The sequence below is a fragment of the Streptomyces sp. NPDC024687 genome, assembly GCF_055559055.1.
In genome coordinates this window covers 113,335-169,914 of record NZ_JBVHLJ010000009.1, presented here as the reverse complement: position 1 = coordinate 169,914, position 56,580 = coordinate 113,335, and the positions used below count along the sequence as shown (strand labels likewise).

The following is a 56,580-nucleotide window of genomic DNA, read 5'->3' as shown; positions in this document are numbered from 1 at the left end:
GGCCGGCGGCGGCCGGCCGTCGTCGGATCCGCCGTCTGGGCCGGTGATCACGGCGCGGCTGGGGGAGGAGTGGCGTTCGGTCATATGGGCTAGCGTGCCGCGCGCGACCGCCGAGCGCCATGAGGCGGACCGCCGCGCCGTGCTGGGGAAAACCCCACCCCCGCCCTTCGGATGGCTTTCCTTGGGTGACGGGCTGCTTACCGTGCCTTTATCAGGGCCTAGACTCCCGTGCGTACAGATCGTCGAACAGTGGTGTCCAGCGTGACCACTGTGTTCAGCGTGCTCACAGGGAGTGAGGGGCGGACGTGCCGGAACCGACCGTCGTCGATGCAACCGTCGTCGATCCGACCGTCGTCGCGGCGGACTACTTCCAGTCGTACTCGGTCGTCGGACTGCTCGCCGTCGTCGGCGTGCTGTTCGTCGCGGTCGCCTTCGGCGCCGGACGGCTGCTGCGACCCGTGGTCCCCACCCCGGAGAAACTGCTGACGTACGAGTGCGGGGTCGACCCCGTCGGCGAAGGCTGGGCCCACACCCAGGTCCGCTACTACGTCTACGCCTTCCTCTACGTCATCTTCGCCGTCGACTCGATCTTCCTGTTCCCCTGGGCCACCGTCTTCGCGGCCCCCGGCTACGGCGCGACGACCCTTGTCGAGATGTTCGTCTTCCTCGGCTTCCTCGCCGTGGGACTCCTGTACGCGTACAAGAAGGGTGTCCTGGCATGGACGTGAACCCCGCCGCCGAATCCCCTTCGCACTCCGTGGCCGACTCCTCCGCGAGCTCTGCGGCCGGCCCCGCCGCCACGGAGCCCGTACTGCTCTCGGAGCCGAAACGGCTGGGCGCCCTCTCCCGCCTCGCCCCCGAGCCGATGAAGGTGATCCTCAACTGGGGCCGCCGCTACTCCCTCTGGGTCTTCAACTTCGGCCTCGCCTGTTGCGCCATCGAGTTCATCGCCGCGTCCATGGCCCGCCACGACTTCATCCGCCTCGGCGTCATCCCCTTCGCCCCGGGCCCCCGCCAGGCCGACCTGATGGTCGTCTCCGGCACGGTCACGGACAAGATGGCACCGGCGGTGAAACGCCTGTACGAACAGATGCCGGAGCCGAAGTACGTCATCTCCTTCGGCGCGTGCAGCAACTGCGGAGGCCCGTACTGGGACTCCTACTCCGTCACCAAGGGCGTCGACCAGATCATCCCCGTCGACGTCTACGTCCCCGGCTGCCCGCCCCGCCCCGAGGCGCTGCTCCAGGGCATCCTGAAGCTCCAGGAGAAGATCGCGAGGGAGTCGCTGGGGGAGCGGTACGGGTACGGGGCGTCCGCGGCACGCCCGTCGGCGGCCGCGCTGCAGAGCGGGCTGGTCCAGCCGCCGGCGGTGGCGCCGGCAGCGGCGCCGGCAGCGGTGTCGGCTCCGGACGAGGAGGACTCGCAGTGACCGCCGTCGGCTGGCTCCCCGCCCCCGCCGAGGAACTCTTCGGCCCCGAGGCCACCGCCGAGGAGTCCTACGAGGTCCTGACGGTCGACGTCCCGCCCACGACCTGGCTCACCGCACTGCGCGTCGCCCGCGACGACCTGGGCTGCACCTTCTTCGACTGGCTCAGCGCCGTCGACGAACCCGGCACCGGCTTCCGCGTGGCCGCCCACGTGGCCGCCCTCTCCCCGGTACGACGCCTGCTCCTGCGCACCACAGTTGCCCACGACACGCCGGTGCTGCCCACCGCCGTCGACATCTACGCGGGCGCCGCCTGGCACGAGCGCGAGACCTACGAAATGTTCGGCGTCACCTTCGAGGGCCATCCCTCCCTGGACCACCTCCTGCTGCCGGAAACCTTCGAGGGCCACCCCCTGCGCAAGGACTTCGTCCTGGCGGCCCGCGTCGCCAAGGCCTGGCCCGGCGCGAAGGAACCGGGCGAGTCCGAACACGGCGGCCCCAAACGCCGCCAGATGCTCCCCCCAGGAGTCCCCGACCCCAACGAATGGGGCCCCCTGAAGGGCCAACTCCCCCCGGCCCCCACCCGCCGCACCCCAGGAGAACGGCCACCCCGCCCGACGGGCGACCGTCCGGTGCGCCGGGCGCGTTCGGCTGGGGAAGGGTCGGCGAGTCAGGGGTCAGCGAGTCAGGGGTCCGGGGCGTCGGGGCCGGCGGGCGCGGCGGGCGCGGCGGGTACGTCGGGTGCGGCTGAGGTCGCGGGCGGTCCGCGTCGGGTGCGTTCGGCTTCGGAGGGGTCGGCGAGTCAGGCGGAGGCGTCTGAGGTCCCGGGGTCGGCGGATGCGGCTGGGGTCGCGGGTGGTCCGCGTCGGGCGCGTTCGGCTGCGGAGGGGTCGGTGAGCCGGCTGGATGCGGCCGGGGCGTCGGCTGCGGCGGGCGCGTCGGGAGCTGGTCCGCGTCGGGCGGGTACGGCGGACGAGGGCTCAGCGAGCCAGACCGCGCCCGGGGCGACGGAGGATGCTGCACCGACCCCACCGACGGGTGTGCCCCGGCGTACACGTACCGCCGCGCAGGGTTCGGCCGGCCAGACGGCACCAGAAGCCGACGGCACCGGAACCGGCACCGGCGCCGGTACGGCAGCCCCGGCCAACGGCGCCCCCGGGTCGGAGGCTCTGGCACCTGGCTTGTCTGCGTCCGCGACGGATGACCCGGTACCGGGATCACCCGCACCCGTGTCGGAGAGCCCGGTGCCTGATGCTTCCGTACCCGCGTCGGAGGCCCCGGCGCCGGATGCGCCCGCAACCGAGTCGGACAGCACGGCGTCGGAAGCGCCCGCACCTCAGCCTCGGGGAGCCGCGGCGGGGGGTGCCCCGAGCGGACCCCGTCGGGCACGTACCGCCTCTGGCGGTTCCGCGAGTCGGAGGGCCACCGCGACCGGCTCCGAGCCGTCGGCCGACGACGCGAGCACGAACCCCGCGCCGCCGAAGCCCCCCACGGCTCCTCGCAGCCCGGACGCACCGTGGCACCACGCCCGCCCGGCCTTCGACAACCCGGAACCGGAGCGGTCTCCCACGCCCGAGGGCACCGAAGTCTCCGAACGCCCTGGAGAGCCCGAAGCGCGCAAGACCACCGGGGAGCCAACGCCTTCGAAAACCTCGGCCCCAGAAGACCCCGCGTCTACCGAAGACCCCGCGTCTACCGAAGGCCCCGCGTCTTCCGAAGGCCCTGCGCCTTCCGAAGACCCCGCGCCTTCCGATGAACCCACGGCTTCTGAAGGCCCCGCGGTTCGAGAGGAGCCGCCTGCTTCCGGCGAGCCGGCCTCCGAGGACTCCACAGTCCCCGAAGAAGACAGAGCACCCGAAAAGACCAAGGACTCCACCCCCGACAAGCCCGCAGGAGGCCCGCAGTGAACGACGCTCTCGACGTCGCCCTGCGACTCCTGATCGTCTTCGTCGTCTTCCTCACCTTCCCCCTGATCATCGGTCAGGCCGAGCACAAGGTGATGGCCCACATGCAGGGCCGCCTCGGCCCGATGTACGCCGGCGGCTTCCACGGCTGGGCCCAACTCGTTGCGGACGGCGTGAAGTTCGCCCAGAAGGAAGACGTCGTACCCGCGGGCGCGGACCGCCGTGTCTTCCAACTCGCCCCCGCCGTCGCCCTCCTGCCCTACCTCCTCGTCCTCCTCGCCATCCCGATCGGCCCGGGAGAGGGCGCCGTCGGCGAGGTCGTCGACGCCGGCGTGTTCTTCGTGCTCGCCGTGATGGGTGTGGGCGTCCTCGGTTCCCTCATGGCCGGCTGGGCCTCCGCCAACAAGTTCTCCCTCCTCGGCGGCCTGCGCACCGCCGCACAGCTCCTCGCCTACGAACTCCCGATGCTCCTCACCGCCGCCTCGGTGGCGATGGCGGCCGGAACCGTCTCCCTCCCCGGCATCCTCGACGCCTTCGAGTGGTGGTGGCTGCCCTGGCAGATCGTCGGCGCGATCGTCTTCTTCATCGCCGGCCTCGCCGAACTCCAGCGCCCTCCCTTCGACATGCCGGTCGCCGACTCGGAGATCATCTTCGGCGCCTACACCGAGTACACCGGCCTGCGCTTCGCCCTGTTCCTCCTCGCCGAATATGCCGGAATCGTCGTCCTGTGCGGTCTGACCACCGTCCTCTTCCTGGGCGGCTGGCACGGCCCCTGGGGCGTCGACGGTCTCGGCTGGGTCTGGACCCTCCTCAAGACGGCCGTGCTCGCCTTCGTCGTCATCTGGCTCCGCGTGACCTACCCCCGCCTGCGCGAGGACCAGCTCCAGAAGCTCTCCTGGACCCTCCTCGTCCCCCTCTCCCTCGCCCAGATCGCCCTCACCGGCATCGTCAAGGTGGTGATCCAGTAACCATGGCCCCCATTCCTGGCTCCGGTCTGGCCAAGGGCCTGGCCGTCACCCTGCGCACGATGACGAAGAAGACCGTCACCGAGCAGTACCCCGACGCCCAGCCCGACCTCCCGCCCCGTACCCGCGGGGTGATCGGCCTGTTCGAGGAGAACTGCACGGTCTGCATGCTGTGCGCCCGTGAGTGCCCCGACTGGTGCATCTACATCGACTCCCACAAGGAGACGGTCCCGGCGGCGACCCCAGGTGGCCGCGAACGCAGCCGCAACGTCCTCGACCGCTTCGCCATCGACTTCTCCCTGTGCATGTACTGCGGTATCTGCATCGAGGTGTGTCCTTTCGACGCCCTGTTCTGGTCCCCGGAGTTCGAGTACGCCGAGACCGACATCCGCGACCTCACCCACGAGCGCGACAAGCTCCGGGAGTGGATGTGGACCGTCCCGGCCCCACCGGCCCTCGACCCCGGCGCCGAGGAGCCGAAGGAGATCGCCACCGCCCGCAAGACGGCCGAGAAGCTGGCGGCGGCGCAGGCCGAGCCGACCACGCCGGCCGAGCCCCAGGGGGAAGAGTCGTGACCCTCGCTCAGGAGGCGCACGGCTTCCTCTCCCCGACCGGTGTCGAGATCGCCTTCCTCCTCGTCGGCCTGGTCACCTTCGGCGCCGCGATCGTCACCGTCACCACCAAGCAGCTGGTGCACGCCGCTCTGTGGCTGGTGGTGGCCCTCGGTGGCCTCGCCGTCGAATACCTCCTGCTCACCGCCGAGTTCATCGCCTGGGTGCAGGTCCTGATCTATGTGGGTTCCGTCGTCGTCCTCCTTCTGTTCGGTCTGATGCTCACCAGGGCCCCCATCGGCCGCTCGCCGGACGCCGACTCCGGCAACCGATGGGCCGCCCTCGTCGTGGCCCTCGCCGCAGCGGCCGCTCTGGTCTGGGTGGTCGCCGACGCCTTCCGCACCACCTGGATCGACCTCGACGGGCCGGCCGCCGGCTCCACCGAGGCCACCGGCGCGAGCCTCTTCCAGAACTGGGTCCTCCCCTTCGAGGCCCTCTCCGTCCTGCTCCTCGCGGCACTGGTCGGCGCGATCGTCCTGTCCCGCAAGGTGAAGGCGGAGTCGAGCTCTCCCCCTGTGAACTCCCGAGCCGTGAGCGGTGGTTCCCCATCCGTCCCGGATTCCCGTAATCACCCGATCAGGCGAAATGAGCCGATCTCGGGAACCGGGTCGGCCAAGGGCTCCAAGTCGGCTGGGGACTCCAAGTCGGCCAGGGGCTCCGAGTCGGCCACAGGGTCCGAGTCAGCCACGGCGTCCGAGACCGCCAAGGAAGCCGAGTCAGCCGAACAGGAAGGTGCCCGCTGATGCACCTCGCCTATCCCGCCGTACTCTCCGCCCTCCTCTTCTGCACCGGCCTGTACGGCGTCCTCGCCCGCCGCAACGCGATCCTCATCCTCATGTCGGTCGAGCTGATGCTCAACGCCGTCAACCTGAACCTGGTCGCCTTCGACGTCTGGCTCAGCAAGGCCGCCCAGGAGACCCTGCACTCCGGCCAGGCCCTGACCCTGTTCACCATCACCATCGCCGCCGCCGAGATCGGTATCGGCCTCGCGATCGTCCTTGCCGTCCACCGCAACCGCGGCACCGCCGACATCGACAAACTCCGCGACACGGCGGAGGGCCACGACCCCGACGACCGCGACGACTCCGACAGCGAAGCCCGCCCGGCCGAGCAGGCCGCACGATCCGGGCGGACCGGGAAGGCTGAGGCCACCGCGTGACCACGACCACCCTCGCCGTCCTCGTCCCCGTCCTCCCCTTCCTGGGCGCCGCAGCCGGCCTGCTCCTCGGCCGCACGGCCCCCGGCTTCGTCCGCCCGCTCGCCGTCCTGCCTCCCCTGGCCGCCCTCGTGCTCGCCGCGGTGGTCGCCGTACTCCAAGGCGGCGACCAGGCGGTGAACGCCGCCACCGAACTCACCCCGACCGGCTCGGTCCCCATCGAACTCGCCCTGCACATCGACGGCTTCGCCGCGCTCGTCGCCGTCCTGGTCGGCCTCGTCGCCACCTGTGTGCAGATCTACTCGACGGGCTATCTGCGCGACGACCCGCGCTACCCCTCGTACGCCGCACTCGTCTCCCTCTTCACCTCCGCGATGCTGCTCGTCGTCTACTCCGGCGACCTGATCGTGCTGCTGGTCGGCTGGGAGATCATGGGTATCTGCTCGTATTTCCTGGTCGGCCACTACTGGGAGACCCCCGAGGCCCGCGCCGCCTCCCTCAAGGCCTTCCTGGTGACCAAACTCGGTGACGTCCCCTTCCTGATCGGCCTGTTCGCGCTGGCCACCGACGTCGGCTCCTTCCAAATCACCAGCGTCCTCGACGCCGTCGCGCACGGCGGACTCGATCACCCGACCCTGATCGCCCTGCTCCTCCTCGCAGGCGTGGCCGGCAAGTCGGCGCAGTTCCCACTGCACACCTGGCTCCCCGACGCGATGGCCGGCCCCACGCCCGTCTCCGCGCTGATCCACGCCGCGACGATGGTGGCCGCCGGTGTCTACTTCATCGCCCGTCTCCTCCCGGTCTTCGAGGCATCCCAGGCCGCGATGGTGGTCCTCGCCGTCATGGCCGCCGTCACGATGCTCGGCTCCGGTCTCGCCGCACTCGCCCAGGACGACATCAAGCGCGTCCTCGCCTACTCGACGATCGGCCAGCTCGGCTACATGACCGGCGCACTCGCCGTCGGCGACCGCGGTGCCGCCGTCTTCCACCTCCTGTCCCACGGCGCCTTCAAGGCGCTGCTCTTCCTCGCGGCCGGCGTGATCATCCACGCCGCCGGCACCAACTCACTGGCCGCCATGTCCCGTATGAAGGACCTGCCTGCCCGCATCCCTGACGCGTTCTGGACGATGACCGTGGCGCTCCTCGCGCTCGCCGCGATCCCGCCCTTCAGCGGTTTCTTCTCCAAGGAGTCCGTCCTCGGCGCCGCCGAGCACGTCGCCACCGGCCACACCGAACACGCACCCGGCGCCGCGGGCTGGATCACCCTGGTCGCCGGCCTCCTCACGGCCGTGCTCACCGCCGCCTACGCGACCCGCCTGTGGCTGCTGGCCTTCCGCGGACGGGGCACCGAGGCCCCCGACCACGGCCGGCAGCCGCTGACGATGAACGTGGTCCTGTGGGTCCTGGCGGCTCCCTCCCTCGCCCTCGGTGCGTTCGCCTACCGCGTGCTGCCCGACTGGTTCGACGGCCGCGACCTCGCCCCGGCCCTCACCACGTCCGTCGTCGGCACGGGTGCGGCCCTGGTCGGCGGCATCGTCACCTACGCGGCCTGGCGGCACACCCGCGCGATCGCTGCCCGCGTCCCGCTCGGCGCGGTCGCCGCCCACCCCGAGGGTGACGCGGGACTGGTCGAGGCCGAGGCCATCGCCACCCACGAGCCCGCCTACGGAGACGTGGCCCACGTGCCGGACCCGGCGGACCCCGGACGACTGCTGCTCGGCCCGCTGCACCGCCACGCGGCCGTCGGCTTCCACCTGGACGCCCTGTACACGGCCCTCTTCGTCCGCCCGGTCCAAGCCGGAGCCGACCTCGTCCGCTTCCTGGACCGCGAGGTCGTCGAGACCTACGTGCGCGGCGCGGGAACGCTGCCCCGCTGGCTCGGCACCGCCGTGCGACGGGCCCAGACCGGCAATCTGCAGACCTATGTGAGCGCGCTGCTCGCCGGCACCGTCGTCCTCGCGGTCGCCGTCGTCCTCGTCGCCACGGGAGCGTGAGCAGGCGTGATCGATATCAACGAGTCCGTGATGCAGTTCCTTCTGGCGTTCGTCGTGGCCGGCCCGCTCCTCGGTGCCGTCACGGCCGTACTGCCCGCCCCGCCCGGACTGAAGGGGAAGTCGCCCGACCAGGCCGTACTGCGACACGGCGTGACCGTCACCGGCGTGATCCTCATTGCCGCGATCGTCCTCGCGCTCGGCTTCGACCACGACCATCCGTCGAAGATGCAGGCCACGACCGACATCAGCTGGATCCCCGCACTCGACGTGCGCATCCACCTCGGCATCGACGGCATCTCCCTCCCCCTTCTGGTCCTGACCGCGCTGCTGACCTTCCTCTGCGCGCTCTACTCCTACTTCAAAATGCCTTCGGGCCCGTCCCCGAAGGCCTTCGTCGCGCTGCTGCTCGTCCTGGAGTCCGGCACCCTCGCGACCTTCGCCGTCCTCGACCTGCTGCTGTTCTTCCTCGCGTTTGAGACGGTGCTCATCCCGATGTACTTCCTCATCGCCCGCTGGGGCGGCGCGGACCGCCAGGCCGCCGCCTGGCGCTTCATCCTCTACACACTGCTCGGCTCGGTCGTCATGCTGCTCGGCCTGCTCCTGATCGGGATCAAGGCGGGCACATTCGACATGGTGGCACTCGCCACTGACAACGGCCGGTCGCTGACCGCGTCCGTGCAGGTCATTGCCGTTCTGGCGATCGGGATCGGGCTCGCGGTCAAGACCCCGATGTGGCCGCTGCACAGCTGGCTGCCCGATGCCCACACCGCCGCGCCGACCGTCGGGTCGGTGCTGCTGGCCGGCGTCCTGCTGAAGATGGGTACGTACGGGTTCGTCCGGATTCTGCTGCCGATCGCGCCCGACGGCTTCCGCGACTTCGCGCCCTACCTCGCCGCCTTCGCCGTAGTCGGGATCATCTACGGATCCCTCGCCTGCCTGGCCCTCGCCAAGCGGGGCGCCAAGGGTGATCTCAAACGCCTCATCGCCTACTCCTCCGTCGGCCACATGGGCTTCGTCCTGCTCGGCATCGCCACCATGACCCCGACCGGCGTGAACGGCGCCCTGTTCGCCAACATCGCCCACGGCCTCATCACCGGCCTGCTGTTCTTCCTGGTCGGCGCCCTGAAGGACCGCACCGGCACTACCGACCTCGACACCCTGGCCGAGGAGAGCGGCGCCGCCCTGTACGGCAAGGCCCCCCGCCTCGGCGGCCTGCTGGCCTTCGGCGCGGTCGCCTCGCTCGGCCTGCCCGGCCTCGCTGGATTCTGGGGCGAGATGCTGGCGCTCTTCGGCGCCTTCAAGCCCGCCGACGACCTCAGCCGCCCCGCCTTCCTCACCTTCATGGCGATCGGCGCGTTCGGCACCCTGCTGACGGCCGCGTACATGCTCGTCGTGGTCCGCCGCGTCTGCATGGGCGCCGCACCCCAGGACGCCCCCCAGCTCGCCGACGTCCACACGTACGAGTTCGCGGCCTGGACGCCGCTCGTCGCCCTCACCGTCGTGGCGGGTCTGTGGCCGAAGGCCCTCCTCGGCCTCACCGACCCGGCCGTCCAGCAGCTCCTCGCAGGAGGCAACCGATGAGCACCCCCGCCGCCATGGTCCAGCCATGGGCATCATCGGCCGAGCCGCTGACCGCGACGGCCGCGAACCTCGTCCAGTCCGTCGACTGGCTCGCCATCGCGCCGCCCACCGTCGCGGCGGTCGTCGGACTCGTCGTCCTCGTCGCCGACCTGTTCGTCGGCGAGCAGAAGAAGAGCCTGCTCGGGTGGGTCTCGGTCACGGGCCTGGCCGCCTCCGCGCTCCTGCTGCTGCCTCTCCTGGACGGCGACCGCAGCACCTTCTGCCTGACCGGCGATCCCCACATCTGCAGCTACACGGCCGACCGCTTCACGCTCGTCCTCCAGTTCCTCGTCCTCGGCGGCGCCCTCCTGGCCGCCCTCCTGTCGGTCACCACCCTCAAGGACGCCGACAAGAGACTCCCCGAAGGGGAGTACTGGTTCCTGCTGCTCTCCTCAGCCGCCGGCGCCGCCCTCCTGCCGGCCTCCCGCGACCTCGCGACCCTGATCGTCGCCCTGGAAGTCGCCTCCCTGCCCGCCTTCGCCCTCGTCGGCATCCGGCACGGCGACAGGAAGTCCTCCGAAGCGGCCCTGAAGTTCTTCCTGTCCTCGGTCACCGCCACCGCGGTCAGCCTCATGGGCATCAGCTTCGTGTACGCCTCCACGGGCACCCTCTACCTCACCCAGGTCGCCGACCGCATCCAGCACGTCGACGGACAGCTCCACACCCTCGCCCAGACCGGCGTCGTCCTCACCCTCGTCGGCTTCGCCTTCAAGACGGCCGCCGTGCCCTTCCACTTCTGGGTGCCCGACACCTACGTAGGCGCGCCACTCCCGATCGCCGCCTACTTGTCTGTCGTCGGCAAGGCGGTCGGCTTCTCCGGCCTGATCCTCGTCACCGTCGTCGCCCTGCCCTCGTACGCCGACGTCTGGGGCCCGGCCCTCGCCGCGCTCGCCGCCCTCACCATGACTGTCGGCAACCTCGGCGCCCTGCGACAGCAGACCACGCGCGCGTACAGCGCCGTACGGCTGCTCGCCTGGTCCTCCGTCGGCCAGGCCGGCTACCTCCTCGTGCCGATCGCCGCCGCCGCGTACTCCGACGACGCCGAGCGATCCGTAGGCTCCACCGTCGCCTACGCCCTCATGTACGCCGCCGTGAACCTCGGCGCCTTCGCCGTGGCCGCTCTGGTGGGCCGCACCAGGACCGCGAACCGCATCACCGACTACCGCGGCCTCTACGCGACCAACCCCCTCGCAGCCCTCCTGCTGGCCTTCTTCCTGTTCTGCCTGGCAGGGTTGCCGCCCGGCATCATCGGCCTGTTCGCCAAGGTCACCGTCTTCTCGGCGGCCGTGGACGCGGGCCTCGGCTGGCTCGCCGTGGTCATGGCCGTCAACGTCGTGATCGCGCTGTTCTACTACCTCCAGTGGACGACCCTGCTGTTCCGGGCACCAGAGGGCGAACCCGCCGCACACCGAGTCCCCGCCCCCCTCACCGCCGCCCTCGCCCTGACCGGCGTCCTCGGCGTCGCCCTGTCGGGCGCACCCCAACTGGTGCTGCGCTTCACCGACACCGGACTCTTCTGAACCGGCCCTCCCGGACCTGGACCCAGGACCGTCACCCGAACGGCTCACCTGGGCCTCCGTGCGCACAAGGGAACTAGTGGCCCGCGCCTGGCGTTGAGCAAGACGGGAAGGTCCACTGGACGTGACACCACGGACCGGTGGCATCGGAAGACATCGGAGACCAGCAAGCAAAGGGTTCCCCTGCTGCACCACTTGGAGGGCGTACCGTGCACCGCCGGCACAACGGGCTCAGGACCGCAGTCCTCCTCGGGGGACTGTCCGCACTCATCATCGTCATCGGCAGCTTCTTCGGCCGCATGGGGTTGGTGGTGGCCGTCCTGATCGCGCTGGGCACCAACGCGTACGCGTACTGGAACAGCGACAAGCTGGCTCTACGCGCGATGCGTGCCCGCCCGGTGAGCGAGTTCGAGGCACCGGCCCTCTACCGCATGGTCCGTGAGCTCTCCACCCAGGCCCGTCAGCCCATGCCGCGCCTGTACATCTCTCCGACCGAGGCACCCAACGCCTTCGCGACCGGCCGCAACCCGCGCAACGCCGCCGTGTGCTGCACCGACGGCATCCTGCGCATGCTGGACGAGCGCGAACTGCGCGGTGTCATCGGCCACGAACTCAGCCATGTCTACAACCGCGACATCCTGATCTCGTCGGTCGCCGGAGCCCTCGCCTCCGTGATCATGTTCCTGGTCAACTTCGCCTGGCTGATCCCGATCGGCCGCTCCGACGACGATGACGGTCCTGGCCTCCTCGGCATGCTGATGATCATGATCCTCGGACCGCTGGCGGCCGGCCTCATCCAGATGGCCATCAGCCGCTCCAGGGAGTACGAGGCGGACGCTTCCGGCGCCCAGCTCACCGGCGACCCCCTCGCACTCGCCAGCGCCCTGCGCAAGCTCGACATGGGCACCAAACAGCTGCCGTTGCCCCCCGAGCCACGCATCGAGACCGCGAGCCACATGATGATCGCCAACCCCTTCCGCCCCGGCCAGGGACTGTCCAAGATGTTCTCGACTCACCCGCCGATGGCGGAGCGCGTCGCCCGGCTCGAGAAGATGGCAGGTCGCCCCCAGTGAAAACCATCCTGAACGTCATCTGGCTCGTCCTGAGCGGCTTCTGGCTCTTCCTCGCCTACCTGGCCGCGGGCGCGCTGCTCTGCATCACCATCATCGGCATCCCGTTCGGCATCGCGGCCTTCCGCATCGCCGTCTACGCCCTGTGGCCCTTCGGGTACACCACGGTCGAGCGCCGCGACGCGGGCGCGCCCTCCTTCGTCGGCAACGTTTTGTGGCTGGTCCTCGCCGGCTGGTGGCTGGCCCTGGGCCACATCGCGACGGGCCTCGTCCTCTGCCTCACGATCATCGGCATCCCGTTCGGCATCGCGAACTTCAAGCTGATCCCCGTGTCCCTGTTCCCACTGGGCCGCGAAATCGTCTCCACGGACGAGCCGTTCGCAACCCGCTGACGGACGGGCCGGGTTTTTCCACAATCCGTGGGTTGTCCACAGGCCTGCCCGGCTGTCAGTGCCGCCCTGCATCATGAATGCATGACCGAGAGCGAGCAGTTGCTGGCACGGGTGGCGGACAAGGCCCGCAACACCCGTCCGTGGGGCTGGGCTTCCCTCCCCGAGCCGGTGGACCCGCCCACCCTGGCTCAAGCCGAGGCCGCGTTGGGCTTCCACCTGCCCCCACTGCTCGCCGCCCTCTACCTGCAGATAGGAGACGGCGGGTTCGGCCCGGAGTACGGCCTGTTGCCCCTGCTCGACGGCTCCCCGGCAGGCGAGCCCGCAGCCGTCGTGCAGTACCTGGCCAACCGCAAGAGCGGCCGCAAGGACCCCGACTGGCCCTGGCCCGAGGGCGTCCTGCCGATATCCCACTGGGGCTGTGCGATGTTCGCGTGCGTGGACTGCCACAGCCCCGAAGCCACCGTCCTCCTCTTCGAGCCGAACGCCGGCGACCATGATCACTCCTGGTTCGTGGACGCCCCGTCCCTCACGGACTGGCTGCAAGCCTGGGTCGACGGCACCGGCTGGTACGAGGAGATGAACGAGGAGCTGGAGATGGCTCCTTGGGCGGAGTTCCGGATACGCACGGCGCCGCCGACCCCCGCGACCTGACGAGCCGGGCCCAGGGGCACCTGCCGCCGACCTACCGTGCCGCCAACCACTGGCGTACGCCGTACGCCAGCACCCCGACCGCCAGCACCCCCGCGCCCACGACCACGGAAACCCCGGGAAGCGCGAACGCCAGCACCACACACCCGAGCAGCCCCACCACCGGCACCACCCGGACCGCCGGAGCCGAACCGAGCGTCCAGGCGGCTGCGTTGGCCACCGCGTAGTACGCGAGCACACCGAAGGAGGAGAAACCGATCGCGCCCCGTACGTCCACCGTGGCGGCGAGGACCGCGACCACCGCACCCACGGCCAGCTCGGCCCGGTAAGGTACCTGGAAACGGGGATGCACGGCGGACAGCGCGCCCGGCAGATGCCGGTCCCTGGCCATCGCCAGCGTCGTCCGTGAGACGCCCAGAATCAGGGCGAGCAGCGAGCCGAGCGCGGCCACGGCGGCACCCGCCCGCACCACCGGCACGAGCCCGGGCACCCCGGCCGCCCGCACTGCCTCGGCCAGCGGCGCGTCCGCACGGCCCAGAGCATCGGCGCCCAGCACGGAAAGGACAGCCACCGCCACACCCACGTACACCACCAGCGTGATGCCCAGGGCCAGGGGGATCGCGCGGGGGATGGTGCGCGCAGGGTCCCGTACCTCCTCACCGAGGGTCGCGATACGCGCGTACCCCGCGAACGCGAAGAACAGCAGACCGGCCGCCTGCAGCACTCCGCCCGCACCGCCGGAGACACCGGCATCCAGTCGCCCGGCCTGTGAGGCCCCGGACCCCAGACACACGACCACCACGGAAGCGAGGACAGCGAGGACCACCGCCACGATCGCCCGGGTCAGCCAGGCGGACTTCTGGATCCCGCCGTAGTTCACCGCGGTCAGCGCCACCACGGCCGCGACAGCCACGGCATGGGCCTGACCCGGCCAGACGTACGCACCCACCGTCAGCGCCATCGCCGCACAGGAGGCCGTCTTCCCCACCACGAACGACCAGCCCGCGAGATAACCCCAGAACGGTCCGAGCCGCTCCCGCCCGTACACATAGGTGCCGCCCGAGGCCGGATACAGGGCGGCCAGCCGCGCCGAGGACGTGGCGTTGCAGTAGGCCACCACGGCGGCGACCGCGAGTCCGAGCAGCAGCCCGGATCCGGCCGCGCGCGCTGCCGGCCCGAGGGCGGCGAAGATCCCTGCGCCGATCATCGAGCCGAGCCCGATGACGACGGCGTCCCCTACTCCCAAGGTGCGCCGCAGTTCGGCACCGGAATGCGTCATGAACCGCACCCTACTGATCGCATGCAACCGCAGGATGGGGCCCTGACGTCCTCTTCGGCAACGACACACGAACACCCGCTCGACGAACACCGCGCGCAAGCCGCATGCATACGACGTGCGGGCACAGCGCTGAAGGGCAGGTTCAGGGCATGAGCATCGTCGGCTGGATCATCCTGGGGTTGTTGGCCGGAGCCATCGCCAAACTCCTGCTGCCTGGCCGGGACCCGGGTGGCTTCATCGGGACGACCCTCATCGGCATCGCGGGCGCGTTCATCGGCGGCTGGATATCGGCCCGTTGGCTGGACCACCCGGTCACCAAGAACTTCTACGACGGGCCCACCTGGGCCGCCGCGATCGGTGGCTCCCTCGTGCTCCTGATCGCCTACCGTCTCCTGTTCGGCAACTCGCGCGACTGACCCCCGAACCGCAGCCAGCAGGCGAGAAGGGTGGGCACCGGCCAGGTGCCCACCCTTCCTCGTGGATCGGCGTCGAGCGGAGCCGATCGGTGCCGATCGATGAATCAGCTCACCGGTAGTTCACGAACTGGATCGCGAAGTCGAAGTCCTTGCCCTTCAACAGGGCGATGATGGACTGCAGGTCGTCACGGCTCTTCGAGCTGACTCGCAGTTCGTCGCCCTGGACCTGGGCCTTCACGCCCTTCGGGCCCTCGTCGCGGATGATCTTCGCGACCTTCTTCGCGTTGTCCTGGGAGATGCCCTCCTCGATCGACGCGAAGATCTTGTACTCCTTGCCGGAGAGCTGCGGCTCGCCCGCGTCGAGCGCCTTCAGCGAGATCCCGCGCTTGATCAGCTTGGACTGGAAGACGTCGAGGACGGCGTTGACCCGGTCCTCGGAGTTCGCCTCCATGAGGATCTTGTCACCGGACCACGAGATCGAGGCACCCACGCCCTTGAAGTCGTAGCGCTGGGAGATCTCCTTGGCGGCCTGGTTGAGGGCGTTGTCGACCTCCTGCCGCTCGACCTTCGAGACGATGTCGAAACTGGAGTCGGCCATGTCCTGTGGCTCCTTGTATCGGGGTGCGTGTCAGCGTGTGTACGGACGCGTATCGGCGTACGTGAGGGCGGTCGCCGAGCCGGTGTGAACCCGGGCCGCATCCGCCCAAGCCTAGTCACCCCATGCCCTCCGGGCGCAGATCAATCGGGTGGCGAAGCACCCCTCGGCATCGGGTATTGTTTACGTCGTTGCCACGGAGCACCGCCGAAAGACGGTTCGAAGGGCAGCAACCCCGGCGGTGTGCCCGAGCGGCCAAAGGGAGCAGACTGTAAATCTGCCGGCTCAGCCTTCCCAGGTTCGAATCCTGGCGCCGCCACGCTGAGAAAGAGACCCCTTCCGAACTGCGGAAACGCAGAGCGGAGGGGGTCCTTTCGTGTTTCGGGTGGGCCGTGTTTCGGGTGTTCCGGAGCGGGGTGTTGTGTCTCACCGTCGGTGCCGTGGGTCAGGACACGCGCTCGTGTTCCTCCCGCAGTGCTGCGCGCATGTAGTGGTAGCGGTCAAGAGTCCGGCGTCGCATCCAGACGGCCCAGCAGCAGAAGCCGATCATGAAGGCCGAGAAGACGAGCGGGAAGACCACTGATCCGGTGGCCACCCCGAGGGCGAGCAGGGCGGCCGCCGTCAGGCCCATGAAGCCCAGCGAGTACGGCAGCCACCGGCGCCTGCGTTCCAGCAGGCCCAGTTGGTCGTCGACCAGTCGTCGCATCGACTCCCGTTCCCCGGGCTCGCTCGGCACCTCGCGATGGCGGATCCTGCGGCCGAGCTCGACGAGCCCGTGGGGGTCGGTGCCCGCCGCGCGGCTTGTCCGGCGACGCTGCACGGCCACGAATGTGATGGCTATGGCGGCGTAGAGGGCCGCTTGAACCACCCAGAACACGGGATGGTCGCCCTGGCGGAACAAGGCGCTGGCACCCACACCCAGAAGGAAGATCAGAACCGCCTGTGCGGCCAGACTGCGGTCGAGCCAGCGCTTTAAGGAGCGCACGGCAGGTACCTCCTCGGAATCGACAGAAACCGCTGTCGCTTCCGAATACCCCTTCGGCAGGCGCCTATTGACGGGGGGTCACAAGACAACCGCCCACTCCAGACGCACTAACCCCTTCCGCCCGGGCACACTGACTGCATGTCCAGTCGTCGCAGGCTCTGCCCCGAATGCCGTCGCGAGATCGCCGTCGTCGCCGGCCGCTTCGCCCGGCACGACCCGCCTGGCGCGCGCGAGAGGGGACAGCTCGTCTCGTGCCCGGGTTCGCGCAGACAGGCGGAACTCGGAGCGGCCCAGCCGTCGTTGGACGGGTACGCAGTCCCCGTCGTATCCGGCCAGCTGCCCCTGTTCTGATGTTCTGACGCGCCGGGCGCCGGGAGCCTACGCCCCCGACCGCACGCCCGTCCGCGCCAGCAGCCCGTCCTCCGCGAACCCGAACCGAACCCGTACACCCGTACCCGCACCCGCGGGCACCCTCAGTTGCCGGCCACCGACTTCACCGCCACCGACACCGGCGTGGAACCGCTCACCAGCTCCAACGTCAGCCCTGCTGTCGCGGGTGTGTCCAGCAACTCCGCCAGTACGGCGGCCACGTCGTCGCGCGGGATCGGGCCACGGCCGGTGTGCGCTTCCAGGCGGACGAGACCCTTGCCGGCGTCGTCGGTGAGCGCGCCGGGACGCAGAATCGTCCAGTCCAGGGCGTCCAGGCCGCTCACATAGGCGTCCGCCTCGCCCTTGGCGCGCAGGTACACGTCGAAGATCTCGTCGCCCTCGTGCCGCGGGTCCGCGCCCATGGAGGACACGATCACGTAGCGCCGTACGCCCGCCAGGACCGCCGCGTCCGCGAACAGCATCGCGGCTGCCTTGTCCACGGTGTCCTTGCGGGACGCGCCGCTGCCGGGGCCCGCGCCCGCCGCGAAGACCGCCGCGTCCGCGCCCCGCAGAGCCGCCGCCACGTCCTCGACCGAGGCCGACTCCAGGTCCAGCAGGACCGGTTCGGCACCGACGTCCCGCAGGTCGTCGCCCTGTTCCGGGCGGCGGATGATCCCCGCGACCTCGTCCCCGCGCGCGGCGAGCAACCGCTCCAGCCGCAGCGCGATCTGACCATGACCACCAGCGATGACAATGCGCATGCCTTCGACCGTACGCCGGAACATCCGCGAACGCCGCGCCAGGGGAGTGCCGGGTGGGGCTGAGGGGCGCACAGGGGGCCCACGCCCCGCACCAGAACACCGCCGACACCGCCGCCTGCCCCGCCCCTGCCGACACCGCCACCTACCCCCGCCCCTGCCGAGGCAGCCCCAACTCCGCGGCCGCCGCCGAGTTGCAGTACTCGCGTACCGCGCTGGTCCGTGCCACCACGCGCCCCCGGTGCACCACGATCCGGCTGTACGCCAGGGAGAGCGCGCCGGCCAGGCGGTCGCCGCGTACCGCGAGCAACTCGGCCGGGAAGCCGGCCTCCACGCGGACCTCGGGCAGTCCGAGCACGGCTCGCGCCGACGTGCTCACCGCGTCGTAGGCGTCCTCCGGCCGCAGCCCGTAGCGGGAGGCGAGCAGGTACGCGGCCTCCAGCGGATCCCCGCGGCCCACCGGGTTGCAGGCGTCCCGCAGCGCGCCGCTGCCGGCGGCCACCCGGACCCCGGCCGCGCGCAGCAGCCGTACCGGAGCCGTGCCCCGGCGGTCCACGCCCGCGCAGCCGCCCTGCGGCAGGCACACCACGGCAACTCCGGCCGCCGCGAGCTGGTCGGCGGTGCGGGAGACCACCTCCGCGGGGAGCCGGTCGAGGCCCGCACAGGGGCCGAGGGTCACACCGGGCCGCAGCCCCCCGGCCATGGCGGCGAGCCGGGCGAGCCGGGCCGGGTCGGTGGCGTCGGTGTGCAGGTCGACGGGGCAGCCGTGTTCCGAAGCGACCTCCAGGACCGCCTCCGCGTAGCCGGTCGGATCGGGATCGAGATCCGGACAACCGCCCACCACCGAGGCCCCCATCTTCAGCGCGTCCCGCAACATGGCGAGCCCCTCCGCCCCCGCCACCCCGGTCAGCACCCTGGGCATCGCCACGGCCGTCAGCTCGGCGAGCCCGCGCAGCGACCGCCGCGCCTGGAGTACGGCGGCCAGCGCGCCCAACCCCTGGACGTCACCCACGCGCACGTGTGCCCGCAGCGCGGTCGCACCGTGCCCGAGCTGCAGCAGAGCCGCCTCCGTGGCCCGGCACTGGACGTCGTGCGGGTCGTAGGTGAGCGGCCCGTCCGCGTCGGCCGACAGGGCGGTGTCGCCGTGGGCGTGCGGCTCGGCCGGGGCAGGCAGGAGCAGATAGCCGTTGAGATCCACGCGCGCACCGCACGCGCGTGTGCCGCCCACGGCCAGGCTCCCGGCCGTTCCGACCGCCTCGATGCGCCCGCCGCCCAGCCGTACGTCCACGGTCCTGCCGTCGGTGAGCCGTGCCCCGCACAACAGGAGACCGGCCGCCTCGGAGGGGCCCGACGACGCGGCACCGGACGAGGACGACGAGGACGAGGAGTGGGGCGGCTGCGGCTGGCTGTCGGACATCGCGCTCCAGGGGCTCGGGCTGCGCAAGCCCGGAGCCGCCGGAACCGCGCAAGGGGACGCAAGATCACGCAGAGTGAGTCGAGCCTAGGGTGGCGGCGCGCCTGCGACGGGGAGGAGCGCAATAGTCGTACCGGTGTGGTCCGCCGTGCTGGAGGGGCTGTTGAGGGCTCCGGGAACCCTGTGGATCAAGGCACCCAGGGCGCCGCGAAACGGATTTGGGCGAACGGCGGCGGAGCGTGTAATGTCTTCATCGCTCGCCCCAATAGCTCAGTCGGCAGAGCGTCTCCATGGTAAGGAGAAGGTCTACGGTTCGATTCCGTATTGGGGCTCTGGTGTGTGAGGTTCCCGTCGCGAGGCGGGAACGGATCGCATCACAGCGGTGTAGCTCAGTCGGTAGAGCAAGCGGCTCATAATCGCTGTGTCACCGGTTCAAGTCCGGTCACCGCTACAGACAGTAGCCGATTGCGGGGTCGGTCCTTCGATCGGCTACTCTTCTATGCGTTAGTTGTCCCATCCGTTCGTCAAGGAGCACTCCTGTGGCTGCCACCGACGTCCGCCCGAAGATCACGCTGGCCTGCGTGGAGTGCAAGGAGCGGAACTACATCACCAAGAAGAACCGGCGTAACAACCCGGACCGACTGGAGATGAAGAAGCACTGCCCGCGTTGCAACGCGCACACCGCGCACCGCGAAACGCGATAAATCAGGCTCGTACGCGAGGCCGTCCCCGAGAGATCGGGGGCGGCCTCGCGTCGTTGAGGGACCCGATACCGGCCAGTAGAGCAAGCAGGAGGTGCCGAGCCCATGGCGCTCGACCAGTCCTTCGTGGGGCGGACCTATCCGCCCACCGCCCCCTATGAGGTGGGCCGGGAGAAGATCCGCGAGTTCGCCGAGGCGGTGGGGGACATCAACCCCGCGTACACGGACCCGGAGGCCGCCAAGGCGCTCGGCCACCCCGACGTCGTCGCCCCGCCGACCTTCGTGTTCTCGATCACCTTCAAGGCCGCGGGACAGGTCGTGCAGGACCCGCAGCTCGGCCTGGACTACAGCCGCGTGGTGCACGGCGACCAGAAGTTCGCCTATGTCCGCCCCGTGCGCGCCGGTGACCGTCTGACCGTCACCTCCACCATCGAGGCGATCAGGTCCATGGCCGGCAACGACATCCTGGACATCCGAGGCGAGGTCCACGACGAGGCCGGCGAACACGTGGTGACCGCCTGGACCAAGCTGGTCGCGCGCGCGGCAGAGGAGGCGTGACGAAGAACATGACGGCGAAGATCGCATACGACGACGTCGAGGTCGGCACCGAGCTGCCGGCCCAGACCTTCCCCGTGACGCGCGCCGGCCTCGTCCAGTACGCGGGCGCCTCCGGGGACTTCAACCCGATTCACTGGAACGAGAAGTTCGCCAAGGAGGTCGGACTGCCGGACGTCATCGCGCACGGCATGTTCACCATGGCCGAGGCGATCCGCGTGGTGACCGACTGGGCCGGCGACCCGGGCGCGGTCGTCGAGTACGGCGTCCGCTTCACCAAGCCCGTCGTCGTCCCGAACGACGACCAGGGCGCCGCGGTCGAGGTCGCCGCGAAGGTCGCCGCCAAGCTCGACGACAACACGGTCCGCGTCGACCTCACGGTGACCAGCGCTGGGCAGAAGGTGCTGGGGATGTCGCGAGCAGTCGTACGACTGGCCTGAGGGCCGACGGTCCGGCTGCCGATGTAAGGGGCGCTCTCCATGGTGGGGCGCTCCTTACTGCACTGCGTTCTGGAACCCCTGAAATACGTCCTGTACCCCACTCCTTGCCAAGTTAGTGATTGAGTACTAACTTATTCGCATGGTCAGGATGAGCGCAGAGGACAGGCGTGAGAGCGTCATCCGCGCGGCGATGATCGAGTTCGCCCGCGGTGGCTACCACGGCACGTCCACCGAGGAGATCGCCAAGCGGGTGGGGGTCTCGCAGCCGTACCTGTTCCGGCTTTTCCCGGGAAAGAAGGCGATCTTCCTGGCTGCGGCGGAGCGCTGCGTCGAGGACACCCTCCGCACCTTCGAGGAGGCCTCGAAGGGCCTGGAGGGCGAAGAGGCCGAGCACGCCATGGCGGACGCGTACACCAAGGTCATCGCCGAGCGGCCCGAGTGGCTGATGATGCAGATGCAGATGTACGTCGCGGTGGGGGCCGCCGAGCAGGACGGCGACCACGAGTTCGGCGAGGCGGTGCGGGCCGGCTGGATGCGGCTGTGGGACGCCGTCCACGGGCCGCTCGGCGCCGACGTCAAGGAGACGACGAACTTCCTGGCGTACGGCATGCTCATCAACTGCCTGGTGGCGATGGGCTTTCCGCCCGAGCACCGGGTCTGGGAGGGCATGTACCCGTCGGCGCAGTCCACGGGTCGGCTGGAGCACTGAGAATCACGGGACGTCACAGGCGTCTCTTCATGATCGAGAAACTTAGTAATCGATAACTACTCACCGACCACCCGCTGGGGGAGCGATGTCACAGCAAGCACAAGCCACCACCACACCCACCGCACGTCGCGGGGGAGCCGTCTGGGCCCTCGTCATCACCAGTGTCGCCGGATTCATGGCGGCCCTCGACAACCTCGTCGTCACCACCGCTCTGCCCTCCATCCGCGACGACCTCGGCGGAGCGCTGCACGACCTCGAATGGACCGTCAGCGCCTACACGCTCACCTTCGCCGTCCTGCTCATGACCGGCGCGGCGCTCGGCGACCGCTTCGGGCGGCGCCGACTCTTCCTGGTCGGCCTCACGATCTTCACCGGCGCGTCGGCGGCCGCGGCCCTGGCCCCCGGCATCGACTCCCTCATCGCGGCCCGCGCGGTCCAGGGCGTGGGAGCGGCGATCATGATGCCCCTCACGCTCACCCTCCTCACGGCGGCCGTCCCCGCGGCCAGGCGCGGAATGGCGTACGGCATCTGGGGCGCCGTCAACGGACTCGCGGTCGCCTCCGGACCGCTGATCGGCGGCAGCCTCACCGAACACATCTCCTGGCAGTGGATCTTCTGGCTGAACGTCCCGCTCGGCGTCGCCCTGCTTCCCCTCGCCCGCCTCCGCCTCGCCGAGTCCCACGGCACCGGCGCGCGCCTCGACATCCCCGGCACCCTGCTCGCCAGCGGTGGCCTCTTCGGCATCGTCTACGGCCTGGTCCGCGGCCCGTCCGACGGCTGGACCGACTCCGTGGTCCTCCTGGCCCTGTTCACGGGAGCCGCGCTGCTCGCCGCGTTCGTCCTCTACAGCACGCGGGCCAAGAACCCGATGCTCCCCATGCGGCTGTTCCGCTCCCGGGCCTTCTCCGGCATCAATGCGGCGAGCCTGCTGATGTTCCTCGGGATGTTCGGCTCGATCTTCCTGCTCAGCCAGTACATGCAGGGCGTCCTCGGCTACTCGCCCACCGAGGCGGGCCTGCGGATGCTGCCCTGGACCGGCATGCCGATGCTCGTCGCGCCGATCGCCGGGATCCTCTCCGACCGCATCGGCGGCCGACCCGTCGTGGCCACGGGCCTCTTCTTCCAGGCGGCGGGCCTCGCGTACATGTCGTCCGTGGTCACCGTCGACGCGTCCTACGGTGCGCAGCTTCCCGGTCTCATCCTCAGCGGCATAGGCATGGCTCTCTTCTTCGCCCCCGCGTCCAACCTGGTCATGTCGAGCGTGCTGCCGAAGGAGCAGGGCATCGCGTCCGGCGCCAACAACGCGCTGCGTGAGGTGGGCGGGGCGCTGGGTATCGCCGTCATGGCGTCGATCTTCTCCTCGCAGGGCGGATACGAGAGCGGCCAGTCCTTCGTCGACGGCCTGCGACCGGCACTGGTGACCGGAGCGGCCGTGGTGGCGCTCGCCGGGGTTGCGGCTCTGCTGATTCCCTCGCGGAAGCGGGGGGTGGAGCAGGAGGCTCCCGTGGAGAAACGCGAGCGGGATCTGGTGGCCGGCTGAACCTGTGAGTCGACGGTCCCGTCCGGGAGGGCGGGGCTGTTTGGCGTGGGGTGCCGGGTCAGGTTGTGGGGTGGGTGCGGGCCGGTGGGGGTTGGTCGCGCAGTTCCCCGCGGTGCCGCTGCGCTGGGCTTGAACCGGGCGCCTATTGGGGTGCCGGGTCAGGTTGTGGGGCGGGTGCGGGCCGGTGGGGGTTGGTCGCGCAGTTCCCCGCGCCCCTAACGGGGTTGCAGTCACCTGCGCCGCGACGGGCCGTTCGCTACCTCGCGCGCCACGACGGACCGTTCACGGACCGCGCGCCACGACGGGCCGTTGGCCGCGTACGGCGGCGAGGGGACGGGGTGGGGGGTGTCCGCCCGCAGCGGCCGGCGTCCGTTACCGAGCCCTGCTCAAAAGGACCGAGCCGCCGGACCGAGGACGGACACCCCCCACCCCGGCACCGACCCACAACACACCGCACGCGCTACACGAGCCCCCACCGGACCGCAACGGGCCGCCGCAGGCATTCAGGGGCGCGGGGAACTGCGCAAAGACGCCCGCCCCCACCGGCCCGCACCCGAACCCGCTCAACCGCCGGAGGCCCCCGTACCCTGTACCGCGTGCAGGAACGACACGACGCCCCCCTCGCCCCCCTGACCACCTTCCGCCTCGGCGGCCCCGCCACCCGGCTCGTCACCGCGACGACCGACGCCGAGGTGATCGACGTCGTCCGCGAGGCCGACGCCACCGGCACGCCGCTCCTCGTGATCGGCGGCGGGTCCAACCTCGTCATCGGGGACAAGGGATTCGAGGGCACCGCGCTCGTCATCGCGACGAAGGGTTTCGAGCTCACCGGCACCCACCTGGAGCTCGCCGCCGGCGAGGTCTGGACCGACGCGGTCGAACGCACCGTGGACGCCGGACTCGCCGGTGTCGAGTGCCTCGCCGGCATCCCCGGCTCCGCGGGCGCGACCCCCATCCAGAACGTCGGCGCCTACGGCCAGGAGGTGTCCTCCACCATCACCGAGGTCATCGCCTACGACCGCCACAGCGGCGAAACCGTCACCCTCACCAACGACGACTGCGCCTTCTCCTACCGCCACAGCCGCTTCAAGGAAGACCCCGCCCGCTACGTCGTCCTGCGCGTCCACTTCGACCTGGAGGACGCCGGCGGCCTCTCCGCGCCGATCAAGTACGCCGAAACCGCCCGCACCCTGGGCGTCGAGCCCGGCGACCGCGTCCCCCTCACCGACGCCCGCGCAACCGTCCTGAAGCTGCGCGCCGGAAAGGGCATGGTCCTGGACCCCGACGACCACGACACCTGGTCGGCAGGCTCCTTCTTCACCAACCCCATCCTCACGGCCACCCAGTTCGCGGAGTTCCACGCGCGCGTGAAGCAGCACCTGGGCGAGGACGCCGAACCCCCCGCCTACCCCGCGGGCGACGGCCGCACCAAGACCTCCGCGGCCTGGCTCATCGACAAGGCCGGCTTCACCAAGGGCTACGGCACCGGCCCGGCCCGCATCTCCACCAAGCACACCCTGGCCCTCACCAACCGCGGCAACGCCACCACGGAGGACCTCCTCGCCCTGGCCCGAGAGGTCGTGGCAGGCGTAAGGGACACCTTCGGCATCACCCTGGTCAACGAACCCGTGACAGTCGGCGTCACCCTCTAGGCCCCGCACTCGAGCACCCCCGCACCCGAGCACCCCCGTACACCTCCGTGACGCGCCCCCTCCGGCGCGGAATACCGTTTGCCGACGCCCGACCCGGGCGGCCACGCTGGGCCCCATGACGTCCAGGACCCCCGCATGCGGCTGAGTCTCACCGAGTTCAGACCCCGCACCGGCCCTCACGAACACCGTGTGGTCCAGCCCCGCCACACCCTGCGCCACACCTCGCTGACCGCGCCGGAACCGATCGGCATGCTCCTCGGCGATCATGACGGCCTGAACCGGCTCGCCGGTCTGTTCTCCTTCGCCGCCTCTTCACGGCACACGATCGTCCACGTACCCCTGCGGGACGGCATCCCGCCGGACGAGGGCCAGGGGCAGCGCGTCGACCTCGTGCTCGCACACCACTCGTACGGCCTGCGCCCCAGCAAGTGGCCCGAGCTGCGGCGCACACTCAAGGCCGGCACCCCCCTGTCCGTACGCACCGACGAGGCACGTACGCACAAGGACGCCGACGCGTGGAGGCAACGACACACGCGCGCGGACTTCCGGGACGAACTGCGGCACGCCACGCACGCGCGCACGTTCTTCCTGTTCGGCAGCCGGGACGCCTTCGCCGGGGCGGCCGTGAACTTCGCGTACGCCGCGGGCTGGGGACCACGCCAGAAAGGCGTCGTCAAAGGACACTCGGCCATGGTCACGGGGATCTGGCTAAAGGACGAGCCCGGCGGCGGGCACCCCCGCGAGGTCCTGATCTGCTTCAAGCCCTATCCGCCCTACGCCCACTTCAAGCCACCGGGCCGCTGAGCCAGTCGTCCACCCCCGACAGCAGCTTGGTCTTCACGTCCTCCGGGGCCGCCGAGGCCCGTACCGACTGCCGGGCCAGCTCTGCCAGTTCCGCGTCCGAGAAGCCGTGATACCGCCGGGCGATCTCGTACTGCGCGGCCAGCCGGGATCCGAACAGCAGCGGGTCGTCGGCGCCCAGCGCCATCGGTACCCCGGCCTCGAACAGTTTCCGCAGCGGCACATCCTCGTGCTTCTCGTAGACGCCGAGCGCCACATTGGACGCCGGGCACACCTCGCACGTCACCTGCCGGTCCGCCAGCCGCTTCAGCAGCCGCGGGTCGTCCGCCGCGCGCACCCCGTGCCCGATCCGGTTCGCGTCCAGGTCGTCGAGACAGTCCCGTACCGACGACGGTCCGGCCAGCTCGCCACCGTGCGGCGCCGACAGCAGCCCGCCCTCGCGCGCGATGTTGAAGGCCCGGTCGAAGTCCCGCGCCAGGCCCCGGCGTTCGTCGTTCGAGAGGCCGAAGCCGACCACGCCCTTGTCCGCGTACCGCACCGCCAGCCGGGCCAGGGTGCGCGCGTCCAGGGGATGCTTCATCCGGTTCGCGGCGACCAGCACCCGCATCCCGAGCCCCGTCTCCCGCGAGGTGGTCTCCACCGCGTCCAGGATGATCTCCAGCGCGGGGATCAGTCCGCCGAGCATGGGGGCGTACGACGTCGGATCGACCTGGATCTCAAGCCACCCCGAGCCGTCGCGGACGTCCTCCTCCGCGGCCTCCCGCACCAGCCGCCGGATGTCCTCGGGCTCTCTGAGGCACGAGCGGGCCGCGTCGTACAGGCGCTGGAAACGGAACCAGCCCCGCTCGTCCGTGGCCCGCAGTTTCGGCGGTTCCCCGCTGGTCAGCGCTTCGGTCAGCGCATCCGGCAGGCGCACGCCGTACTTGTCGGCCAGCTCCAGAACCGTCCCCGGCCGCATGGATCCGGTGAAGTGCAGGTGCAGATGGGCTTTCGGCAGCTCAGAGACATCACGTACACGCTCCATTCGAGGATCCTGCCGTACGTCACCAGTGTCCCGGTACCGCTTTCCCCTTTAGTGGTCTTGCTCGCACAAAAAAATGGGACCCCCTCATGTGAGGGGGCCCCATATGGCTACGGCGATCTCAGTCCCGCGCCTCCGCCAGCAGCTTCTGGATCCGCGAGACGCCCTCGACGAGATCCTCGTCACCCAGCGCGTACGACAGCCGCAGATAGCCCGGCGTGCCGAAGGCCTCGCCCGGGACGACCGCGACCTCGGCCTCCTCCAGGATCAGCGCGGCCAGCTCGACAGTGTCCTGGGGGCGCTTGCCGCGGATCTCCTTGCCGAGCAGGGCCTTGACCGACGGATAGGCGTAGAAGGCGCCCTCGGGCTCGGGGCAGAGCACGCCCTCGATCTCGTTGAGCATGCGGACGATCGTCTTGCGGCGGCGGTCGAAGGCCGTGCGCATCTCAGCCACCGCGTCGAGGTTGCCGGAGACCGCGGCGAGGGCCGCGACCTGGGCGACGTTCGACACGTTGGACGTGGCGTGCGACTGCAGGTTGGTCGCGGCCTTGACGACGTCCTTCGGCCCGATGATCCAGCCCACCCGCCAGCCGGTCATGGCGTACGTCTTCGCGACCCCGTTGACGACGACGCACTTGTCGCGCAGCTCGGGCAGGAGCGCGGGCAGCGAGGTGAACGTCGCGTCGCCGTAGACGAGGTGCTCGTAGATCTCGTCGGTCAGCACCCACAGGCCGTGCTCGACGGCCCAGCGGCCGATCGCCTCGGCGTCGGCCTGGCTGTAGACGGCGCCGGTCGGGTTGGAGGGAGAGACGAAGAGGACGACCTTCGTCTTCTCCGTGCGGGCCGCCTCCAGCTGGTCGACGGAGACCCGGTAGCCGGTCGTCTCGTCGGCGACGACCTCCACCGGGACACCGCCGGCCAGCCGGATCGACTCCGGGTAGGTCGTCCAGTACGGCGCCGGGACGATGACCTCGTCGCCCGGGTCGAGGATCGCGGCGAAGGCTTCGTAGATCGCCTGCTTTCCGCCGTTGGTCACCAGGATCTGGGACGCCTCGACCTCGTAGCCGGAGTCGCGCAGCGTCTTCGCGGCGATCGCGGCCTTCAGCTCGGGCAGTCCGCCGGCGGGCGTGTAGCGGTGGTACTTCGGGTTCGAGCAGGCCTCGATCGCGGCCTGGACGATGTAGTCCGGGGTCGGGAAGTCCGGTTCACCGGCGCCGAAGCCGATCACCGGCCGCCCCGCGGCCTTGAGGGCCTTGGCCTTGGCGTCCACGGCGAGGGTGGCGGACTCGGAGATCGCGCCGACTCGGGCGGAGACCCGGCGCTCGGTGGGAGGGATTGCAGCGCTCATGGGCCCCATCGTTCCAGACCGGAAACTCCCCCGGCACACGGGTTTCACAGACTGAACACCGGCTGAACAACCGTCCGGATTCGCATCGCACGCTGGGCGATCTTCCTCCCCCAAGCCCCGTACGGGCGCTTTCTGTTCGACGGGGGGCCGTGGACCACGTACACTCTCACCTCGTTGGCCTTCAGGCGCCGCCCATCCAGGTGCACACCGAGCACCCGGTCGGATGCGGTACGTTGGGGGACACACAAAGGGTCGTAGCTCAATTGGTAGAGCACCGGTCTCCAAAACCGGCGGTTGGGGGTTCAAGTCCCTCCGGCCCTGCTACACACACCTTCGCCAGGATGTGTGCGCATGTACGTACAGCAATGCACCGCCGTGCGGCTCCAACCGGGCGCGGCACGGCCACGACCCGGGAACAGGTGAGGACGAATGGCGGATGCCGTGGGCTCCATCGACACGCCTGGCGCCCAGGATGAAGTGCCGGACACCAAGAAGAAGGCCCGCAAGGGCGGCAAGCGTGCCAAGAAGGGCCCGCTGAAGCGTCTTGCGACCTTCTACCGGCAGATCGTCGCAGAACTCCGCAAGGTCGTCTGGCCGTCGCGGAACCAGCTGACGACGTACACGACCGTGGTGATCGTCTTTGTTCTCGTCATGATCGGCCTGGTGACCGTGATTGACTATGGACTCAACCACGCCGCCAAGTACGTATTCGGCTGAGCACAGAGCGAAGGGCGCCGAGGTTACCGGCGCCCCTTTTCGCATGTTCCACCCCTTGTATCCAGGAAGAAGCAGCCACCGTGTCTGACCAGAACCTGAACGACGCCATCGAGCCCGACGAGTCTGTCGACGACGAGCTCGACATCGTCGAGGGCGCGGACGAGGACCTGGACGAGGTCGAGGCTGCCGACGCCGAGGCCGGCGAGCCCGCCGAGGAAGCCGCCCTCCACGCCGAGGACGACGACGCCGAGGACGAGTCCGGCGGTGACATCGAGTCCGGCGGCGACATCGAGGCCGTCGAGGACGGGGAAGAGGCGGACGCCGAGGAGGAGCCGGCCGAGCCGGTCGACCCCGTCGCCGCCCTCCGCGAGGAACTGCGGACCCTGCCCGGCGAGTGGTACGTCATCCACACCTACGCCGGTTACGAGAACCGCGTGAAGACCAACCTCGAGCAGCGCGCCGTCTCGCTGAACGTCGAGGACTTCATCTTCCAGGCCGAGGTGCCGCAGGAAGAGGTCGCGCAGATCAAGAACGGCGAGCGCAAGACCATCCGTCAGAACAAGCTCCCCGGCTATGTGCTGGTGCGCATGGACCTGACGAACGAGTCCTGGGGCGTCGTCCGCAACACCCCCGGCGTCACCGGCTTCGTGGGCAACGCCTACGACCCGTACCCGCTGACCCTGGACGAGATCGTCAAGATGCTCGCCCCGGAGGCCGAGGAGAAGGCCGCCCGTGAGGCCGCCGAGGCCGAGGGCAAGCCGGCTCCGGCCCGCAAGGTCGAGGTCCAGGTGCTGGACTTCGAGGTGGGCGACTCGGTCACCGTCACCGACGGCCCGTTCGCCACGCTGCAGGCCACGATCAACGAGATCAACGCCGACTCCAAGAAGGTCAAGGGCCTCGTCGAGATCTTCGGCCGTGAGACCCCGGTCGAGCTGAGCTTCGACCAGATCCAGAAGAACTAGTTTCTTCCGGACAGAGCTTCCGACCAGGTCAGGTGGGCTGTCACAGCTCGTCTGACCTGCTCGGTTTTTGGCCGCGCATCTATACCCGCTATCGTTGTGCGGTATGCCTGCGTTCGGGTGGTCCCCGTAGGCAGGCAGGACCCGAATCGAAAGGACCCGGAGAGCTATGCCTCCCAAGAAGAAGAAGGTCACGGGGCTCATCAAGCTCCAGATCAACGCCGGTGCGGCGAACCCCGCCCCGCCGGTCGGCCCCGCGCTCGGTCAGCACGGCGTCAACATCATGGAGTTCTGCAAGGCCTACAACGCCGCGACCGAGTCGCAGCGTGGCTGGGTCATCCCGGTGGAGATCACGGTCTACGAGGACCGCTCCTTCACCTTCGTGACCAAGACTCCGCCGGCCGCGAAGATGATCCTCAAGGCCGCGGGTGTCGAGAAGGGCTCCGGCGAGCCGCACAAGACCAAGGTCGCCAAGATCACCCAGGCGCAGGTCCGTGAGATCGCCACGACCAAGCTCCCCGACCTGAACGCCAACGACCTGGACGCCGCGTCCAAGATCATCGCTGGCACCGCCCGCTCCATGGGCATCACGGTCGAGGGCTGATCCCCAGCCCCCAGCACCTTCGTAGCACCGTGGAAGGGCCTGCTCGGCCCGTACCACGACTCCTCAACACTCAGGAGCAGTAGTGAGCAAGCGCAGCAAGTCCCTCCGCGCTGCGGACGCCAAGATCGACCGGGAGAAGCTCTACGCCCCGCTCGAGGCCGTCCGTCTCGCCAAGGAGACCTCCACCTCCAAGTTCGACGGCACCGTCGAGGTCGCCTTCCGTCTGGGTGTCGACCCGCGCAAGGCGGACCAGATGGTCCGTGGCACCGTGAACCTCCCGCACGGCACCGGTAAGACCGCCCGGGTCCTGGTCTTCGCGACCGGTGACCGTGCCGAGGCCGCTCGTGCCGCGGGCGCCGACATCGTCGGCGCCGACGAGCTCATCGACGAGGTGTCGAAGGGCCGTCTGGACTTCGACGCCGTCGTCGCCACCCCGGACCTCATGGGCAAGGTCGGCCGCCTCGGCCGCGTGCTCGGTCCCCGTGGTCTCATGCCGAACCCCAAGACCGGCACCGTCACCCCCGATGTCACCAAGGCTGTCAACGACATCAAGGGCGGCAAGATCGAGTTCCGCGTCGACAAGCACTCGAACCTGCACTTCATCATCGGCAAGACGTCGTTCGACGACACCAAGCTGGTGGAGAACTACGGCGCGGCGCTGGAGGAGATCCTCCGTCTGAAGCCGTCCGCCGCCAAGGGCCGGTACATCAAGAAGGCCGCCATCAGCACCACGATGGGCCCCGGCATTCCGCTCGACTCCAACCGCACCCGCAACCTCCTCGTCGAGGAGGACCCGGCCGCGGTCTGAGCCACCGGCAGGTTTCACGGGCCCCGCACCTTCCGAGGTGCGGGGCCCGTTCCCATGTGCGGGGAGCGTGCTCTGAGTTAGCGTGCGAGCAGGGCACCTGCACCAGGGGGACGCATGAAGAGGACGACGGTCCGGCTCACCACGGCCGCCGCACTGGCGGGACTCGCCGCCTGTACGTCCTCCGGTTCCTCCGACCGGCCGGCGAAGGAGGAGCACACGGCCTCGGCCCCCGCCTCCCTCCCGGCCCTGCGCACCGCCGAGCACTCCACCGAGCGGGCCCGGACCGCCCGGGTGAGATCCACCACCGTGATGGGCACCCAGCTGTCCCTCACCGCCGACGGCGTCCTCGCCTGGCGCGACGGCCTCTCCGGCGCCCTCACCATCGACTACACCGGCGGCACCGCGGCCGAGACGATGCGCGACCTGGGCGTCACCTCCATGGAGGCCCGCTACCTCTCCGACGCCTACTACGCGCGCATGGGCGACACCTTCGCCGCCAAGATGGGCGGCAAGCACTGGCTCAGGTACGCCTACGAAGACCTGAAGACCCTCGGCGGCGGTGCCGACCTCGCCGACCAGATGCGCTCCACCACCCCCAACCAGTCGGTGCGGCTGCTGCTGGACTCCGACGACGTGCGCGAGCTCGGCCGGGAGACCGTGGACGGCCAGAGCGCCACGCACTACACCGGCACGGTGGACGTCCAGAACGTCACCGACACCGAGCTCCGCCGCCGCCTCCAGGACGCCGAAGTCACCGCCGAGACCGTCGACATCTGGGTCAACGAGAAGAACCTGCTGGTCAAGAAGATCGAGAAGACCAGCACTGCGAACGGCAGGGTGACCCAGACCGCCCACTACAGCGACTACGGCGTCCAGGTCGCCGTACGGAAGCCGCCGGCCGCAGACACCGAGGACTTCAAGACCCTCCTGTCACAGTCGAGCATCAACCCCACCTGAGCAGCGGGGAATTGACGGACCCCTCGCGTCCCTCTCGGATAAACTCGCGGTCTTGCTGTGAATCGACCATGTGTTCCTTGGGGGGAATCAATGTCTGTTTCTGTACGACGTTCCGTGCGCGGTCGGACCATCGGCGCCGGGCTCGCCGCCGTGGCTCTCGCCGCGGGTGCGGTGAGCTGTTCCAAGGGGGGCGAGGAGTCGCCCGAGATGACTCCCGCGGCGGCGGTCGCCAAGGCGGCGAAGAACACGGAGGAGATCACCTCCTTCCACTACCGCATGAAGGGCGAGATCCCCGAGCAGGGGCAGGTGGTGGCCGAGGCCTCCATGCGGACCAAGCCTGACATCGCGATGAGCATGAAGATGACCTCGCCCAAGGAGGGCTCCGCCGAGATCCGGCTCGTCGACAAGGCCATGTACATCGGCGGCAACGCCGATCTGGCCAAGGAGATGGACGGCAAGAAGTGGATGAAGTTCGACCTGTCCGGGCTCGACAAGGAGGGCGGCCTCGGCGCGACCGCTCCCGGCGCCGGCCAGGCCGACCAGAACCCGGCCAGCATGTCCGCCTTCCTCAACAGCGCCAAGGACGTGAAGAAGGTCGGCACCGAGACCGTCGACGGGGTCAAGACGACCCACTACGCGGGCGACGTCACGCTGGCCCAGATCAAGGCCTCCTACAAGGACGCCGACAAGTCGGTCCGTGAGCAGCGTGAGAAGAGCACCGAGCAGATCGAGAAGCTGGGCCTGGACAAGTTCACGATGGACATGTGGGTCGACGGTGAGGACCACGCCAAGCAGTTCCGCATGCGGGGCGACGCCGACAAGGGCAAGTTCGACATGACCTTCACCTTCCTCGACTACAACAAGCCGGTGACCGTCACGGCGCCGCCCGCCAAGGAGACCGCGGACCTGGCCGAGATGATGAAGGAACTCCAGAACAGCTGAACGCCGTAGGGCCGGATTTGCTTGACAGGGATCCGGTCCCGTACGCTCCTACAGAAGCCAAAGACCGCTGGTCGTTACCGTGTCCTCGCAAGAGGGGGCGGTGGCCGAAGGATCCGCTGAAAACTGCGGACGACCCGCGCAGGTGACCGTGGAAGTGCTCCCAGGATCGCGTCAGTGATTCCGGTAGAGCTACGCCCCGTGCGCCTGCGCCGGGGCGTTTCGTTTTGTGCAGCCCCTTCCGAGCGGTCCTCATCACCCGGAAGGAGGCCGACGCTCTATGGCAAGGCCCGACAAGGCTGCCGCGGTAGCCGAGCTGACGGAGCAGTTCCGCAGCTCGAACGCCGCCGTGCTGACCGAGTACCGGGGTCTCACCGTGGCGCAGCTCAAGACGCTGCGTCGTTCGCTCGGTGAAGACGCCCAGTACGCCGTGGTGAAGAACACGCTGACCAAGATCGCGGCCAACGAGGCCGGGATCTCGACGCTCGACGACCTGTTCAACGGTCCGACAGCGGTTGCCTTCATCACCGGTGACCCGGTGACGTCGGCGAAGGGTCTTCGTGACTTCGCCAAGGACAACCCGAACCTCGTCATCAAGGGCGGTGTCCTTGACGGCAAGGCGCTGTCCGCCGATGAGATCAAGAAGCTCGCGGACCTCGAGTCCCGCGAGGTTCTGCTCGCCAAGCTGGCGGGCGCCTTCAAGGGCAAGCAGACTCAGGCTGCTCAGGTCTTCCAGGCGCTCCCGTCGAAGCTCGTCCGCACTGTGGACGCGCTTCGCGCCAAGCAGGACGAGCAGGGCGGTGCCGAGTAACTCGGCTCGCGCATTGATCCACGCCGCCTGAGGCGCGGGTCGTAGCGGGCCGTAAGTACGCCCGCCGTATCGATACAACCGGCACCTGCCGACATTAGTGGAAGGATCGCCCCTCATGGCGAAGCTCAGCCAGGAAGACCTGCTCGCGCAGTTCGAGGAGATGACCCTCATCGAGCTCTCCGAGTTCGTGAAGGCCTTCGAGGAGAAGTTCGACGTCACCGCCGCCGCGGCCGTCGCCGTCGCGGGCCCGGCCCAGGGTGGCCCGGCTGCCCCGGTCGAGGAGGAGAAGGACGAGTTCGACGTCATCCTCACCGGTGCGGGCGAGAAGAAGATCCAGGTCATCAAGGTCGTGCGTGAGCTGACCTCCCTGGGTCTGAAGGAGGCCAAGGACCTCGTGGACGGCGCCCCGAAGCCCGTCCTCGAGAAGGTCGCCAAGGACGCCGCCGAGAAGGCCGCCGAGTCCCTCAAGGGCGCCGGCGCCTCCGTCGAGGTCAAGTAACACCCCACAGGCCCCGATCGGCCTGTAACGCGCAAGCACCGAAGAGCGATCATCCATCCGGGTGGTCGCTCTTCTGCGTTCCTGGAGGCGCGGTCACGGTTACCTTGCGGCCTCGTGGGCGAGGGGTATGGTGATCTTCGTCGTGTCTCCCGGAACCTCAGGTTCGGGCAGAGGGGGCCTTGACGAACCGCACGCAGCGCGCAATTCTCAGGACGCGTCGCCAGAACGGTCCGAATCCGAGGCATGGATCGGCGACGAAGAGGGCAGTATCAACGTGCGTTGAGGGCACCATGCAGAGGACGTTGAGGGCAGCGAGAGTTTTTGAAGACCGGGCAGAAAAGCAGGGCTGGACATCAGTGCGCCAAGTGGCTACACTGACCCTTTGCGCTGCCTGTTAGCTGTCCCCTGCCCGTCACCAGGGGTCTGCCCTCGCCTCAGCATCGACGACCGGACATCTCCGACCTGGCCTCTTGGTCAAATCGGAGAGACCTGTCTCTGTGCCGCGGAGGAGGGCCCGGGGAGCGCGTAGTGAGTCCGAGCCCTCGGAAGGACCCCCTCTTGGCCGCCTCGCGCACTGCCTCGACCGCGAATACGAACAACGCCGCCAGCACCGCCCCGCTGCGCATCTCTTTTGCAAAGATCAAGGAGCCTCTCGAGGTTCCCAACCTGCTCGCGCTGCAGACCGAGAGCTTTGACTGGCTGCTCGGGAACTCCGCCTGGCAGAGTCGGGTCGAGGAGGCTCTTGAGTCCGGTCAGGACGTCCCCACCAAGTCCGGTCTGGAGGAGATCTTCGAGGAGATCTCCCCGATCGAGGACTTCTCCGGGTCGATGTCGCTGACGTTCCGCGACCACCGTTTCGAGCCGCCGAAGAACAGCATCGACGAGTGCAAGGAGCGCGACTTCACGTACGCGGCTCCGCTCTTCGTGACGGCCGAATTCACCAACAACGAGACCGGCGAGATCAAGTCCCAGACGGTCTTCATGGGCGACTTCCCGCTCATGACGGGCAAGGGCACCTTCGTCATCAACGGCACCGAGCGTGTCGTGGTGTCCCAGCTGGTCCGCTCGCCGGGTGTCTACTTCGACTCCTCCATCGACAAGACGTCCGACAAGGACATCTTCTCGGCCAAGATCATCCCGTCCCGGGGTGCCTGGCTGGAGATGGAGATCGACAAGCGCGACATGGTCGGTGTCCGCATCGACCGCAAGCGCAAGCAGTCCGTCACCGTGCTCCTGAAGGCTCTCGGGTGGACCACCGAGCAGATCCTGGAGGAGTTCGGCGAGTACGAGTCGATGCGCGCCACCCTGGAGAAGGACCACACCCAGGGCCAGGACGACGCGCTGCTCGACATCTACCGCAAGCTGCGTCCGGGCGAGCCCCCCACCCGTGAGGCCGCCCAGACTCTTCTGGAGAACCTCTACTTCAACCCGAAGCGTTACGACCTCGCCAAGGTCGGCCGCTACAAGGTCAACAAGAAGCTGGGTGCGGACGCTCCGCTGGACGCGGGCATCCTGACCGTCGAGGACATCATCTCGACGATCAAGTACCTGGTGAAGCTGCACGCGGGCGAGACCGAGACGGTCGGCGACAGCGGTGGCAGCATCGTCGTCGAGACCGACGACATCGACCACTTCGGCAACCGTCGTCTGCGCAGCGTCGGCGAGCTCATCCAGAACCAGGTCCGTACGGGTCTGGCTCGTATGGAGCGCGTCGTCCGTGAGCGCATGACGACCCAGGACGTCGAGGCGATCACGCCGCAGACCCTGATCAACATCCGGCCGGTCGTCGCCTCCATCAAGGAGTTCTTCGGCACCAGCCAGCTGTCGCAGTTCATGGACCAGAACAACCCGCTGTCGGGTCTCACCCACAAGCGCCGTCTGTCGGCTCTTGGCCCGGGTGGTCTCTCCCGTGAGCGGGCCGGCTTCGAGGTCCGTGACGTGCACCCGTCCCACTACGGACGCATGTGCCCGATCGAGACGCCCGAAGGCCCGAACATCGGTCTGATCGGTTCGCTCGCCTCCTACGGCCGCGTCAACGCGTTCGGCTTCGTGGAGACGCCGTACCGCCGGGTCACCGACGGCATCGTCACCGACGAGGTCGACTACCTCACGGCCGACGAGGAGGACCGCTTCGTCATCGCGCAGGCAAACGCCACGCTCGACGACGACATGCGGTTCTCCGAGAACCGTGTCCTGGTCCGCCGTCGTGGCGGCGAGGTCGACTACGTCCCCGGTGACGACGTCGACTACATGGACGTCTCGCCGCGCCAGATGGTGTCGGTCGCGACCGCCATGATCCCGTTCCTCGAGCACGACGACGCCAACCGTGCCCTCATGGGCGCGAACATGATGCGTCAGGCGGTGCCGCTCATCAAGAGCGAGGCCCCGCTCGTCGGCACCGGCATGGAGTACCGCTCCGCAGTCGACGCCGGTGACGTGGTCAAGGCCGAGAAGGCGGGTGTGGTCCAGGAGGTCTCCGCGGACTACATCACCACCGCCAACGACGACGGCACGTACATCACGTACCGCCTGGCCAAGTTCGCCCGCTCCAACCAGGGCACCTCGGTCAACCAGAAGGTCATCGTCAACGAGGGCGACCGGATCATCGAGGGCCAGGTCCTGGCCGACGGTCCGGCCACCGAGAACGGCGAGATGGCGCTGGGCAAGAACCTGCTCGTGGCGTTCATGCCGTGGGAGGGTCACAACTACGAGGACGCGATCATCCTGTCGCAGCGCCTCGTGCAGGACGACGTCCTCTCCTCGATCCACATCGAGGAGCACGAGGTCGACGCCCGTGACACCAAGCTCGGCCCCGAGGAGATCACCCGGGACATCCCGAACGTCTCCGAGGAGGTCCTCGCCGACCTCGACGAGCGCGGCATCATCCGTATCGGTGCCGAGGTCGTCGCCGGCGACATCCTCGTCGGCAAGGTCACGCCCAAGGGCGAGACCGAGCTGACGCCGGAGGAGCGCCTGCTCCGTGCGATCTTCGGTGAGAAGGCCCGTGAGGTCCGTGACACCTCGCTGAAGGTGCCGCACGGCGAGATCGGCAAGGTCATCGGCGTCCGCGTCTTCGACCGTGAAGAGGGCGACGAGCTGCCGCCGGGCGTGAACCAGCTGGTTCGTGTCTACGTGGCGCAGAAGCGCAAGATCACGGACGGTGACAAGCTCGCCGGCCGACACGGCAACAAGGGTGTCATCTCCAAGATCCTGCCCATCGAGGACATGCCGTTCCTCGAGGACGGGACCCCGGTCGACATCATCCTCAACCCGCTGGGTGTGCCGTCCCGAATGAACCCGGGACAGGTCCTGGAGATCCACCTCGGCTGGCTCGCCAGCCGCGGCTGGGACGTCTCCGGCCTCGGCGAGGACTGGGCCAAGCGCCTGCAGGTCATCGGTGCCGACCAGGTCGACCCGGGCACCAACGTCGCCACCCCCGTCTTCGACGGTGCGCGTGAGGACGAGCTCGCGGGTCTGCTGCAGCACACCATCCCGAACCGCGACGGTGAGCGCATGGTGCAGCCCACCGGTAAGGCGAGGATGTTCGACGGCCGCTCCGGCGAGCCGTTCCCGGAGCCGATCTCGGTCGGCTACATGTACATCCTCAAGCTCCACCACCTGGTCGACGACAAGCTGCACGCCCGTTCGACCGGTCCGTACTCGATGATCACCCAGCAGCCGCTGGGTGGTAAGGCCCAGTTCGGTGGCCAGCGCTTCGGTGAGATGGAGGTGTGGGCGCTGGAGGCATACGGCGCCGCGTACGCCCTCCAGGAGCTGCTGACCATCAAGTCCGACGACGTCACCGGCCGCGTGAAGGTCTACGAGGCCATCGTCAAGGGCGAGAACATTCCCGAGCCCGGCATCCCCGAGTCCTTCAAGGTGCTCATCAAGGAGATGCAGTCCCTGTGCCTCAACGTGGAGGTGCTGTCCTCGGACGGCATGTCCATCGAGATGCGCGACACCGACGAGGACGTCTTCCGCGCGGCGGAAGAGCTCGGCATCGACCTGTCCCGGCGCGAGCCGAGCAGCGTCGAAGAGGTCTGACGGGAGTCCGGCCGGAGGACCTGGTGAGGAACCTCCGGCCGGCCCCTGGACCCCCGTTTCAGACCCCTAAGACTTACAACCCTGAGAGGGATTGACGCATAGTGCTCGACGTCAACTTCTTCGATGAGCTCCGGATCGGTCTGGCCACCGCTGACGACATCCGTCAGTGGAGCCACGGCGAGGTCAAGAAGCCCGAGACCATCAACTACCGCACCCTCAAGCCCGAAAAGGACGGACTCTTCTGCGAGAAGATCTTCGGTCCGACCCGGGACTGGGAGTGCTACTGCGGCAAGTACAAGCGTGTCCGGTTCAAGGGCATCATCTGTGAGCGCTGCGGCGTCGAGGTCACTCGCGCCAAGGTGCGTCGTGAGCGGATGGGCCACATCGAACTGGCCGCCCCCGTCACGCACATCTGGTACTTCAAGGGCGTCCCGTCGCGTCTGGGCTACCTGCTCGACCTGGCTCCCAAGGACCTCGAGAAGGTCATCTACTTCGCGGCGTACATGATCACGTACGTCGACGAGGAGCGCCGCACGCGTGACCTGCCCTCCCTGGAGGCGCACGTCTCCGTGGAGCGTCAGCAGGTCGAGAACCGTCGCGACGCCGACCTCGAGGCCCGCGCCAAGAAGCTGGAAAGCGACCTGGCCGAGCTGGAGGCCGAGGGTGCCAAGGCCGACGTGCGCCGCAAGGTGCGCGAGGGTGCCGAGCGCGAGATGAAGCAGCTGCGCGACCGTGCGCAGCGCGAGATCGACCGTCTCGACGAGGTGTGGACCCGCTTCAAGAACCTCAAGGTCCAGGACCTCGAAGGTGACGAGCTGCTCTACCGCGAGCTGCGTGACCGCTTCGGCACGTACTTCGACGGTTCGATGGGTGCCGCGGCGCTGCAGAAGCGCCTGGAGTCCTTCGACCTCGACGAGGAGGCCGAGCGTCTCCGCGAGATCATCCGTACCGGCAAGGGCCAGAAGAAGACCCGTGCGCTGAAGCGGCTGAAGGTCGTGTCTGCCTTCCTGCAGACCTCCAACAGCCCCAAGGGCATGGTCCTCGACTGCGTCCCGGTCATCCCGCCGGACCTTCGCCCGATGGTGCAGCTGGACGGTGGCCGCTTCGCGACCTCCGACCTGAACGACCTGTACCGCCGTGTGATCAACCGCAACAACCGCCTGAAGCGACTCCTTGACCTCGGTGCGCCCGAGATCATCGTGAACAACGAGAAGCGCATGCTTCAGGAGGCCGTCGACGCGCTCTTCGACAACGGCCGTCGTGGTCGCCCGGTCACGGGCCCCGGCAACCGTCCGCTGAAGTCGCTGTCCGACATGCTCAAGGGCAAGCAGGGTCGTTTCCGTCAGAACCTGCTCGGCAAGCGTGTGGACTACTCCGCGCGTTCCGTGATCGTCGTCGGTCCGCAGCTCAAGCTGCACCAGTGCGGTCTGCCGAAGGCGATGGCGCTGGAGCTGTTCAAGCCGTTCGTGATGAAGCGCCTGGTGGACCTGAACCACGCGCAGAACATCAAGAGCGCCAAGCGCATGGTGGAGCGCGGCCGCACGGTCGTGTACGACGTCCTCGAAGAGGTCATCGCCGAGCACCCGGTGCTGCTGAACCGTGCTCCCACCCTGCACCGCCTCGGCATCCAGGCCTTCGAGCCGCAGCTGGTCGAGGGCAAGGCCATCCAGATCCACCCGCTCGTCTGCACCGCGTTCAACGCGGACTTCGACGGCGACCAGATGGCCGTACACCTTCCGCTGTCCGCGGAGGCGCAGGCCGAGGCCCGCATCCTGATGCTGTCCTCGAACAACATCCTCAAGCCCGCCGACGGCCGTCCGGTGACGATGCCGACCCAGGACATGGTCCTCGGTCTGTTCTTCCTCACCACCGACGGCGAGCTGCGTGACACCAAGGGCGAGGGCCGCGCGTTCGGCTCCACGGCCGAGGCGATCATGGCGTTCGACGCCGGCGAGCTGGCGCTGCAGTCGCCGATCGACATCCGCTTCCCGGTGGGCACCATCCCGCCGCGTGGCTGGACGCCGCCGGCGCGCGAGGAGGGCGAGCCGGAGTGGCAGCAGGGTGACTCGTTCCGCCTGCGCACCACCCTGGGCCGCGCGCTCTTCAACGAGCTGCTGCCCGAGGACTACCCGTTCGTCGACTACTCGGTGGGCAAGAAGCAGCTCTCCGAGATCGTCAACGACCTGGCCGAGCGCTACCCCAAGGTCATCGTGGCGGCGACGCTCGACAACCTGAAGGCGGCGGGCTTCTACTGGGCGACCCGTTCCGGTGTCACCGTGGCCATCTCCGACGTCGTCGTTCCCGAGGCGAAGAAGGAGATCGTCAAGGGCTACGAGGCGCAGGACGAGAAGGTCCAGAAGCAGTACGAGCGCGGTCTGATCACCAAGGAAGAGCGCACGCAGGAGCTCATCGCGATCTGGACCAAGGCGACCAACGAGGTCGCCGAGGCGATGAACGCGAACTTCCCCAAGACGAACCCCATCTTCATGATGGTTGACTCGGGTGCCCGAGGAAACATGATGCAGATGCGGCAGATCGCCGGTATGCGTGGTCTGGTGTCGAACGCCAAGAACGAGACGATTCCGCGTCCGATCAAGGCGTCCTTCCGTGAGGGCCTGTCCGTGCTGGAGTACTTCATCTCCACGCACGGTGCCCGTAAGGGTCTGGCGGACACCGCCCTGCGTACCGCCGACTCGGGTTACCTGACCCGTCGTCTGGTGGACGTCTCGCAGGACGTCATCATCCGCGAGGAGGACTGCGGCACCGACCGTGGCCTCAAGCTCAACATCGCGGAGGTCGGCGCGGACGGCGTGCTGCGCAAGGCGGACGACGTCGAGACCAGCGTGTACGCACGTGCGCTGGCCGAGGACATCACCGTCGACGGCAAGGTGCTGGCCCCGGCCAACACCGACCTCGGCGACGTCCTCATCGACGAGCTCGTCAGGCACGGCGTCTCCCAGGTCAAGACCCGCTCGGTCCTGACCTGCGAGTCCGCCGTCGGCACCTGCGCCATGTGCTACGGCCGCTCGCTGGCCACCGGCAAGCTGGTCGACATCGGTGAGGCGGTCGGCATCATCGCCGCCCAGTCCATCGGTGAGCCCGGTACCCAGCTGACGATGCGCACCTTCCACACCGGTGGTGTGGCCGGTGACGACATCACCCAGGGTCTGCCGCGTGTCGTCGAGCTCTTCGAGGCCCGTACCCCGAAGGGTGTCGCCCCGATCTCCGAGGCCCAGGGCCGCGTGCGGATCGAGGAGACCGAGAAGACCAAGAAGATCGTCATCACGCCGGACGACGGCAGCGATGAGACGGCGTTCCCGATCTCGAAGCGCGCCCGACTCCTGGTCAGCGAGGGCGAGCACGTCGAGGTGGGCCAGAAGCTCACCGTGGGTGCCACCAACCCGCACGACGTGCTGCGCATTCTGGGCCAGCGTGCCGTCCAGGTCCACCTGGTCGGCGAGGTCCAGAAGGTCTACAACTCGCAGGGTGTGTCGATCCACGACAAGCACATCGAGATCATCATCCGGCAGATGCTGCGCCGTGTGACGATCATCGAGTCCGGCGACGCCGAGCTGCTGCCCGGCGAGCTCGTCGAGCGCTCGAAGTTCGAGACCGAGAACCGTCGCGTGGTCCAGGAGGGCGGTCACCCGGCCTCCGGTCGTCCGCAGCTGATGGGTATCACCAAGGCCTCGCTGGCGACGGAATCCTGGCTGTCGGCCGCCTCCTTCCAGGAGACGACCCGAGTCCTGACGGACGCGGCGATCAACGCCAAGTCCGACAGCCTCATCGGCCTCAAGGAGAACGTCATCATCGGTAAGCTCATCCCGGCCGGTACGGGTCTGTCCCGCTACCGCAACATCCGGGTCGAGCCGACCGAGGAGGCCAAGGCCGCGATGTACTCGGCCGTCGGCTACGACGACATCGACTACTCGCCGTTCGGCACGGGGTCCGGCCAGGCTGTTCCGCTGGAGGACTACGACTACGGGCCGTACAACCAGTAGGCATAGCTTGAGTCGGAGGGCGGTCACCTTTGAGGTGGCCGCCCTTCGGCGTTCCCGCGCGTTATGATCCGCCGGATGGTCCGCGAACTGCCGTTTAGGCAAAGGGTGTTGGAGGCGCGGAGTGGAGGCGGCCCGGTTGGTGTTCGGCCTTGCGGCCGCGGTGGTGGTTCCCTGGGGTGTCGGCTGGCAGCGCTCCAGCCCAGGACTCCTGGCTCTCTTCACATGTGCTTATGGTGCCTACACGGTCGCTCCGTACAGGAGTCAGGAAAGGCCGTGGATCCTGCTCGGCGCCACGCTTCTGGTGGCCGGTGGATCGGTTCTTCGGCACCGTACGAGGGACACGGCAGGTGCGGGGTTCACCCTCACACTCTCGATGCGCTCAGGGGCTCCGGCGGCATCCAGGCGCCTCGGGCTGGCGGCCTTCGGCACGGCCGCGCTCTTGTCCGTGTGGGCGGCCGGGGCGACGACGGCTACGCTCGGCGTTGACCTGCTCCTGAGTGACCGTACGGCGGTCGTCACCTCCGCTCTTCTGATCTCCGTGTTCGGCGGGGGAGTCCTCGCCAAAGCGGCCACAGGGCCCGTCCGTCGGGAGATCGACACGCTTCAGGACGGGCCGGCCAGAGACGCCGCCATGGAGTTCATGAGCGGTGGTCCGATCATCGGCATGCTGGAGCGCGGGCTTCTCTTCGCCTTTCTCATGGCAGGTCAGCCAGAGGCTGCGGCGCTGGTGCTGGCGGCCAAGTCCCTCGCGCGGGTGCCCACGGCGGAACACGGCAAGCACGCCTCGGAGTACTTCCTCATCGGTACGCTGGCCAGTGTCATTGCAGCGTTGACGATGAGCATGGCTGCTCGTACAGCGATTGGGCTGCCTGTCCTCTAGGAGATCTCTTGGAGCTGAGCGGGCACCCCCTGATCCGGAAGCTGCTGTCCCTCAACCTGCCGCCCAAGGACTACGTGATAGCTGGAAGCGGCCCGCTGCTCGCGCACGGTCTCCGGAATGCGATCGGCGATCTGGACCTGGTTGCCAGGGGAGCAGCCTGGAAGCTGGCCCTGGGGCTTGCGGATCCGGTGATCGCGCCCTCGGGTTGTGGCCATCTGGTGTCGCTCTTCCAGGGGAGCATCGAGATCTTCGATCGCTGGCTTCCGGGCACCAGCGAACCGGACGCGATGATCGATGGTGCCGAGTGGATCCAGGGCATTCCGTTCAGCTCGCTGTCCGAGGTGTTGGCCTGGAAGGAAAGGCTTAATCGTGCCAAGGATCAGGAGGACATCAGACTGATCCGGCGGCATCTGGGGAGCTCGGGAGCCTGAACGGGCACTCAACGACCAGCCGCCGTGGCCGACGCGCCGTAGGTCGGCGTGGGGGCCGGTGTTGTTGGGGGTTTCCCGCTGGAGATGCGGGAACCTGTCCCGGTATCGCTGCGTTGGAGCATCATGGAGGCATTCGACCGCCCAGGGGGTGCTCCTGTGTCGCAACCGTCGTGGCAACCGTGGCAGGGCAAGGACGAGTCACCGTCAGGGCCGGGAAGCGCCGGCCCGGTGGCGGGGCCCTGGTCCGGCGCGGGCGCCCCTGTGGCCCGTCCCTGGCCCCCGTACGCCGCCCCGCAGCCCGTCGCCTCCGCCATGCTCGCCTCCCACGCCGACCGTGAGCGGGCCGTCGATGTGCTGCGGGCCGGGTACGGCGAGGGGCGGCTGGAGAAGGGCGAGTTCGACAAGCGGGTGGAGCGGGCCTACGGCGCGCGGACCGTCGGAGAGCTGGCGCTGCTGGTGTCCGACCTGCCGCTGGGGCCCATGCCGCAGCCTGCGCCCGTCATGGCCGTACCGCGGACGTTCCTGCCCGCCCCGCGGCCGCGGGCCAACGGGAAGGCGGTCGGAGCCGCGGTGTGCGGGCTGCTGTGCGTGCCGACCTTCGGGTTCACCGGGATTCCGGCGGTGATCCTCGGACACGCGGCGCGGGCGGAGATGGAGCGGACCGGAGAGGGCGGTGACGGGCTCGCGCTGACCGGGCTCGTGTTCGGCTGGCTGTCGATCGCCGCGTGGTCGGTCGTGATGACGCTGCTGATCGCGGTGGGCCTCGCCTCCGGGTGAGCACCGCGAGAAGACGCCGCTCGTGCGTGTGCACCATGTGAAATCGAAGATCATCCACGGCGTAGGGGCTTGACACCGGCCGCAGCGAGAGGTTGCGCTCGTCCATCTGTTTTGACCGCAGCGAATCAGCTGGGTACGCTCAGACCTTGTGCCTGGGGTGTGCCCTGGCTCCCGTGCGTGCCTTCAACCGCATAGGGGGAGTCGTAAGCGGCCACCGTAATCTGCGCCCTTTTCGCCTTGCGGCGGGAGTCCGCGGCTTCGACACACCCGACCGCGTGGGTCGGCGATGTTCCAGGTTAGCTTCACACTCGGCACACAGAAACCGGAGAAGTAGTGCCTACGATCCAGCAGCTGGTCCGGAAGGGCCGGCAGGACAAGGTCGAGAAGAACAAGACGCCCGCGCTCGAGGGTTCGCCCCAGCGCCGTGGCGTCTGCACGCGCGTGTTCACGACCACCCCGAAGAAGCCGAACTCGGCCCTGCGTAAGGTCGCGCGTGTGCGTCTGACCAGCGGGATCGAGGTCACTGCTTACATTCCGGGTGAGGGACACAACCTGCAGGAGCACTCCATCGTGCTCGTGCGCGGCGGCCGTGTGAAGGACCTGCCCGGTGTTCGCTACAAGATCATCCGCGGTTCGCTCGACACCCAGGGTGTCAAGAACCGCAAGCAGGCCCGCAGCCGCTACGGCGCCAAGAAGGAGAAGTAAGAATGCCTCGTAAGGGCCCCGCCCCGAAGCGCCCGGTCATCATCGACCCGGTCTACGGTTCTCCTCTTGTCACCTCCCTGATCAACAAGGTGCTGCTGAACGGCAAGCGCTCCACCGCCGAGCGCATCGTGTACGGCGCCATGGAGGGCCTGCGCGAGAAGACCAGCAACGACCCGGTCATCACGCTGAAGCGCGCGCTGGAGAACATCAAGCCCACGCTTGAGGTCAAGTCCCGCCGTGTCGGTGGCGCCACCTACCAGGTGCCGGTCGAGGTCAAGCCCGGCCGCGCCAACACGCTGGCGCTGCGCTGGCTGGTCGGTTACTCCCGCGCCCGTCGCGAGAAGACCATGACCGAGCGTCTGCTCAACGAGCTTCTCGACGCTTCGAACGGCCTCGGTGCGGCCGTCAAGAAGCGCGAGGACACCCACAAGATGGCCGAGTCCAACAAGGCCTTCGCGCACTACCGCTGGTAGTCGCAGACCCCATCGAGACCGAGAGAAGACTGAAGCCTTATGGCTACCACTTCACTTGACCTGGCCAAGGTCCGCAACATCGGGATCATGGCCCACATCGACGCGGGCAAGACGACCACCACCGAGCGGATCCTCTTCTACACCGGCGTCAGCTACAAGATCGGTGAGGTCCACGACGGCGCCGCCACCATGGACTGGATGGAGCAGGAGCAGGAGCGTGGCATCACGATCACCTCTGCTGCCACCACCTGTCACTGGCCGCTCGAGGACGACGACTACACGATCAACATCATCGACACCCCCGGGCACGTCGACTTCACGGTCGAGGTGGAGCGTTCGCTCCGCGTCCTCGACGGTGCCGTCACGGTGTTCGACGGTGTCGCGGGTGTCGAGCCGCAGTCCGAGACGGTGTGGCGTCAGGCCGACCGTTACGGTGTGCCGCGCATCTGCTTCGTGAACAAGCTGGACCGTACCGGCGCCGAGTTCCACCGCTGTGTGGACATGATCTCGGACCGTCTGGGCGCCGTCCCGCTCGTCATGCAGCTGCCGATCGGCGCCGAGATGGACTTCAAGGGCGTTGTGGACCTGGTCCGCATGAAGGCGCTCGTGTGGTCCGCCGAGGCGGCGAAGGGCGAGATGTACGACGTCGTCGACATCCCGGCCACGCACACCGAGGCTGCCGAGGAGTACCGCGGCAAGCTGGTCGAGGCCGTCGCGGAGAACGACGACGAGATCATGGAGCTGTTCCTGGAGGGCCAGGAGCCCACCGAGGAGCAGCTGTACGCCGCGATCCGTCGTATCACCATCGCGTCCGGCAAGTCCGACGGCGTCACCGTCACCCCGGTGTTCTGCGGCACCGCGTTCAAGAACAAGGGCGTCCAGCCCCTGCTCGACGCGGTCGTGCGCTACCTGCCGACCCCGCTCGACGTCGAGGCCATCGAAGGCCACGACGTCAAGGACCCCGAGCTGGTCGTCAAGCGCAAGCCGTCCGACGACGAGCCGCTGTCCGCGCTGGCGTTCAAGATCATGAGCGACCCGCACCTGGGCAAGCTCACCTTCGTCCGGATCTACTCCGGTCGCCTGGAGTCCGGCTCCGCGGTCCTGAACTCCGTCAAGGGCAAGAAGGAGCGCATCGGCAAGATCTACCGCATGCACGCGAACAAGCGTGAGGAGATCGAGTCGGTGGGCGCCGGCGACATCGTCGCCGTCATGGGCCTCAAGCAGACCACCACCGGTGAGACGCTGAGCGACGACAAGAACCCGGTCATCCTGGAGTCCATGGACTTCCCGGCGCCGGTGATCCAGGTCGCCATCGAGCCCAAGTCCAAGGGTGACCAGGAGAAGCTGGGTGTCGCCATCCAGCGTCTCGCGGAGGAGGACCCCTCCTTCCAGGTCCACTCGGACGAGGAGACCGGCCAGACCATCATCGGTGGTATGGGCGAGCTGCACCTCGAGGTGCTGGTCGACCGTATGCGCCGTGAGTTCAAGGTCGAGGCCAACGTCGGCAAGCCGCAGGTCGCCTACCGTGAGACGATCCGCAAGGCCGTCGAGCGCGTCGACTACACGCACAAGAAGCAGACTGGTGGAACCGGCCAGTTCGCCAAGGTGCAGATCGCGATCGAGCCGATCGAGAGCGGCGACGCCTCGTACGAGTTCGTGAACAAGGTGACCGGTGGCCGTATCCCGAAGGAGTACATCCCTTCGGTGGACGCCGGTGCGCAGGAGGCCATGCAGTTCGGCATCCTCGCCGGGTACGAGATGACGGGCGTTCGCGTCACGCTTCTCGACGGCGCCTACCACGAGGTCGACTCCTCCGAGCTCGCGTTCAAGATCGCCGGCTCGCAGGCCTTCAAGGAGGCCGCGCGCAAGGCAAGCCCCGTGCTGCTCGAGCCGATGATGGCCGTCGAGGTCACCACGCCCGAGGACTACATGGGTGAGGTCATCGGCGACATCAACTCCCGCCGTGGTCAGATCCAGGCCATGGAGGAGCGGGCCGGTGCCCGCGTCGTGAAGGGCCTCGTGCCCCTCTCGGAGATGTTCGGCTACGTCGGAGACCTCCGCAGCAAGACGTCGGGTCGCGCAAGCTACTCGATGCAGTTCGACTCCTACGCCGAGGTTCCGCGGAACGTCGCCGAGGAGATCATCGCGAAGGCCAAGGGCGAGTAACGCACCGCGTTCGCACGCTTTAGGCTTGACTCCGGAGCCCGGAGGGGCATTCACCCGCATTTGCCGGGGGAGTGTCCCCGGGCCGAGGCTTTCCAGCAAAGATCACCTGGCGCCGATGAAGCAAGGCGTTCAGAACCACTCCACAGGAGGACCCCGTGGCGAAGGCGAAGTTCGAGCGGACTAAGCCCCACGTCAACATCGGCACCATCGGTCACATCGACCACGGTAAGACGACCCTTACGGCCGCCATTACCAAGGTGCTGCACGACGCGTACCCCGACCTGAACGAGGCCTCGGCGTTCGACCAGATCGACAAGGCTCCCGAGGAGCGCCAGCGCGGTATCACCATCTCCATCGCGCACGTCGAGTACCAGACCGAGACGCGTCACTACGCCCACGTCGACTGCCCCGGTCACGCGGACTACATCAAGAACATGATCACGGGTGCGGCGCAGATGGACGGCGCCATCCTCGTGGTCGCCGCCACCGACGGCCCGATGCCGCAGACCAAGGAGCACGTGCTCCTGGCCCGCCAGGTCGGCGTCCCCTACATCGTCGTCGCCCTGAACAAGGCCGACATGGTGGACGACGAGGAGATCCTGGAGCTCGTCGAGCTCGAGGTTCGCGAGCTGCTCTCCGAGTACGAGTTCCCGGGCGACGACCTGCCGGTCGTCAAGGTCTCGGCGCTCAAGGCGCTCGAGGGTGACAAGGAGTGGGGCCAGACCGTCCTCGACCTGATGAAGGCCGTCGACGAGTCGATCCCGCAGCCCGAGCGTGACGTCGACAAGCCGTTCCTGATGCCGATCGAGGACGTCTTCACGATCACCGGTCGTGGCACCGTCGTCACCGGTCGTATCGAGCGTGGTGTCCTCAAGGTCAACGAGACCGTCGACATCATCGGCATCAAGACCGAGAAGACCACCACCACGGTCACCGGCATCGAGATGTTCCGCAAGCTGCTCGACGAGGGCCAGGCCGGTGAGAACGTCGGTCTGCTCCTCCGTGGCATCAAGCGCGAGGACGTCGAGCGCGGCCAGGTCATCATCAAGCCGGGTTCGGTCACGCCGCACACCCAGTTCGAGGCCCAGGCCTACATCCTGTCCAAGGACGAGGGTGGCCGCCACACGCCGTTCTTCAACAACTACCGTCCGCAGTTCTACTTCCGGACGACGGACGTGACCGGCGTGGTGACCCTCCCCGAGGGCACCGAGATGGTCATGCCGGGTGACAACACCGAGATGAAGGTGGAGCTCATCCAGCCCGTCGCCATGGAAGAGGGCCTGAAGTTCGCCATCCGTGAGGGTGGCCGGACGGTCGGCGCCGGCCAGGTCACCAAGATCACCGCCTGATCTTGGCCCGGTCGGGTCTCTGACCCGGTAGGTCTCTGAAGGGGCCCGTACGACTTCGGTCGTACGGGCCCCTTCGCATGGTTGCCGCAAACCTCGTCGCAGCGCTTCACAGAGTTCCCTCGGACTTCATCTGACGTCCCCGCGACGCCGGTTGTGCGGGTCGTAGCCTGAGGCGTCCGGTGGCCGCTTCCGGCCCGGATTCCCTCGCGAGGACGGACGGACGCGCAGGTGTCGATGCAGGACGCGGAGAGCAGACGGTCGATACCGCGACGGGTCGTCAGCGGTCTGCAGCAGCCGCTTCCGCCGCTCGCCGTGCCCGTCCCGCCGGGCCGGCCCGCGCACACCGCCCGGCATCCCGTCGTACGCGACCGCGCCCGCCGCCGGCTGTACGCCGTCGACGGCATCCGGCTACTCGCCGCCCTGATGGTCGCCGTGCACCACTACGCCGGCACCCGCCGCGTCGACCAGCCGGGCAACCGCATCTGGGACCGCCCGGTCTCCGACGTCATGCCGACGGTCTTCCGGTTCGCCTCCTACGGCTGGATCGGCGTCGAGATCTTCTTCGTGATCAGCGGCTTCGTGATCTGCATGTCCTGCTGGGGCCGTACCCCTCGCCAGTTCTTCACGTCGCGGGTGATCCGGCTGTACCCGGCGTACTGGTTCGCCATCGTCTTCACCACGGCCGTCCTGGTCGCCCTGCCCGGCGTGTGGGACCGCCTGCGCACGCGGGACGTACTCCTCAACTTCACGATGCTGCAGTCCGGTTCGGGCGTGATGAACGTCGACGGCGTCTACTGGACCCTCTGGTCGGAGCTGCGCTTCTACCTCCTCTTCCTGGTGGTCGTGTGGAGCGGCCTGACCTACCGCAAGGTCGTCGTCTTCTGCTGCGTGTGGGGCGCCGCGGCCATGCTCGCCCCGATCTCGGATCTCCCCCTGCTGGAACTGGTCGCCAACCCGGAGGGCGCCTGGTACTTCATCGCGGGCCTCTCCCTCTACCTGATGCACCGCTTCGGGCAGGACCTGCTGCTGTGGGGCATCCTCGCGATGGCCTGGCTGATGGGCCAGCGCGAACTGGGCATCAGGATCGACGAGGTCGAGCATGTGTCGGGCTGGCGGGGGAGCGTGGCGATCTTCACCGTGTTCCTGCTCGCCATGGTCGCCATCGCCCTGGGCGCCACCGACCGCATCCGCTGGAAATGGCTGGTGACGGCGGGTGCGCTGACATATCCCCTCTACCTGACGCACTACGCGGCCGGTACGACGGTCATCAACCGCCTGCGTGACACCATGGACGCCCGTCTGCTGGTCGTCTGCGTCATCGCCGGGTTCCTGCTGCTGAGCTGGCTGGTGCACCGGTTCGTGGAGCGGCCGGTGGCACGGCTGCTGAAGCGAGGGCTGGACACGTCGTTCGCACGCCTCAGGAACGCCGGCGCCTGAATCCCGTACGACGGCCCGGTCATCTGAGTACGAACGCTCATGCGACCGCACGCGCCCGGGCGCTGTGATGGACCCATGCCGGACCTCATGCTCGACGACGACCGCGCGACCGGCGCCTGGGTCGCCCCGCTGCTCTCGACACTCCTCACCGTGCCCGCGTGTCTGCTCGCCTACGTCTTCGGCGGCCTCTCCGTGATGGCCTGCGACGCCTGCACGGCCCCCGAGGCCGACCGCTTCGAGTCGAGCTTCGGTATCGCCTTCCCGGTGCTGCTGGGGGGCCTGGGCACAGCCCTGTTCCTGCTGGCCGCCGGATGGGCCCTGCCGTGGGAACGCCGCAACACGGCCCGCCGGACGGGCCTCGCACTGGCGGCGCCGGCGCTGGTGGCGGTCGTGTACGTCGTGTTCGCGGCGCTGGTGGACTGGCCGTAGCCCACGCGAACGTCATGATCAGGTCATGGGATAGTCTGCGCGGTTTCTGTCCCGCACCACGAAAGAGGTGGCATGACCACTGGCAGACGCGCGGCCACCGGGATCGCGCTCATGGGGGCCCTGGCTCTCACGCTCCTGAACGCCCCGGCGGCCCAGGCCCAGGACACCGGCATCACGGTGTCCGACATCGTGATCAACAAGGGCAAGCCGATCGTGGTCGGCACGACCAAGCCGGTCGAGCCGTCCATCACCTTCAAGATCACCCTGCCGTCCGGGTACAGCACGAGCGACCCGTTCCGGTACGACGCGTTCCCGTTCCTCTACCGCGGCGATCTGAGGCACGCGGCCGACACCGGGGACAACTACATCGGTCCGGGCGGCTACACCTGCTACGAGCGCAGCGACAAGAAGGCCGACTGCGAGGGATCCCTCTACATCGACCCTCATCCGAGTCGGGACCACGTCGACTCCAACAGTGACGCCACCACCTGGAAGTCCGGCGTGACCCTGCGCCTGTTCAAGGCCAGCGGGAGCCTCGCGGCCGAGGAGTACGAATCCCGGTCCCTGACCGTCCGGCTGAAGCGGACCGCGAACGTCACCGTGAACGCCGCGCCGGAGCCGGTCGCCAAGGGCAAGAAGATCACCGTCACCGGCAAGCTCACGCGCGCGAACTGGGAGACCAAGAAGTACGGGGCCTACGGCGGCCGTTCGGTCACCCTGCAGTTCCGTGAGACGGGCACCAGCTCCTTCGTCACCGTGAAGAAGGTCACGTCGAGCAGCACCGGAGCCCTGAAGACGACGGTCACCGCCTCGAAGGACGGGACCTGGCGCTGGTCGTACGGCGGCAACGACACGACCGGGGCCGCGACCAGCGGCGGGGACCACGTCGACGTGCGCTGAACCGACTTGCGCAAGCGGCAGGCCGCGCCCCGACTCGCCAGCGGGCGCGGCCTGTTGTCCGTACGGGTGCCTGAGGCTCGTAGTGTGACCCGTGTGCCGCTGTGAAGAGGACTCGTGTTTGACCTGCGTCACTCTCGGGGTAAGGTCTCCGGCTCGATTGGCCAGGCCCCTGCCCCGTATGGCAGACTAGCGGGGTTGCTCGGTCGAGTGTTGATGCTGCGCGCCTCCCGCCGGGAGGACCGGAAGCGAGTCCCACAGTACTCGTCGTTCCAACTGCCGTAAGGCAGCGCTGGGGCGGACGTACGGGAATCTTTCGGGAAGTGTCAGTGCGGCGCCGACCAGGCACCCGGTGAACTTCTTTCTCAGGCAAAAGATGTTCGGACAAGGGACATCTGTGTCAGTGAGAGTGCGACACACCCGACCGCGTGGGTCGGAGAAGGTCAAGGGAACACCGGGTTCCAGAGCTGTAGAGAGACAGGACTAACGAGTAGCCATGGCGGGACAGAAGATCCGCATCCGGCTCAAGGCCTACGACCACGAGGTCATCGACAGCTCGGCGAAGAAGATCGTCGAGACGGTGACGCGTACTGGTGCGTCGGTCGCGGGCCCGGTGCCGCTGCCCACTGAGAAGAACGTGTACTGCGTCATCAAGTCGCCGCACAAGTACAAGGACTCGCGCGAGCACTTCGAGATGCGCACGCACAAGCGTCTGATCGACATCCTCGACCCGACCCCCAAGACCGTTGACTCCCTGATGCGACTCGACCTCCCGGCCGGTGTCGACATCGAGATCAAGCTCTGAGGCCGGTGATCTGAACGATGGCTAAGCAGATCAAGGGCATCCTGGGCGAGAAGCTCGGCATGACGCAGGTGTGGGACGAGAACAACCGTGTTGTTCCGGTCACCGTCGTCAAGGCCGGCCCCAATGTCGTGACCCAGGTCCGTACGAACGATGTCGACGGCTACGAGTCCGTCCAGATCGCGTTCGGCGAGATCGACCCGCGCAAGGTGAACAAGCCCCTCAAGGGCCACTTCGCCAAGGCCGACGTCACTCCCCGCCGCCACCTCGTCGAGATCCGTACCGCTGACGCCAGCGAGTACACCCTCGGCCAGGAGATCACCGCTGAGGTGTTCGAGGCCGGCATCAAGGTCGACGTGACCGGCAAGAGCAAGGGCAAGGGCTTCGCCGGTGTCATGAAGCGTCACAACTTCAAGGGCCTCGGCGCCGGTCACGGCACCCAGCGCAAGCACCGCTCTCCCGGTTCCATCGGTGGCTGCGCCACCCCGGGCCGCGTGTTCAAGGGCCTCCGCATGGCGGGTCGTATGGGCAACGAGCGGGTCACCACCCAGAACCTGACCGTTCACGCCGTTGACGCGGAGAAGGGCCTGCTGCTCATCAAGGGCGCGGTTCCTGGTCCGAACGGCGGCCTCGTCCTGGTCCGCACCGCGGCCAAGGGGGCCTGAGGACTATGAGCACCATTGACATTCTGTCGCCCTCCGGCGACACCGCCGGGACCGTAGAGCTCCCGGCCGAGATCTTCGACGTCGAGAAGATCAGCATCCCGCTGCTTCACCAGGTCGTCGTCGCGCAGCTGGCCGCCGCCCGTCAGGGCACGCACAAGGTCAAGCGTCGTGGCGAGGTCCGTGGTGGCGGCAAGAAGCCCTACCGCCAGAAGGGCACCGGCCGCGCCCGTCAGGGTTCGACCCGTGCTCCGCAGTTCGCCGGCGGTGGCGTCGTCCACGGCCCCACGCCGCGTGACTACTCGCAGCGGACCCCGAAGAAGATGAAGGCCGCGGCCCTGCGCCACGCCCTCACCGACCGGGCCCGCAACAACCGCATCCACGTCGTCTCCGGCGTCATCGAGGGCGAGTCGCCTTCGACGAAGGCCGCGAAGACGCTCTTCGGCAAGATCAGCGAGCGCAAGAACCTGCTGCTCGTGATCGACCGTGCCGACGAGGCCGCGTGGCTGTCCGCCCGCAACCTGCCCCAGGTGCACATCCTGGAGCCGGGCCAGCTGAACACGTACGACGTTCTCGTCTCGGACGACGTGGTCTTCACCCAGGCCGCTTTCGAGTCCTTCGTGTCTGGCCCCAAGGCCGCTGACACCGAAGGGAGCGAAGCCTGATGGCTACGCGTCACCCGAGCATCGCCTCGAAGGCCGCCAAGGCCAAGAAGGTCGCGCGCGTCGCCAAGGCGCGTCGCCACGAGGCCGAGGGCAAGAACACCGTCGTCACTCCGGCGAGCAAGGCCTTCACGGACCACCGTGACGTCCTGCTGAAGCCGGTCGTGTCCGAGAAGAGCTACGCGCTTCTCGACGAGGGCAAGTACACGTTCATCGTGGCCCCCGGCGCCAACAAGACCCAGATCAAGCAGGCCGTCCAGGCGGTCTTCTCGGTCAAGGTCACCGGGGTGAACACGATCAACCGCCAGGGCAAGCGCAAGCGGACCCGCACCGGCTTCGGCAAGCGTGCCGACAGCAAGCGCGCGATCGTGACCCTTGCCGAGGGCGACCGTATCGACATCTTCGGCGGTCCGTCCGCGTAAGCGGGTCGGATCGTCCGATATCGGACGAGGACTGAGAAATGGGAATCCGCAAGTACAAGCCGACTACGCCGGGCCGTCGTGGCTCCAGCGTCGCCGACTTCGTCGAGGTCACGCGGTCCACGCCGGAGAAGTCGCTGGTCCGCCCGCTGCACAGCAAGGGCGGCCGTAACAACGCCGGTCGTGTGACCGTTCGCCACCAGGGTGGCGGACACAAGCGCGCCTACCGAGTGATCGACTTCCGTCGTCACGACAAGGACGGCGTGCCGGCGAAGGTCGCGCACATCGAGTACGACCCCAACCGCACCGCACGCATCGCGCTGCTGCACTACGCGGACGGCGAGAAGCGCTACATCCTCGCCCCGCGCAACCTGCAGCAGGGTGACCGCGTCGAGAACGGTCCCGGGGCCGACATCAAGCCGGGCAACAACCTGGCGCTCCGCAACATCCCGGTCGGTACCACGATCCACGCGATCGAGCTCCGTCCGGGTGGCGGCGCCAAGTTCGCCCGCTCCGCCGGTGCCTCCGTGCAGCTGCTGGCGAAGGAGGGCACGATGGCCCACCTTCGTATGCCCTCCGGTGAGATCCGCCTGGTCGACCAGCGCTGCCGCGCCACGGTCGGCGAGGTCGGCAACGCCGAGCAGAGCAACATCAACTGGGGTAAGGCCGGCCGCAAGCGCTGGCTGGGCGTCCGCCCGACCGTTCGCGGTGTGGCGATGAACCCGGTTGACCACCCCCACGGTGGTGGTGAGGGCAAGACCTCCGGTGGTCGCCACCCGGTCAGCCCCTGGGGTCAGAAGGAGGGTCGTACTCGTTCGCCGAAGAAGGCTTCGAACAAGTACATCGTCCGCCGCCGCAAGACGAACAAGAAGCGCTAGGAGCGGGTTTAGATGCCGCGTAGTCTCAAGAAGGGGCCCTTCGTCGACGACCACCTGATCAAGAAGGTGGACGCCCAGAACGAAGCCGGTTCCAAGAACGTCATCAAGACCTGGTCCCGTCGCTCGATGATCGTGCCGGCCATGCTCGGCCACACGCTCGCGGTGCACAACGGCAAGACCCACATCCCGGTGTTCGTCACCGAGTCGATGGTCGGCCACAAGCTCGGCGAGTTCTCGCCGACGCGCACCTTCCGGGGTCACGTCAAGGACGACCGGAAGTCGAAGCGCCGCTAAACGCGGATCGCATTCAGACACGTAAGTAACTGAGAGGGACAACCATGGAAGCCAGGGCCCAGGCGCGGTACATCCGCGTTACGCCCATGAAGGCCCGCCGCGTGGTGGACCTTATCCGTGGCATGGACGCCACGGAGGCTCAGGCGGTCCTGCGATTCGCTCCGCAGGCCGCCTCCGTGCCCGTCGGCAAGGTGCTCGACAGCGCCATCGCCAACGCCGCACACAACTACGACCACACCGACGCCGGCAGCCTCGTCATCTCCGAGGCGTACGTCGACGAGGGTCCGACCCTGAAGCGGTTCCGGCCGCGCGCCCAGGGCCGTGCCTACCGGATCCGCAAGCGGACCAGCCACATCACCGTGGTCGTCAGCAGCAAGGAAGGAACCCGGTAATGGGCCAGAAGGTTAACCCGCATGGGTTCCGGCTCGGCATCACCACGGACTTCAAGTCCCGTTGGTACGCCGACAAGCTGTACAAGGACTACGTCAAGGAAGACGTCGCCATCCGTCGGATGATGACGTCCGGCATGGAGCGCGCCGGTATCTCGAAGGTGGAGATCGAGCGCACCCGTGACCGTGTGCGTGTGGACATCCACACCGCTCGTCCGGGCATCGTCATCGGCCGCCGTGGCGCCGAGGCCGACCGCATCCGCGGTGACCTCGAGAAGCTCACGGGCAAGCAGGTCCAGCTGAACATCCTCGAGGTCAAGAACCCCGAGACCGACGCTCAGCTGGTTGCCCAGGCCGTCGCCGAGCAGCTCTCCTCCCGCGTCTCCTTCCGCCGCGCCATGCGTAAGAGCATGCAGTCGGCGATGAAGGCCGGCGCCAAGGGCATCAAGATCCAGTGCGGTGGCCGCCTCGGCGGCGCCGAGATGTCCCGCTCGGAGTTCTACCGCGAGGGCCGCGTGCCCCTGCACACGCTCCGCGCGAACGTGGACTACGGCTTCTTCGAGGCCAAGACGACCTTCGGCCGCATCGGTGTGAAGGTCTGGATCTACAAGGGCGATGTCAAGAACATCGCCGAGGTCCGCGCCGAGAACGCTGCTGCCCGCGCCGGCAACCGCCCGGCCCGTGGCGGCGGCGGCGCCGACCGCC

At 68.4% G+C, this 56,580-nt stretch carries 58 protein-coding genes and 4 tRNA genes (2 of these 62 cut by a window edge); 54 read left to right on the top strand and 8 right to left on the bottom strand.

Annotated elements, in window-relative coordinates:
* Positions 1-84: the start of a sensor histidine kinase gene (locus tag ACZ39I_RS31610; protein ID WP_467248328.1), read on the bottom strand. Its footprint begins 1,140 nt before the window's first position; the window shows 84 of its 1,224 coding nt (coding positions 1-84); the start codon lies at positions 82-84; the stop codon falls past the left edge of the window.
* Positions 85-305: 221 nt separating this feature from the next.
* On the opposite strand from ACZ39I_RS31610, the gene ACZ39I_RS31605 reads away from it, so the two are divergent.
* From ACZ39I_RS31605 to ACZ39I_RS31545, 13 genes are all read left to right on the top strand, one after another.
* Complete coding sequence (locus ACZ39I_RS31605) at positions 306-728, top strand: NADH-quinone oxidoreductase subunit A (RefSeq protein ID WP_352390636.1); 423 nt, start codon at positions 306-308, stop codon at positions 726-728.
* The gene (locus tag ACZ39I_RS31600; protein WP_467248326.1) at positions 719-1,429 is read left to right on the top strand and encodes an NADH-quinone oxidoreductase subunit B; all 711 of its coding nucleotides are present in this window, start codon (positions 719-721) and stop codon (positions 1,427-1,429) included. Before ACZ39I_RS31605 ends, ACZ39I_RS31600 begins: the two co-directional genes overlap by 10 nt.
* Positions 1,426-3,333 carry an NADH-quinone oxidoreductase subunit C gene (locus tag ACZ39I_RS31595; RefSeq protein ID WP_467248325.1) on the top strand — a complete coding sequence of 636 codons (1,908 nt, stop codon included), beginning with the start codon at positions 1,426-1,428 and terminating at the stop codon, positions 3,331-3,333. Before ACZ39I_RS31600 ends, ACZ39I_RS31595 begins: the two co-directional genes overlap by 4 nt.
* Positions 3,330-4,298: a complex I subunit 1/NuoH family protein gene (locus ACZ39I_RS31590; RefSeq protein WP_467248324.1), complete on the top strand. Its 969-nt coding sequence runs from the start codon at positions 3,330-3,332 to the stop codon at positions 4,296-4,298. Before ACZ39I_RS31595 ends, ACZ39I_RS31590 begins: the two co-directional genes overlap by 4 nt.
* Before the next feature lie 2 nt (positions 4,299-4,300).
* Positions 4,301-4,870, top strand: coding sequence for a NuoI/complex I 23 kDa subunit family protein (locus ACZ39I_RS31585; protein ID WP_467248323.1), 570 nt, complete (start codon positions 4,301-4,303; stop codon positions 4,868-4,870).
* Positions 4,867-5,649, top strand: coding sequence for an NADH-quinone oxidoreductase subunit J family protein (locus ACZ39I_RS31580; RefSeq protein ID WP_467248322.1), 783 nt, complete (start codon positions 4,867-4,869; stop codon positions 5,647-5,649). Before ACZ39I_RS31585 ends, ACZ39I_RS31580 begins: the two co-directional genes overlap by 4 nt.
* A complete protein-coding gene (gene nuoK, locus ACZ39I_RS31575; RefSeq protein ID WP_467248321.1) occupies positions 5,649-6,065 on the top strand; it encodes an NADH-quinone oxidoreductase subunit NuoK in 417 nt (138 codons plus the stop codon). The genes ACZ39I_RS31580 and nuoK overlap by 1 nt, the downstream gene beginning before the upstream one ends.
* A complete protein-coding gene (locus ACZ39I_RS31570) occupies positions 6,062-8,056 on the top strand; it encodes an NADH-quinone oxidoreductase subunit 5 family protein (protein ID WP_467248320.1) in 1,995 nt (664 codons plus the stop codon). Before nuoK ends, ACZ39I_RS31570 begins: the two co-directional genes overlap by 4 nt.
* A 6-nt stretch (positions 8,057-8,062) precedes the next feature.
* Entirely contained in the window at positions 8,063-9,637 is a 1,575-nt protein-coding gene (locus ACZ39I_RS31565) for an NADH-quinone oxidoreductase subunit M (RefSeq protein WP_467248319.1), read from the top strand.
* A 14-nt stretch (positions 9,638-9,651) separates the two neighbouring features.
* Positions 9,652-11,196 carry an NADH-quinone oxidoreductase subunit N gene (locus ACZ39I_RS31560; RefSeq protein ID WP_467248501.1) on the top strand — a complete coding sequence of 515 codons (1,545 nt, stop codon included), beginning with the start codon at positions 9,652-9,654 and terminating at the stop codon, positions 11,194-11,196.
* A 206-nt stretch (positions 11,197-11,402) separates the two neighbouring features.
* The gene (gene htpX, locus ACZ39I_RS31555; protein WP_467248318.1) at positions 11,403-12,266 is read left to right on the top strand and encodes a zinc metalloprotease HtpX; all 864 of its coding nucleotides are present in this window, start codon (positions 11,403-11,405) and stop codon (positions 12,264-12,266) included.
* Positions 12,263-12,655: a YccF domain-containing protein gene (locus tag ACZ39I_RS31550; protein ID WP_467248317.1), complete on the top strand. Its 393-nt coding sequence runs from the start codon at positions 12,263-12,265 to the stop codon at positions 12,653-12,655. Before htpX ends, ACZ39I_RS31550 begins: the two co-directional genes overlap by 4 nt.
* 81 nt (positions 12,656-12,736) lie before the next feature.
* Positions 12,737-13,306, top strand: a complete 570-nt coding sequence (locus ACZ39I_RS31545; RefSeq protein WP_467248315.1) for an SMI1/KNR4 family protein — start codon at positions 12,737-12,739, stop codon at positions 13,304-13,306.
* 31 nt (positions 13,307-13,337) lie between these two features.
* Here the strand turns inward: ACZ39I_RS31545 and ACZ39I_RS31540 are convergent, their stop codons facing one another.
* Positions 13,338-14,582, bottom strand: a complete 1,245-nt coding sequence (locus ACZ39I_RS31540) for an APC family permease (protein ID WP_467248312.1) — start codon at positions 14,580-14,582, stop codon at positions 13,338-13,340.
* A gap of 149 nt (positions 14,583-14,731) precedes the next feature.
* On the opposite strand from ACZ39I_RS31540, the gene ACZ39I_RS31535 reads away from it, so the two are divergent.
* Entirely contained in the window at positions 14,732-14,998 is a 267-nt protein-coding gene (locus ACZ39I_RS31535; protein WP_467248310.1) for a GlsB/YeaQ/YmgE family stress response membrane protein, read from the top strand.
* Between the two features lie 109 nt (positions 14,999-15,107).
* Here the strand turns inward: ACZ39I_RS31535 and ACZ39I_RS31530 are convergent, their stop codons facing one another.
* Complete coding sequence (locus ACZ39I_RS31530; protein ID WP_020120527.1) at positions 15,108-15,596, bottom strand: YajQ family cyclic di-GMP-binding protein; 489 nt, start codon at positions 15,594-15,596, stop codon at positions 15,108-15,110.
* Positions 15,597-15,830: 234 nt separating this feature from the next.
* Between ACZ39I_RS31530 and ACZ39I_RS31525 the strand changes: the two genes are divergently transcribed.
* A tRNA-Tyr gene (locus tag ACZ39I_RS31525) sits at positions 15,831-15,912 on the top strand.
* Positions 15,913-16,038: 126 nt separating this feature from the next.
* Here the strand turns inward: ACZ39I_RS31525 and ACZ39I_RS31520 are convergent.
* The gene (locus tag ACZ39I_RS31520) at positions 16,039-16,578 is read right to left on the bottom strand and encodes a hypothetical protein (RefSeq protein ID WP_467248308.1); all 540 of its coding nucleotides are present in this window, start codon (positions 16,576-16,578) and stop codon (positions 16,039-16,041) included.
* Between the two features lie 138 nt (positions 16,579-16,716).
* Between ACZ39I_RS31520 and ACZ39I_RS31515 the strand changes: the two genes are divergently transcribed.
* The gene (locus tag ACZ39I_RS31515) at positions 16,717-16,929 is read left to right on the top strand and encodes a hypothetical protein (RefSeq protein WP_352390602.1); all 213 of its coding nucleotides are present in this window, start codon (positions 16,717-16,719) and stop codon (positions 16,927-16,929) included.
* Between the two features lie 122 nt (positions 16,930-17,051).
* On the opposite strand, the gene ACZ39I_RS31510 is transcribed toward ACZ39I_RS31515, so the two are convergent.
* Together ACZ39I_RS31510 and ACZ39I_RS31505 are read right to left on the bottom strand one after the other, a co-directional pair.
* Positions 17,052-17,708, bottom strand: a complete 657-nt coding sequence (locus tag ACZ39I_RS31510) for an NAD(P)H-binding protein (protein ID WP_467248305.1) — start codon at positions 17,706-17,708, stop codon at positions 17,052-17,054.
* 142 nt (positions 17,709-17,850) lie between these two features.
* Positions 17,851-19,122 carry an amidohydrolase family protein gene (locus tag ACZ39I_RS31505; protein WP_467248303.1) on the bottom strand — a complete coding sequence of 424 codons (1,272 nt, stop codon included), beginning with the start codon at positions 19,120-19,122 and terminating at the stop codon, positions 17,851-17,853.
* Positions 19,123-19,378: 256 nt separating this feature from the next.
* Between ACZ39I_RS31505 and ACZ39I_RS31500 the strand changes: the two genes are divergently transcribed.
* From ACZ39I_RS31500 to ACZ39I_RS31460, 9 genes are all read left to right on the top strand, one after another.
* Positions 19,379-19,451: transfer RNA gene (locus ACZ39I_RS31500), tRNA-Thr, on the top strand.
* Between the two features lie 46 nt (positions 19,452-19,497).
* Positions 19,498-19,570 (top strand) — tRNA-Met (locus ACZ39I_RS31495).
* Between the two features lie 88 nt (positions 19,571-19,658).
* Positions 19,659-19,823: a 50S ribosomal protein L33 gene (rpmG, locus tag ACZ39I_RS31490; protein WP_003948671.1), complete on the top strand. Its 165-nt coding sequence runs from the start codon at positions 19,659-19,661 to the stop codon at positions 19,821-19,823.
* Between the two features lie 102 nt (positions 19,824-19,925).
* The gene (locus ACZ39I_RS31485; RefSeq protein WP_467248300.1) at positions 19,926-20,378 is read left to right on the top strand and encodes an FAS1-like dehydratase domain-containing protein; all 453 of its coding nucleotides are present in this window, start codon (positions 19,926-19,928) and stop codon (positions 20,376-20,378) included.
* 8 nt (positions 20,379-20,386) lie between these two features.
* Positions 20,387-20,815 carry a MaoC family dehydratase gene (locus ACZ39I_RS31480; protein WP_467248500.1) on the top strand — a complete coding sequence of 143 codons (429 nt, stop codon included), beginning with the start codon at positions 20,387-20,389 and terminating at the stop codon, positions 20,813-20,815.
* 139 nt (positions 20,816-20,954) lie between these two features.
* Positions 20,955-21,524 (top strand): TetR/AcrR family transcriptional regulator, encoded by a 570-nt coding sequence (locus ACZ39I_RS31475; RefSeq protein WP_467248298.1) that lies wholly within the window; start codon positions 20,955-20,957, stop codon positions 21,522-21,524.
* Between the two features lie 85 nt (positions 21,525-21,609).
* Positions 21,610-23,064 (top strand): MFS transporter, encoded by a 1,455-nt coding sequence (locus tag ACZ39I_RS31470; protein ID WP_467248297.1) that lies wholly within the window; start codon positions 21,610-21,612, stop codon positions 23,062-23,064.
* 596 nt (positions 23,065-23,660) lie between these two features.
* The gene (locus tag ACZ39I_RS31465; protein WP_467248296.1) at positions 23,661-24,716 is read left to right on the top strand and encodes a UDP-N-acetylmuramate dehydrogenase; all 1,056 of its coding nucleotides are present in this window, start codon (positions 23,661-23,663) and stop codon (positions 24,714-24,716) included.
* A gap of 135 nt (positions 24,717-24,851) precedes the next feature.
* Complete coding sequence (locus ACZ39I_RS31460; protein WP_467248293.1) at positions 24,852-25,520, top strand: hypothetical protein; 669 nt, start codon at positions 24,852-24,854, stop codon at positions 25,518-25,520.
* Here ACZ39I_RS31460 and ACZ39I_RS31455 read toward each other — a convergent pair.
* Complete coding sequence (locus ACZ39I_RS31455; RefSeq protein WP_352389254.1) at positions 25,501-26,541, bottom strand: adenosine deaminase; 1,041 nt, start codon at positions 26,539-26,541, stop codon at positions 25,501-25,503. The two genes, ACZ39I_RS31460 and ACZ39I_RS31455, sit on opposite strands and share 20 nt — an antisense overlap.
* Positions 26,542-26,659: 118 nt before the next feature.
* On the bottom strand, positions 26,660-27,886 hold the full coding sequence (locus tag ACZ39I_RS31450; protein ID WP_467248287.1) for a pyridoxal phosphate-dependent aminotransferase: 1,227 nt from the start codon (positions 27,884-27,886) through the stop codon (positions 26,660-26,662).
* A gap of 248 nt (positions 27,887-28,134) precedes the next feature.
* Here ACZ39I_RS31450 and ACZ39I_RS31445 point away from each other — a divergent pair.
* From ACZ39I_RS31445 to rpsC, 29 genes are all read left to right on the top strand, one after another.
* Positions 28,135-28,207 (top strand) — tRNA-Trp (locus ACZ39I_RS31445).
* Between the two features lie 108 nt (positions 28,208-28,315).
* Positions 28,316-28,603: a preprotein translocase subunit SecE gene (secE, locus tag ACZ39I_RS31440; protein WP_467248284.1), complete on the top strand. Its 288-nt coding sequence runs from the start codon at positions 28,316-28,318 to the stop codon at positions 28,601-28,603.
* 80 nt (positions 28,604-28,683) lie between these two features.
* The gene (gene nusG, locus ACZ39I_RS31435) at positions 28,684-29,565 is read left to right on the top strand and encodes a transcription termination/antitermination protein NusG (protein ID WP_467248282.1); all 882 of its coding nucleotides are present in this window, start codon (positions 28,684-28,686) and stop codon (positions 29,563-29,565) included.
* A 166-nt stretch (positions 29,566-29,731) separates the two neighbouring features.
* Complete coding sequence (gene rplK, locus ACZ39I_RS31430) at positions 29,732-30,166, top strand: 50S ribosomal protein L11 (protein WP_019072313.1); 435 nt, start codon at positions 29,732-29,734, stop codon at positions 30,164-30,166.
* Positions 30,167-30,248: 82 nt separating this feature from the next.
* Positions 30,249-30,974, top strand: coding sequence for a 50S ribosomal protein L1 (rplA, locus tag ACZ39I_RS31425; RefSeq protein WP_352389250.1), 726 nt, complete (start codon positions 30,249-30,251; stop codon positions 30,972-30,974).
* Positions 30,975-31,088: 114 nt separating this feature from the next.
* Complete coding sequence (locus tag ACZ39I_RS31420; protein ID WP_467248277.1) at positions 31,089-31,931, top strand: SCO4651 family lipoprotein; 843 nt, start codon at positions 31,089-31,091, stop codon at positions 31,929-31,931.
* A 90-nt stretch (positions 31,932-32,021) separates the two neighbouring features.
* A complete protein-coding gene (locus tag ACZ39I_RS31415) occupies positions 32,022-32,873 on the top strand; it encodes an SCO4651 family lipoprotein (protein ID WP_467248274.1) in 852 nt (283 codons plus the stop codon).
* Between the two features lie 277 nt (positions 32,874-33,150).
* The gene (gene rplJ / locus ACZ39I_RS31410) at positions 33,151-33,681 is read left to right on the top strand and encodes a 50S ribosomal protein L10 (protein ID WP_007384048.1); all 531 of its coding nucleotides are present in this window, start codon (positions 33,151-33,153) and stop codon (positions 33,679-33,681) included.
* Between the two features lie 115 nt (positions 33,682-33,796).
* Positions 33,797-34,180 carry a 50S ribosomal protein L7/L12 gene (rplL, locus tag ACZ39I_RS31405; RefSeq protein WP_403655584.1) on the top strand — a complete coding sequence of 128 codons (384 nt, stop codon included), beginning with the start codon at positions 33,797-33,799 and terminating at the stop codon, positions 34,178-34,180.
* A gap of 558 nt (positions 34,181-34,738) precedes the next feature.
* The gene (gene rpoB, locus ACZ39I_RS31400; RefSeq protein WP_352389247.1) at positions 34,739-38,224 is read left to right on the top strand and encodes a DNA-directed RNA polymerase subunit beta; all 3,486 of its coding nucleotides are present in this window, start codon (positions 34,739-34,741) and stop codon (positions 38,222-38,224) included.
* Positions 38,225-38,325: 101 nt separating this feature from the next.
* Positions 38,326-42,225, top strand: a complete 3,900-nt coding sequence (locus ACZ39I_RS31395; protein WP_352389246.1) for a DNA-directed RNA polymerase subunit beta' — start codon at positions 38,326-38,328, stop codon at positions 42,223-42,225.
* A gap of 121 nt (positions 42,226-42,346) precedes the next feature.
* A complete protein-coding gene (locus tag ACZ39I_RS31390; protein ID WP_467248269.1) occupies positions 42,347-43,105 on the top strand; it encodes a hypothetical protein in 759 nt (252 codons plus the stop codon).
* 8 nt (positions 43,106-43,113) lie between these two features.
* Entirely contained in the window at positions 43,114-43,536 is a 423-nt protein-coding gene (locus ACZ39I_RS31385) for a hypothetical protein (RefSeq protein WP_467248267.1), read from the top strand.
* Positions 43,537-43,764: 228 nt separating this feature from the next.
* Positions 43,765-44,313, top strand: coding sequence for a DUF1707 and DUF4190 domain-containing protein (locus tag ACZ39I_RS31380; protein WP_467248265.1), 549 nt, complete (start codon positions 43,765-43,767; stop codon positions 44,311-44,313).
* 333 nt (positions 44,314-44,646) lie between these two features.
* Complete coding sequence (rpsL, locus tag ACZ39I_RS31375) at positions 44,647-45,018, top strand: 30S ribosomal protein S12 (protein ID WP_003948652.1); 372 nt, start codon at positions 44,647-44,649, stop codon at positions 45,016-45,018.
* Between the two features lie 2 nt (positions 45,019-45,020).
* On the top strand, positions 45,021-45,491 hold the full coding sequence (gene rpsG / locus ACZ39I_RS31370; RefSeq protein ID WP_007384059.1) for a 30S ribosomal protein S7: 471 nt from the start codon (positions 45,021-45,023) through the stop codon (positions 45,489-45,491).
* Positions 45,492-45,530: 39 nt separating this feature from the next.
* The gene (fusA, locus tag ACZ39I_RS31365) at positions 45,531-47,657 is read left to right on the top strand and encodes an elongation factor G (protein WP_352389242.1); all 2,127 of its coding nucleotides are present in this window, start codon (positions 45,531-45,533) and stop codon (positions 47,655-47,657) included.
* Between the two features lie 155 nt (positions 47,658-47,812).
* Entirely contained in the window at positions 47,813-49,006 is a 1,194-nt protein-coding gene (gene tuf / locus ACZ39I_RS31360; protein ID WP_164423757.1) for an elongation factor Tu, read from the top strand.
* Positions 49,007-49,240: 234 nt separating this feature from the next.
* Positions 49,241-50,443, top strand: coding sequence for an acyltransferase family protein (locus ACZ39I_RS31355; RefSeq protein ID WP_467248499.1), 1,203 nt, complete (start codon positions 49,241-49,243; stop codon positions 50,441-50,443).
* A gap of 75 nt (positions 50,444-50,518) precedes the next feature.
* Positions 50,519-50,872, top strand: coding sequence for a hypothetical protein (locus ACZ39I_RS31350; RefSeq protein WP_467248261.1), 354 nt, complete (start codon positions 50,519-50,521; stop codon positions 50,870-50,872).
* A 72-nt stretch (positions 50,873-50,944) separates the two neighbouring features.
* Positions 50,945-51,772, top strand: a complete 828-nt coding sequence (locus tag ACZ39I_RS31345) for a hypothetical protein (protein ID WP_467248259.1) — start codon at positions 50,945-50,947, stop codon at positions 51,770-51,772.
* 493 nt (positions 51,773-52,265) lie between these two features.
* On the top strand, positions 52,266-52,574 hold the full coding sequence (gene rpsJ / locus ACZ39I_RS31340) for a 30S ribosomal protein S10 (RefSeq protein ID WP_003948644.1): 309 nt from the start codon (positions 52,266-52,268) through the stop codon (positions 52,572-52,574).
* 17 nt (positions 52,575-52,591) lie between these two features.
* Positions 52,592-53,236, top strand: a complete 645-nt coding sequence (gene rplC / locus ACZ39I_RS31335) for a 50S ribosomal protein L3 (protein WP_020135811.1) — start codon at positions 52,592-52,594, stop codon at positions 53,234-53,236.
* Between the two features lie 5 nt (positions 53,237-53,241).
* Positions 53,242-53,898 carry a 50S ribosomal protein L4 gene (rplD, locus tag ACZ39I_RS31330; protein WP_057607914.1) on the top strand — a complete coding sequence of 219 codons (657 nt, stop codon included), beginning with the start codon at positions 53,242-53,244 and terminating at the stop codon, positions 53,896-53,898.
* Positions 53,898-54,317, top strand: coding sequence for a 50S ribosomal protein L23 (gene rplW, locus ACZ39I_RS31325; RefSeq protein ID WP_352389238.1), 420 nt, complete (start codon positions 53,898-53,900; stop codon positions 54,315-54,317). Before rplD ends, rplW begins: the two co-directional genes overlap by 1 nt.
* A gap of 38 nt (positions 54,318-54,355) precedes the next feature.
* On the top strand, positions 54,356-55,192 hold the full coding sequence (gene rplB / locus ACZ39I_RS31320) for a 50S ribosomal protein L2 (RefSeq protein WP_007384068.1): 837 nt from the start codon (positions 54,356-54,358) through the stop codon (positions 55,190-55,192).
* 12 nt (positions 55,193-55,204) lie between these two features.
* Entirely contained in the window at positions 55,205-55,486 is a 282-nt protein-coding gene (gene rpsS, locus ACZ39I_RS31315) for a 30S ribosomal protein S19 (protein ID WP_057607913.1), read from the top strand.
* A 44-nt stretch (positions 55,487-55,530) separates the two neighbouring features.
* Positions 55,531-55,878 carry a 50S ribosomal protein L22 gene (gene rplV / locus ACZ39I_RS31310; RefSeq protein ID WP_006604878.1) on the top strand — a complete coding sequence of 116 codons (348 nt, stop codon included), beginning with the start codon at positions 55,531-55,533 and terminating at the stop codon, positions 55,876-55,878.
* Positions 55,878-56,580: the 5' portion of a 30S ribosomal protein S3 gene (gene rpsC, locus ACZ39I_RS31305; protein WP_352389237.1), read on the top strand. The gene runs 131 nt beyond the window's last position; the window shows 703 of its 834 coding nt (coding positions 1-703); it begins with the start codon at positions 55,878-55,880; the stop codon falls past the right edge of the window. The genes rplV and rpsC overlap by 1 nt, the downstream gene beginning before the upstream one ends.

Bases quoted from the DNA above. Each gene is read 5' to 3' on its own strand.
- ACZ39I_RS31600 (WP_467248326.1), top strand. From the start codon at position 719: ATGGACGTGAACCCCGCCGCCGAATCCCCTTCGCACTCCGTGGCCGAC.
- ACZ39I_RS31585 (WP_467248323.1), top strand. From the start codon at position 4,301: ATGGCCCCCATTCCTGGCTCCGGTCTGGCCAAGGGCCTGGCCGTCACC.
- nuoK (WP_467248321.1), top strand. From the start codon at position 5,649: ATGCACCTCGCCTATCCCGCCGTACTCTCCGCCCTCCTCTTCTGCACC.
- ACZ39I_RS31560 (WP_467248501.1), top strand. From the start codon at position 9,652: ATGGTCCAGCCATGGGCATCATCGGCCGAGCCGCTGACCGCGACGGCC.
- ACZ39I_RS31545 (WP_467248315.1), top strand. From the start codon at position 12,737: ATGACCGAGAGCGAGCAGTTGCTGGCACGGGTGGCGGACAAGGCCCGC.
- ACZ39I_RS31540 (WP_467248312.1), bottom strand. From the start codon at position 14,582: ATGACGCATTCCGGTGCCGAACTGCGGCGCACCTTGGGAGTAGGGGAC.
- ACZ39I_RS31535 (WP_467248310.1), top strand. From the start codon at position 14,732: ATGAGCATCGTCGGCTGGATCATCCTGGGGTTGTTGGCCGGAGCCATC.
- ACZ39I_RS31530 (WP_020120527.1), bottom strand. From the start codon at position 15,596: ATGGCCGACTCCAGTTTCGACATCGTCTCGAAGGTCGAGCGGCAGGAG.
- ACZ39I_RS31515 (WP_352390602.1), top strand. From the start codon at position 16,717: ATGTCCAGTCGTCGCAGGCTCTGCCCCGAATGCCGTCGCGAGATCGCC.
- ACZ39I_RS31510 (WP_467248305.1), bottom strand. From the start codon at position 17,708: ATGCGCATTGTCATCGCTGGTGGTCATGGTCAGATCGCGCTGCGGCTG.
- ACZ39I_RS31505 (WP_467248303.1), bottom strand. From the start codon at position 19,122: ATGTCCGACAGCCAGCCGCAGCCGCCCCACTCCTCGTCCTCGTCGTCC.
- ACZ39I_RS31485 (WP_467248300.1), top strand. From the start codon at position 19,926: ATGGCGCTCGACCAGTCCTTCGTGGGGCGGACCTATCCGCCCACCGCC.
- ACZ39I_RS31480 (WP_467248500.1), top strand. From the start codon at position 20,387: ATGACGGCGAAGATCGCATACGACGACGTCGAGGTCGGCACCGAGCTG.
- ACZ39I_RS31475 (WP_467248298.1), top strand. From the start codon at position 20,955: ATGGTCAGGATGAGCGCAGAGGACAGGCGTGAGAGCGTCATCCGCGCG.
- ACZ39I_RS31470 (WP_467248297.1), top strand. From the start codon at position 21,610: ATGTCACAGCAAGCACAAGCCACCACCACACCCACCGCACGTCGCGGG.
- ACZ39I_RS31460 (WP_467248293.1), top strand. From the start codon at position 24,852: ATGCGGCTGAGTCTCACCGAGTTCAGACCCCGCACCGGCCCTCACGAA.
- ACZ39I_RS31455 (WP_352389254.1), bottom strand. From the start codon at position 26,541: ATGGAGCGTGTACGTGATGTCTCTGAGCTGCCGAAAGCCCATCTGCAC.
- ACZ39I_RS31450 (WP_467248287.1), bottom strand. From the start codon at position 27,886: ATGAGCGCTGCAATCCCTCCCACCGAGCGCCGGGTCTCCGCCCGAGTC.
- secE (WP_467248284.1), top strand. From the start codon at position 28,316: ATGGCGGATGCCGTGGGCTCCATCGACACGCCTGGCGCCCAGGATGAA.
- rplK (WP_019072313.1), top strand. From the start codon at position 29,732: ATGCCTCCCAAGAAGAAGAAGGTCACGGGGCTCATCAAGCTCCAGATC.
- ACZ39I_RS31420 (WP_467248277.1), top strand. From the start codon at position 31,089: ATGAAGAGGACGACGGTCCGGCTCACCACGGCCGCCGCACTGGCGGGA.
- ACZ39I_RS31415 (WP_467248274.1), top strand. From the start codon at position 32,022: ATGTCTGTTTCTGTACGACGTTCCGTGCGCGGTCGGACCATCGGCGCC.
- rplJ (WP_007384048.1), top strand. From the start codon at position 33,151: ATGGCAAGGCCCGACAAGGCTGCCGCGGTAGCCGAGCTGACGGAGCAG.
- rplL (WP_403655584.1), top strand. From the start codon at position 33,797: ATGGCGAAGCTCAGCCAGGAAGACCTGCTCGCGCAGTTCGAGGAGATG.
- rpsG (WP_007384059.1), top strand. From the start codon at position 45,021: ATGCCTCGTAAGGGCCCCGCCCCGAAGCGCCCGGTCATCATCGACCCG.
- fusA (WP_352389242.1), top strand. From the start codon at position 45,531: ATGGCTACCACTTCACTTGACCTGGCCAAGGTCCGCAACATCGGGATC.
- ACZ39I_RS31355 (WP_467248499.1), top strand. From the start codon at position 49,241: ATGCAGGACGCGGAGAGCAGACGGTCGATACCGCGACGGGTCGTCAGC.
- ACZ39I_RS31350 (WP_467248261.1), top strand. From the start codon at position 50,519: ATGCCGGACCTCATGCTCGACGACGACCGCGCGACCGGCGCCTGGGTC.
- ACZ39I_RS31345 (WP_467248259.1), top strand. From the start codon at position 50,945: ATGACCACTGGCAGACGCGCGGCCACCGGGATCGCGCTCATGGGGGCC.
- rpsJ (WP_003948644.1), top strand. From the start codon at position 52,266: ATGGCGGGACAGAAGATCCGCATCCGGCTCAAGGCCTACGACCACGAG.
- rplC (WP_020135811.1), top strand. From the start codon at position 52,592: ATGGCTAAGCAGATCAAGGGCATCCTGGGCGAGAAGCTCGGCATGACG.
- rplD (WP_057607914.1), top strand. From the start codon at position 53,242: ATGAGCACCATTGACATTCTGTCGCCCTCCGGCGACACCGCCGGGACC.
- rplW (WP_352389238.1), top strand. From the start codon at position 53,898: ATGGCTACGCGTCACCCGAGCATCGCCTCGAAGGCCGCCAAGGCCAAG.
- rplB (WP_007384068.1), top strand. From the start codon at position 54,356: ATGGGAATCCGCAAGTACAAGCCGACTACGCCGGGCCGTCGTGGCTCC.
- rpsS (WP_057607913.1), top strand. From the start codon at position 55,205: ATGCCGCGTAGTCTCAAGAAGGGGCCCTTCGTCGACGACCACCTGATC.
- rplV (WP_006604878.1), top strand. From the start codon at position 55,531: ATGGAAGCCAGGGCCCAGGCGCGGTACATCCGCGTTACGCCCATGAAG.